Raw genomic sequence first — 56,470 nt, 5'->3', positions numbered from 1 at the left:
GCCACGGCGTCCGCGCGCTGGTGCGCACCCCGGAGCAGGCCGCCCGTCTCGCGGCCCTGGGGGCGCAGCCCGTCCAGGGTGACCTGACCGGTGACTGGACGGCCGTGCTGGGCGGCGCGGATGCCGTCGTGTGGGCGGCCGGGGCCGGAGCCAGCGGGGACGTTCAGGCCATTGACGGCGACGCGCTGATCGCCGTGACGGACGAACTCGCTCGTCGCCGCGCCCCGGGCGGCCCGGCCCGACTGGTCGTGGTCAGCAGCATGGGCGTGGACCGCCCGGAACAGATGCCGCCCTTCCTGGCCGCTGTGCTGCGCGTGAAGGCCCGGTCGGACGCGCACGTGCAGGCCAGCGCGCTGGCGTGGACGGTCGTGCGTCCCGGCGGCCTGACCGACGCGCCCGGCACCGGCCTGATCCGTGTGGGGCTGCCCGCCCCGCGCGGCATGATCGCCCGCGACGATGTGGCCGCCGTGGTGCTGGCCTGCCTGAACGATCCGGGCAGCGTGGGCCGCACCTTCGAGGTGGTGGCCGGGGACACGCCGGTCGCGCAGGCCATCGCGACGCTGTAACGGAAGCGCCGGGCGTGGACCGGGGCTCACCCCACGTGGCCCGCGCTCCAGTCACTCCTCGTCGTCGTCGTCCGGGTCCTCTGGCTCGTCGGGGTCCGCCTCGTCGCCCCAGTCGCCGGCCAGGACGGCGCGCACCGCTTCAATCCGGCCCCTGCACTGGGCGTACGCGGCGCGGGCCTCCTCCAGCAGCGGCAGCACGCGGTCCAGGTCGGCCTCGCCGGATTCCAGTTCCGCCGCGATGCGATTCAGTCGCGCGTACGCCTCCCGGTACGAGGTGGGCTGAGGCTCAGTCATGCGGCCCATGCTACCGCTACCCTGCGCGCATGACGTCCCCCCAGATGACGCACTTTGACCTGACGGCCCTGCCCGGCGCGGCGCGCTACAAGCTGCTCACGGCGACCGTCACGCCCCGCCCCATCGCGTGGGTGAGTACGCTGGGCGAAGGCGGGCACGTGAACCTCGCGCCGTACTCGTTCTTCGGACTGATGGGCAGTGACCCGCCCGTCGTGGCGTTCGCGCCCGGCGACCGCGCCGACGGCACCCCGAAGGACACCGCGCTGAACATCGGCGCGGGCGGTGAATTCACCGTGAACCTCGTCAGCGCGGCGCTGGCCGGGACCATGAACGCCACCGCCACGGATTTTCCGCACGGGCACGCGGAACCGGACGCGCTGGGCATTCCCCTCGCGCCCGGCGTGAAGGTCCGCGTGCCGCGCGTGGCGGCCGCGCCCGCCGCGCTGGAGTGCCGCGAGGTGCAGACCGTTCTGATTGGCCACACCCGCATCATCCTGGGTGAGGTGCTGGGGCTGACGCTGCGCGCCGACGCCGTGCAGGACCCTGAACGGCACCACGTGGACACCGGCGCGCTGGACCTGATCGGCCGGATGGGCGGGCGCGGCACCTACGCCCGCACGCGCGACACCTTCGTCATTGACCGCGTCAGCTTCGAGGACTGGCAGCGGGCGCAGGCGGACGGCGACCGGGAGTGAGTGGCGGGAGGCCCGGTGGGACGTGGTGCGGCCTGAACTGAGCGGCGCGCTGCTTCCGCCCCGGCCTGCATCGCCCGCTCAGGCGGGTGCCTCTCCAGCCTTCACGTGGGCGTTGTCCGCCCAGATGTATCGGGCGGCCAGGGTGCGGTACGGCGCCCAGCGGGCCAGAACGTCAGCGCTCTGCGCGTCCGGGTGCAGCCGCGCCAGGCCCTGACGCAGCGCCAAGTCCCCCAGGCTGAACACGTCCGCGCGGGCCAGGGCGAACATCAGGAACATCTCCGCGGTCCAGCGGCCAATGCCGGGCAGGGGCAGCAGTTCGGTGATCACCGTCTCGTCGTCCTGCTCACGCAGGTGGGCGAAGTCCACGGCGCCGGTCTTCGCGGCCTGCGCGATGGCCTGCACCGTGCGGACCTTCGCCCAGGACAGACCCGCGCCGCGCAGGGTGTCGCCGCTGGCGTCCAGCAGGGTGTCGGCGGTCACCTCGCCCAGCGTGGCGGTCACGCGGGCGTGGATGCTCGCGGCGGCCTTCACGCTCAGCTGCTGCCCGGTCACGTTGCGGATCAGCGTGCCGAACGGGTCGGGCGTGGGGGTCAGGACGGGCAGGTCGCCCACCCGGGTGATTACGCCGGCCAGGACGGGATCACCCGAGAGGTGGGCGGTGGCGGCGGCGTGGTCACGCAGGGGGGCCTGATGGGCGGGCAGGGGCATGCCCGCATTGTCGCCCGGTCCAGCGCAGAACACCGGCCGCTGCGGGAGGGCTGGTGCTCGGTGGGGGCGGGCGTTACTGCGCGCTGACGCCGGTGTTGCTGGAGATCCAGTTCAGGTAGCCGTTCACGCGGGTGTACACGCCGTATCCGCGGCACGCGGTGGGCCCGTAGGACACGATGCCCAGCACGTAGAACCGGTTGTTGTAGCGGGCGGCGAGCGGTCCGCCGCTGTCCCCGTTGCAGGAGTCCTTGCCGGCGTCGTACTTGCCGCAGATGGTGTTGCTGGGGCGGCTGCCGCAGTCGCTGCCGGTCGGGGTGATCGGGATGGTCACCTCGCGCAGCGCGCGGTTGCTGTACGCGCCGGTCTCGGTCTTGCCCCAGCCGCTGACGGTGGCGTACTTCCCGTTCACGTCCAGCACGCTCTCCACCGTGTTGCTGGGGAGCGCGGCGGTCTGCACGGTGCTGCCCAGCGTGAAGGCCGTGCCCACCTTGATCAGGGCGATGTCGTACGCGTCGCCGCTGCTGGAGTAGTACGGGTGCACGATGATCTGCGAGGGCGTGCGCAGCTGACCGCTGGTGGTGGTCAGGTCGTTGATGCCGGCGCGCACGCGCATCTGGCTGGCGCTGTACCCCACCACGCAGTGCGCCGCCGTCATCACCCAGGTGCTGCTGATCAGCGTGCCGCCGCACCAGCCGCCCGAGAGTTCAGTGCTGGGCGTGACGCTCACCTGGTAGGGGCGGTTGGTGACGTTCGTGACCGTGCCGTACACGATCTGGCTGCCGATCGTGTCGGGGAAGGCCTTCTCGGTGCCGGTGACCGTGACGGTCTCCTCGGGCAGCGCGGCCTGCGGGGCGGTCTGGGTGGAGCAGGCGGACAGGGCCAGGACGCCCAGGGCGGTCAGGGCAGCGTGTAGGGGCTTGAACATGGCAGAACCTCCGGGTGGGGGAATGGGGGAGAGGACGGACCGGCGGGTCAGGCGCGTGGGCAGACCCACCGGGCCCGGGGGCTTACTTGGTTTCGGTGAGGGTGTAGGAGCCGGTGCCGCTGTAGGCGTAGACCTCCCAGCGGTACGTGCCACTCGCCGCGGCGTAGTTGATGCTCTCGCTGCTCGTGCCGCTCTCGCTGCTCGCCACGTCCGCCCACGCGCTGCCGTTGTACTTCTGCAGGTACAGGTCAAAGTCGGTGCCGCTCGGTCCGCTCAGTGTCGCTTTCAGCGTGCCGCCCGCGTAGCTGAAGCCAGTGCTGCCGGGTTTGTAGCTGCTCGTGCCCTGACTCACGCTGCCCGTGTACGTGGTGGTTGTGCCGGGGGTGGTGGTGCCGTCGGGCGTCAGGCCGCTGACCTGCGCAATCCAGCTCAGGTAGCCGTTCACGCGGGTGTACACGCCGTTGCCCGTGCAGGCGCTGGGGCCGTAGGAGACGATGCCCAGCACGTAGAAGTTCCCGTTGTAGGTCTGGGCCAGCGGTCCGCCGCTGTCGCCGTTGCAGGAGTCCTTGCCCTGGTAGTACTCGCCGCAGATGGTGTTGCCGGGGACGCTGCTGCCGCCGCAGGTGGCGGGGTTGGGCGTGATGGGCAGGCTGACCTCGCGCAGGTCGTCACTGGCGCTGCTGTTGTTGTTGCCCTGCGTCAGGCCCCAGCCGCTCACGACGGCGTACTTGCCCTTCACGTCCAGAATGCCTTCAACGGTGTTGCTGGGCAGCTTGGCGGGCGCGGCGTAACTGTTGGTCACGGCCGCGCTGAGTTTCAGCAGGGCGATGTCGGCGAAGTTCGTGGAGCTGCTGTAACTGGGGTGGACGGTGACGCTGCTGACACCCACGGTCTGCCCCTGGCTGCTGTCACTGAGCTTGTTGACGCCCGCGCGAATGCGGATGCTTGAAGCGGCCGTGCCTTTCACGCAGTGCGCGGCGGTCAGCACCCAGGTGCTCGACAGCAGGGTGCCGCCGCAGTACTGGAAGCCGGTCGTGTCGGTCATGGCGACCTGGTAGGGACGCGCGCCGCGGGCGCTGATGGTGCCGCCCACGATCAGGGGTTGCAGGGCCGCGCCGGCGTACTTGTCGGGGCGGGCGCTGGCGGCGGTGCCGGGCGTGCCGGGGCCGCCACAGGCGGAGAGCAGGGCGGCGGTCAGGAGAGGAAAGGGAAGGGTGCGTTTCATGACGGTCTCCAGGTGGTGGGATCAGGGGTGCCGGTGCTCAAGAACACGCCGCCCCAGGGAGCAGGGCGGCGTGCAGGCGCAGGGTTACTTGGTTTCGGTGAGGGTGTAGGAACCGGTGCCGCTGTAGGCGTAGACCTCCCAGCGGTACGTGCCGCTGGCGGCAGCGTAGTTGATGCTCTCGCTGCTCGTGCCACTCTCACTGCTCGCCACGTCCGCCCACGCGCTGCCGTTGTACTTCTGCAGGTACAGGTCAAAGTCCGTGCCGCTCGGCCCGCTCAGCGTCGCTTTCAGCGTCCCGCCCGCGTACGTGAAGCCGCTCGTGCCGGGCTTGTAGCTGCTCGTCCCGCTGCTCACGCTGCCCGTGTACGTCGTCGTGCCGCCCGTCGGAGGGGGCGTGGTCCCGCCCGTCCCCGTGAACAGCAGCTTGTTGGGGCTGCCCGTCCCGATGCTGCTCAGCACGCCGCTCGTGGCGTTGTTCAGCAGCGCGCTCGTCACGGCGCTCGTCGTGGTGTTCCCCGCCGCGATCAGCAGCGCCACCGCGCCCGCCACGTGCGGCGTGGCCATGCTCGTCCCGCTGATCGTGTTGGTCGCCACGTTGCTGCCGATCCAGCTGCTCGTGATGCCCGTACCGGGCGCGAACAGGTCCACGCAGCTGCCGTAGTTGCTGTAGCTGGTGTCGCGGCTGTCCGTCTTCGTGCTCGCGCCCACCGTGATGGCGCTCGCCGCGCGGGCCGGGGAGACGTTGCAGGCGTTCTGGTTCTCGTTCCCGGCGGCCACCGCCATGATCAGGTTCTTGCTGGTGGCGCTGTTCACCGCGTCATCCACCGCCTGGCTGGCGCCCCCACCGAGGCTCATGTTGGCCACGGCGGCAGCCGTGCCCTTGTTGGTGGCGGCCCAGTTGATGCCGGCGATCACGCCGGAGTTGCTGCCCGACCCCTGGCAGTCCAGGACCTTCACGGCGACCAGCGTGACGCCCTTGGCGACGCCGTAGGTGCTGCCGCCGACGGTGCCGGCGACGTGGGTGCCGTGGCCGTTGCAGTCGGTGTTGTTGCCGTCACCGGACTGGTTGGTGCCCCAGATGGCGCGTCCACCGAACTCGTTGTGGGTGGTGTTGATGCCGGTGTCGATGATGTACGCCTTGACGCCGCTGGCGGTGGCGGCGTAGGTGTACGTGCCGCTGAGGGGGAGGCTGCGCTGGTCGATGCGGTCGATGCCCCAGGTGGCGCCGCTCTGGGTGGCGTCGGCGTGGACTGTGGCGTCCTGCTCGATGTACTTGACGCGCTTGTCGGCCTGGAGTTTGGTGAGGTTCTGCCCGCTGAGTTTGGCGGCGAAGCCGTTGAGGACCTGGCCGTAGACGTGCTGGATCTGGACGCCCTGGGGGTCGAGGCCGAGGGTGGTGATGAGGCTGGTGGCACTCTGGCTGCTGAGGGTGGGGGCGGCGCCGTCGCTGAAGGCGACGATGTACTGGCCGGGGATCGCGTCGGGGTTGGTGGTGCCCAGGAGGGGCGCGCTGCTGTGGCCGCGGGAGATGACGTCGGTGCTGGGAGTCGTCTGCTGGCTCCCGCAAGCGGCGAGCAGCAGGGTCAGCGCGATGGTACCGAGGGTAGTGGTGCGTGCGTTCATTGAGGCGACCTCCTGAGACAGTTCCGCAACGAGACAGATGGGAGTATGGCCGTGGCATGCACGGCTGGTGTAACGCTGTCAAGCGAAGTTGGGAACTTCGGAGATGATACGCGGATATTTGTCCCCTGTTGATGAACGACGGACGGGGGGTGTGAATTCTGGTCAAGACCAGTACAAAAATTACAGAAAACTTACAGGGGGACGTAAAAAACGTGTGTCTCGTATATCGGGACAAATAATTTAAAATTGAGAAGCTTGTCTAAGTTGCTCATCCATCTCATCTGACTGTTCGACAAATAACTTTACGCATAGGCGTGGTTATTATCACTCAACTTGGCGATTGTAAAGATAGAGATGGAGGATAGCTGGAGACCGCCCTCAACCCGGATCCACAGGGCCTGAACAGTCATCCAGAGGTCAGGCCAATCTGAGCAACCGTTCCACCCGCCAGGTGGCTTGACGCCGCTCCACACGTGCTGCGTCACGGCCCACACCATTCGACATGAGGCAAGGCGCACTGGGCGCAGCCTGCCCTCACCCGTCACAGCGCGGCCACCCTCTCCTGAGCCGCTCAGGCCAGATTCATGGGGCTCACCGGGCGGGCCGCGTCAGCGTTCGCCCTGGCGCAGGGCCAGTTCCACCAGCGACCGCGTGAACGAATTCAGCGGGTACTCCAGCGCCTCGTGCAGGTGTACCCACACCCAGGCCGCGATCTCCTCGTTCGGGGTGACCACGTGATCCTCGGTGGTTGCCAGGAAGTCCACCAGCAGCATGTGCGCCGGCGCGTGGAACTCCTCACTGAGCACCGCCTCCTGCGTCTGCGCGTACTGCACGTCCTCCAGGCGAAGCCCGACCTCCTCCAGAAACTCGCGCTGCACGGCCTCCAGCAGCGTTTCGCCCCACTCGACTTTCCCGCCGGGCACGCCCCACAGCCCGCGCCACTTGGTGGTCTGCACCAGCAGCACCCGTCCGTCTTTGCCCCACACGAGCGCCCCCACGCACACCAGCGGTCTGTTCATGCGCGCAGCCTAGCGCCCCCGACGGCGCATCACGCGGCGTTCCAGGCCCGTGATCACGGCGTACACCAGCACCCCGTACCCGATCAGCAGCGCGATCGCCGCGAACTGCCCCGCCTTGTTCTGGTACGTCCCGGCGACCTGCACCGCCAGCCCCAGGCCCTTCTGGTTCGGGTCCACGAACTCCCACACGACCGCTCCGATCAGTGCGAGGCTGGCCGCCAGCCGCAGGCCGCCCAGCAGCACGGGCAGCGCCCCGGGGAACTCCAGGCGGGTCAGACGCTGCCAGCGCGAGGCGCGCAGCGTGCTGAACAGCTCGTGAAAGGTCGCCTCCAGTTCCCGCACGCCCACCAGCGTGGCGACGAGCATGGGGTACAGCGCGCTGAGGGCCGACACGATCACGGCCGGCAGGAAACCAAAGCCGAGCCACGACACCAGCAGCGGCGCGAGCACCACGATCGGCGTGCTCTGCGACGCCACGATGAATGGGCTCAGGAAGCGTTCCAGTGCCCGCCAGCGCGCCAGCGGGTAGCCGATCAGCACGCCGGCCAGCGCGCCCAGCAGTGTCCCGGCCAGGGCCGTTTCCACCGTTACACGGAACGCCGCCAGCAGCGCCGGGGCCGTGCGCACCCCCTCCTGCCACACCGCGCCTGGTGTGGGCAGCAGGAACGGCTGATTCAGGGCCGAGGCGCCCAGCTGCCACGCCATCCCCGCCAGCAGCACCGCCAGCGCGGGCAGCAGCCACGCCAGGCTGCGGCCCTGCCGGGATTCCACCCGCAGGCGCGTGGAGTCCCCGGTGCCCAGCACCGCCCGCAGGTGCGCTTCCAGTCCGTCCGTGTACGCGCTCACGCGGCCCTCGCCGCGCGTGTCCAGTACCTCCACGATCTGTCCGCCGCGCAGCACCGCCACCCGGTCGGCCAGCCAGACCGCCTCACGGATCGAGTGCGTGACCAGCACGGTCGTGCGGCCCGTCTTCTCGTGCAGGTGCCGCAGCTCGGCGTTGAAGCGCTCACGGACCAGCGCGTCCAGAGCCGCGAACGGTTCGTCCAGCAGGAGCACGTCCCCGCTCTGCGCGAGCGCGCGCGCCAGCGCCACCCGAGCCCGCATCCCGCCCGACAGCTGCGCCGGGAAGTACGGTCCGTACGCGTCCATGCCCACCAGCTTCAGCGCCTCGTGCGGGCTCAGGCCCCCGCCCGCCCCCAGATCGGCGGGCAGCGCCACGTTCCGCAGCGCCGTACGCCACGGCAGCAGCCGGTAATCCTGGAAGACCAGCGCGGGCGGCGTCTGAATCCGCACCGATCCGGCCTCCGGGCGCAGCAGGCCCGCCAGGACCCGCAGCAGCGTGCTCTTGCCACCACCGGACGGGCCGATCAGGGCCAGGAACTCGCCCCGGCGGACATCCAGCGTCACGCCGTTCAGAATCACCTCGCCGCCCAGGCGCACCGTGACGTCTTGCACCGCCAGGGGCGCGTCGGCGCTGGGGTCCCTGGGGGTCAAGCCTTCACCGCCTGACTGGTGGGCTCCGGGGCGGGCCGCCCGCGGGTATTCACGAGCACCACGCCCGCCACCGCCACCACGCCCCCCACCAGCGTCAGCAGGGTCGGCACCTCGTTCAGCCACGCCCAGGCGATCAGCACCGCGAACACCGGCGACACGTACAGGAACGACGTGGTCACGCCCGCCCCCACCCGCGAGAGCGCGAACGTCCAGGTCAGGTACGCCAGCGCCGCCGGGAACAGCCCGATGTACACCATCGCCAGATGCGCGCCCAGCGGCGCCGCGCGCAGTTCCGCCCCGAACCCCGGCAGGAACACCAGCATGGGAACGGTCCCCATGATCAGCGACCACACCGTGAAGTGCAGCGGATTCATCCGCGCCAGCAGGGGCTTCTGAAACACGAAGTACAGGCTCGTGAACAGCGCCGCCGCCAGGATCAGCAGCGCCCCACCCGTGAAGTTCAGGCCCTGCCCGCCCCCCACCACGATCAGCGCCACGCCCCCCAGGCTGACCAGCGTGCCCAGCCACCCCAGGGCGTTGAGCCGCTCCCCGGCAAAGCGCGTGGCGAGCAGCGCCGTAATCACGGGCCCCGCCGCGATGATCAGGCTGGCCGTGCCTGCCGGGACGTGCACCTCGCCGTAGTTCAGGCACACGTGGTACAGCGTGATGCCCGAGAAACTCAGCAGCGCGATCCGCCACAGGTCCCGCACGGGCGGCACCGGAATCCGCGCCAGCAGCGCGTACAGGCCCAGCGCCGCGCTGGCCACCAGAAAGCGGTACAGCGTCACGTGCCCCGGCGAGAACACCTCCAGCCCCGCCCGGATGCCCGCGAACGCCGACGCCCAGAACACGATCGTGACCAGAATGGCCCCCAGCGACAACGGATCCAGACGGGCGGCAGGGGCACGCATACGCCCGCCAGCATAGAGCCCAGCGCCGCCCGGCGCGCCCGGCCCGTCCAGCCTGCCGCGCATGAACGCCCCCTCAGGCCCACCACACCCGCCCCGGCCTCCACGCGCGAAGGATGGGGTATGACCGACCCTCACGACCCCGTCCCGCCCAGCACCCCGGAAACCGCGCAGCAGCACAGCGGCAGCGACCACGCCACGCACGGCGCGAACACCAACCTGACGCCCGACGTGCAGGGCGGCCCCAACCATCCGGACGACCGCGCCGCCACCGACACCATCACCGACCAGCACGCCCATCAGGTCGGGAACCAGCCCGACTGACACCCCGTAAGGTCAATTGCCCCACCGTCCCGCCACAGCGGGCCTTAATCTTCGTTGGGCGTGGCTTCACGTCCGCCCCAGCACTCACTTCATACACTGCCCCCACGGAGGGAATCACCATGACGAACAGCAGCACTGGAATGGATCAAACCCGCATGATCAGCGGCGCCGCAGGTGGCGCGCTGCTGCTGATGGGCCTGCGCAAGCGCGGCGTGCTCGGCCTCGGCATGGCCGCCGTTGGCGGGTACCTCGCGTACCGCGCCGCCACCGGCAACGACCCGGTGATGGCCGCCGCTGGCCTCAGCGGCAACGCCGTGGCCGCCAAACCCATCTTCGTGGAGCACAGCGTCGTCGTGGACCGCCCCGCGCAGGCCGTGTACGACTTCTGGCGCAAACTGGAGAACCTGCCCCAGATCATGAGCCACCTCGAGAGCGTCACCGCGCTGGACGAGAAACGCAGCCGCTGGGTCGCCAAGGCCCCCCTGGGCACCCACGTGGAATGGGAAGCGGAAATCGTGAACGACAAGCCCGGCCAGCGCATCGGCTGGCACTCCCTGCCCGGCGCGACCGTAGACAACGCGGGCAGCGTGCAGTTCGAGTCCCTGCCCAGCGGCGGCACCCGCGTGCACGTGGCCCTGTCCTACCGTCCGCCCGCCGGGCCGCTCGGCGCCGCCGTGGCCAAACTGTTCGGTGAGGAACCCAGCCAGCAGATCGCCGAGGACCTCCAGAAGTTCAAGGCCGCCTTCGAGGGCAGCGCCAAGAACTGACCTGAGGGATCAGGACGGGGCCCGTGGCGTGATGCCACGGGCCCCTTGTGCGGTTCGGATTTACCAGTTGAGGTTCACGTTCGCGAAGGGCGTGCCGCTCTTGACGACCGCGGTGCCTCTGTACTGCGTCCAGCCAGCCTTCAGGTTCAGCAGGTTCTCCCCGCCCTTGCTGCCGGTACCGTCTTTCGAGTACGCGAAGGTCTGGCTGTCACTGGTGCGCTTCTCGGTGCTATCGAAGGTGTTGTTGCCGTTGCTGTCCACGTACGCGAACAGTTCGTAGCCGCCGTCCACCGGGTTGGCGGGCAGGCTGATTGAGTACACGCGCTTCTGCGGGTTGAAGGTGCCCAGGTTCCCCTGGTCCAGCGCGGGCGCCTGCCCACCGTTGAACGTGGTGCCACGCAAGGCCAGCCGGACGGTTCCGCTGGGCTGGGTGCCCAGGATGTTGCCGGACACGTCACCATTCGGAATCCCCAGGTAGTTGCAGGAGGCCATGGCCAGAGGCAGGAGCAGCAGGACAGCTTTCTTCATGCCGTCACCCTAGATGTGCTGCGTGAAGGCCCTATGAGGCCAGCCTGACGCGGCAGTCAGGAATCGTCACCGTCATCTGCGGGGGCCTCCGGGATGTCGACTGCGCCCTCCTCGATCACGGTCAGGGAGCGCAGCGTGGCCCCCTGATGCCAGCCGTACGCCGGGTGGCGCAGGCCCAGGGCCGCCGCGACCGCCTCGGCCGCGCTGCGGTCCGGTTCGCCGTCCAGGCAGAACAGCAGGACCTTACGCCCACCCGGCGCGATCCGCACGAACAGGTCCTCGCCGATCTCCAGCTGCTGCGTGCGCGCCAGCCGCTCGGCGCGGCCCTGCGCGTACCGCAGCGCCTCACGGATCGGCACCGTCACCGTCGGGTGGCTCATGCGCGCAGCCCCGACAGCAGCATCTGGGCAAACTGATCGGCCACGGCGCGCGGCGACATCGACCCGCCGGGGCGGTACCACGTGTACGCCCAGTTCACCGCCGACAGGATCAGGTACGCGGTCATCTTCACGTCCAGATCCGCGCGGAAGGTGCCCTCCTGCACGCCCTGCGTAACCAGCTCCCGGTAGAAGCCGTCAATCGTGTCGCGCCAGCTCGTCACGCGCCCGTACGCATCGGGCGACAGGTGCTTCCACTCGTGGAAGAACACGGTCGCGCTGTCCATGTTGTCCGCCACGACCCGGATGTGCCGGTACATCGCCTCGCGCAGCTTCTCGTCCGCGCGCATGGGTTCGCCCCGCAGCGTGAACAGCGCCTCGTCGAACTGCCGGGACGCCTGATTCACGATCTCGATGAGCAATTCCTCTTTGGACGCGATGTGCGCGTACAGGCTGCCGCCCTGCATGCCCAGCTCGCCCGCCAGGTCACGCATGCTCGTCGCGTGGTATCCACGCTCGGAAAAGAGGCGGCTGGCCGAGTCCAGAATCTGCTCGCGGCGGGGTTTGGCAGTGTCAGTCATGGTGGGGAACAGGGAGGGGCAGGGCCCGGGTGACCCAGTCCGCCCAGCGTAGCACGCCCCACCCAAACGCCCGTTAGGACACCGGGGGAACCCCCCTCAGCGCCGCTGGAACGCGATGTTCAGCGCCGGCGCTGCCCCCTGCACCCACTCCGCCTGGAACGCTCCCGCCAGCGCCCCCCGCAGCTTCGGATCACTGCTGAACACGTACAGCGTCCGGGAGCCCGCACTGCCCCGCAGATTCACGACCTGCGGCGTACCGGCCGCCCGCAGCTGCGCCAGCGTCTCCGGCCGCGCCCTGAGCAGCACCCGTTCCGTTCCGCAGTAACAGATCAGCAGGCCCTTCTCCACCGCGTACGTCGTGCACCCCTGGGACGTCCCCCCGGGGCAGGACACCACGAACGTCTGCCCCGCCGGCAGGCCCTGCGCGCCCACCACTCCGCCCGTCAGCAGGGCCGCGGCCGCCACCCCCACACCCATCCAGTTCATCGTCATGCCCGCAGCGTACCGGGCCCGGCGTTTCAGGGGCGTTGCGCCCGCCCCTGATCCAGCAGCGCCTGAAAGACCGCCGCGCCCGCCGCGTGCCCTTCGGCCTCCGCCGCCTCCAGCCCGCCCGTGGCGAAGTCCCGCAGGCCCGCCGCGTCCCCACGCTCCTGCGCCCACTCGGCCAGCGCCTGCCACACGTGATGCTGCATGCGGTACTGCCCTGACCTCCGCGCGGGCTCCAGCGCCTCCTCCAGCGCCGACCGCTGCCCCGCCGGATCACCCAGCAGGCGCCGCAGTTCCGCCAGGGTCGTCAGGGCCACCACCTCACCCTCGTGCCGGCCCAGGCTGCGGAACAGCGCCTGCGCGGCCAGCGCGTCCGCCAGCCCGTCCACCGGGCGCGCCTGCTCGTACGCCACGCCCGCCAGCGTGGTGTGCAGGTTCGCGCGCAGCAGGTCGTCCCCCGGGGCGCTCAGCGTGGCGCGCAGCAGCGCCTCCGCCTCGGCCGCGCGGCCCAGGCGCAGCAGCGCCAGCGCCCGGTCATGCATCAGCAGCCCCCACTCCGGCGCGGCCACCGTGTCCAGCCACGCCTCACTGACCTCCAGCGCCCCCTGCGGCTCGCCCCGGCGCAGCAGCAGGTGCGTGCGCTCCAGCGCCAGCCGCAACCCCTCGGCCCGGTCGTCCGGAGCGGACGCCTGCGCCGCGTCCAGCGCCGCCGCCCAGGCATCCAGGTCCCCCAGCGCCTGGAACGCCCGGCCCCGCTCACGGTGCAGCGCCGCGCGCGCCGGTCCCCCCGGCGTGCACTGGAGGGCCCGGTCCAGCGCGAACAGCGTCTCGCGGTGCGCCCAGAGCGCCCGCGCGTCCGAGGCCGCCTCGCGCCACAGCTGCGCCGCCACCGCCGCATCGCCCGCCGCCTCCCAGTGCGCCGCCCGCTCGCGCGCCGCCACACCCAGACCGTCCAGATGCCGCGCCAGCCGCGCGTGCCCCGCTGCGCGCTCCGGTTCAGGCCAGCCCAGCCGCAGCGCCTCACGCAGCAGGTCATGCTCCAGCCGGAACGACCCGTCCGGCTGAGCCTCGATCCAGCGGTGCGCCGCCGCGTCCGCCAGCGCTCCCGCCAGCGTCTGCGCGTCCAGACCACTGGCGGCCGCCGCGTCCTCCGGGCGGAACGACCCCCCCCGCAGCGCCGCCCCCCTCAGCGCCGCCAGCACCCCCGGACCCCGCGCCGCCACCCGCTCCTCCAGCGCCGCGCGCAGCGTACCCGGCACCAGCGACCGCACCTCGGGCAGGTCCACGTGCAGCTGCCACGCGCCCTGCGCGTCCACGCCCAGCACCCCGCGCGCCAGCAGCCCCTGCACCAGCGCCAGCAGCGCGTACGGATTCCCGCCACTCAGGGCGTGCAGCGTCTGCGCGAACCCCGTCGCGCGCGCCGAGCCCGACAGCAGCCGGATCAGTTTCAGCACCGCCAACTCCGACAGGGGTGGCACCTCCAGCCGCAGCAGCCGCCCCGCGCCGTCCAGTTCCTGCGCCCAGGCGTGCAGCGGCCCGTCCCCCACCAGCCCCTCGGGCCGCGCCGCGCCCAGCACCCGCGCGCCCACCTGCCCCTGCGCGCGCGCCAGCACCCGCACCGTGGACGGATCCAGCCAGTGCGCGTCCTCCACGACCCACACGTCCCCCGGCGCGCCCCCACCCGCCAGGGCCAGCAGCGCCTGCGTGAAGGCCTCCAGCACCCGCGTCTCGCTCAGCGCGCTGCCCGGCAGTAGCGGCGGCGGGCACAGCTGCGGCGCGACCATACCCAGGTCATCCCGCACCCGCCGTGGCAGCGCCCCCAGCACCTCCGGGCGGGCGTCCAGCGCCCGCAGCAGCGCCCCGAACGGCCCCTGCGCTGCGCCCCGCGACCCCCGCAGCAGCGCCCCGGGCGGCCGCGCCCCCTGCTGGAGCGGCCCGCGCGTCAGGGCGTCCAGCAGACGCGACTTGCCCACCCCGCCCTCACCGACCAGCAGCAGCGCCGCGCCGTCCGGCGCGCGCGCCGCCCAGTCCAGCACCTGCTGCCACAGGCCCTCACGGCCCACCAGGGGCGGCTCCAGCACACTGAACGCCCCGGCCGCCGGGACCGAGGCAGACGCGGCCTCCAGCGCGTGCTCCAGCGCCGGCGCCCACCCCAGCTCCCGCTCGAATCGCTCCCGGAATGCCGCCTGCACCGCCGCCGCCTCCGCCCGGCGGCCCAGACCCCACAGGCGGCGCGTCAGCGCGTCACACGCCGCCTCAGACAGCGGCTGCCGCTCCAGCAGCGCCCGCTGCGCCTCCAGCGCCCCCTCCGGCCGCCCCTGCCCGTCCAGACCCACGACCGCCGCCTCCAGCAGGCCCACCTGCCACGCCCGCACCTGCCCCCGCCAGCCCTCCACCCACTCAAGCAGCTGCGGCACGTCCGGCACGCTCAGGCCGTCCAGCAGCGCGCCCGACGTCCACGCCCGGCCCGCCACCCAGTCCCCGGCCGCCGCGGCCTCACGCAGCTGCGCCGCGTCGCAGGTCGCGTCCAGCCACACGTCCTCACCGTCCAGCTGTAGCGCCCCACCCAGCGGCCCCCGCGCCCGGTGCAACTCCAGCCGCAGCCGCGCCCGCGCCTCCTCGGGCTCCAGATCCGGGAACAGCCGCGCACTCAGCCGCGCGCGCGACTGCCGGCCCTCCAGCGCCAGCGCCGCCAGCAGCAGCAGCCGCCGCGGCCGCACCGCCACCCGCGCGCCCAGCACCGTCAGTGCCGGGTCGCCCAGCAGGTGCAGCGTCACCGACACGCGCCGTTCCAGGGACAGATCACCCGGTCAGTATAGAAAGCCCGGGCCCGCCCCACCCGCCGAAACGTCACTGCAACGCCCCGCGCGTCACCCTGAGCGCGGAGGCCCCCCATGACCGACCGCCACTACGCCCTGCGCGTCCAGCACACCCCCCACTGGCAGGCCCACCTGACGCCCCTCGACCCGCCGCGGCCGGACGCGCCCACCCCGCCCCGCACCTTCCACTCCCCGCTGGAACTGCTCGAATGGCTCGAAGCGCAGACGCCCCCACGCCCTGACTCGCTCCCCTGAGGTGGCACAGGCGGGCGGCAGGTCCCAGCGCCCACCGGCCCGGAGCGGCCCGATTCCGGATCACTGGACGGGCGTTCACGCGCGGGTGGTAGAACGGGCGGTATGACCACCGAGCCTCTTGCCGCCGCGCCCGCCGGGGTGCGCGCCGCCGTACGCGACGTCCCCGCGTACCCGTTCACGCCGCTGGACGTGCCCATCAAACTCGACCAGAACGAGAACCCCTACGACTTCCCCGAAGCCCTGAAAACCGAGGCGCTGCGCCGCATGGCCGCGCGCCCCTGGAACCGGTACCCGGACCTGCACGCCGACGAACTGCGCCGCCGCATCGCCGCGTTTGAGAACTGGGACGAGCGCGGCGTGGTCGTCACGCCCGGCAGCAACGTCCTGATCAAACTCCTGACCGAACTGGCCGGCATCTCACAGACCGTCCTGACCGTCAGCCCCACCTTCAGCGTGTACACCCTGGAAGCCCAGTTGCTCGGCGCGAACCTCGTGCAGGTGCCCCTGAACCCCGACTTCAGCCTGCCCACCGAGGCGCTGAAAGCCGAACTGAAACGCCACCAGCCCGGCGTGCTGTACATCACCCAGCCGCACGCCCCCACCGGGCACGTCGACGCGGACGCCGCCATCCGCGACCTCGTGGACGCCGCCGCAGACTGGGTCGTCGTGCTCGACGAGGCGTACCACCAGTACAGCCACACCGACCACAAGGACCTCGTGCGCGCGGGCAGCAACCGCCTGAGCCTGCGCACCTTCAGCAAAGCCTGGGGCCTCGCCGGCCTGCGCCTCGGGTACGCGCTGGCCACCCCCGAACTCGCCGGGCAACTCCAGAAACTCGTGCCCGCATTCAACGTCAGCACCCTCGCGCAGGCCGCGCTGGAAGTCGCCCTGGAACAGCCCCAGTACGTGCACGACCGCGTGCAGGAAGGCGTGCAGGAACGCCAGCGGGTCCTGAGCGCCCTGCAAGGCCACCCCACCTGCCAGGCGCTCCCCAGCCAGGCGAACTTCTTCCTGCTGCGCACCCCCGACGCAGGCGCCGCGTACACCCACCTCCTGAACCACGGCATCGTCGTGCGCCGCCAGGACAGCCTGCCCGGCCTGACCGGCTGCCTGCGCGTCGCCATCGGCACCCCCGCCGAGAACGACGCCCTGATTGCCGCACTGGCCGACCTGAAATGAGGACCAGCGGGCCACTCCGGCTGATTGGTCAGGAGCTGGCCCGCTTCACGCTCCCCCAGGACCACGCGCCCCGCAGTCCCATCACGACCGACTGCACGGCCTGCGGGGCCTGCTGCGCTGCGCCCGACATCCACGCCCTGAACAAGCCCCTCGGCGTGCCCTGCACGCACCTGGGACCCGACCAGGGCTGCGGGCACCTGTGCGCCACCTACGCCACGCGCCCCAGCGTGTGCCGCAACTACCAGCCCGACTGGGTGTGCGGCGAGGTCGCGCCCCTGCCCACCCTGAACGCCCGCACCCGCCGCTTCCTGGAAATCTACGGCCTACAGGCGGACTGAAGGTCAGCGGCCACGTTCCGCCCGTTCGGGGGCGGTGGTGGTGTACATGCTGCGGCCCAGATAGATGGCGGGCGGCGCCGTGAGGAGGCCCGCGGCGTCGTAGGCGTCCGGGTCGAAGTGCACGCCCACGACCTCGCCGACGAACAGGTCGTGGTCGCCGGTGGGCGTGACGGCGCTGACGCGGCAGGTGTAGTGCAGGTACGCGCCGCGCAGCGCCAGCGGCTGCCCCGGCAGGGTGTCCAGATGCAGCAGGGCGTGCTTGTCCACGCCGCCGTGCAGGCTGTGCAGGCCCGCGCCCTGCACGGCGTCCGCCTGTGCCAGCGGCAGGAAGTTCACGCCGAAGGTGCCGCTCTGGCCGATCAGGGCGTGCGTGGCCCGTTCCGGCCCGACGGCGACGCCGTACAGGGGCGGCGTGGCGCTCAGGGCGGTGTGCCACCCGGCGGCCATGACGTTGCGCTGCCCGGCGTGAGCGGCGGTGATCAGGGCGACGGTACCGGGGTAGTACCCGAAGAATCGGTCGGTGGTGGCGCGCAGCATGTCCGCCCATTGTGCCGCGCGGAGCAGGCGGTAGGCTGGGCGGATGCTGCCCCGCGTCCTGACTGACCTGCTGGATTTTCACGCGCCGCTGTCGGCAGTGCAGCGCGAGCAGGGGGGCGTGGTGACGCTGCTCACGCCGGGCGTGAACGTGCTGGCGCTGAACGCGACGTTCCTCCCGGCGGACATCAGCGGGGTGGACGTGGCGGCGGTGCTGGACTGGCACGAGGGGCAGGGCGCGCCGCCGCTCGTGGCGACCGCCGGGCCGCTGCTGACCCTGCCGGGGCGGGAGGTGGCGCGCGTGCATGTGACCCACGGAGCGTCCGCACGGGGTGCGGTGGGGGAGGGGGTGGCCGTCGAGCAGGTGTCGCGCCTGCACCTGGGGCCGTGGGCGGAAGCGCTGGCGCGTGTGCACGGCACGCCGGGCTGGGGGCCCGGGCTGGCGCGGCAGCTCGCGGCGCGGCTGGATGGCCGCCGGGATTTCGTGCCGCTCAGCGCGTACCGGGTCGGCGAGGTGGTGGGGGCACTGCTGTGGCAGGCGCGACCTGCGGGCGGGGCGGCGCACCTGTGGGGGGCGGCTGATCCGGCGGTTGAGGGGGCCCTGAGGCGAGCGGCCTCAGAGTTGGGGGGTGAGATGAACTGGTCCGCCACGGCAGATGAGAGTGATGACCCTGATATGGGTGAAATGGTTCACTACTCCCTGCTTCACCTGTGAAGTTCTCCGCGTTGACGCGGTCCCGCATGTCAATCGTGTGAGCCGCGGGCCGCGTGGCTTAGCGTTGGTTCCGTCCGGATTGGCGTCTGGGACGACCTGCGGTCCGGCATGAGAAATGAGCATGTTCACCTCATCTTCATCTGACCTTGAAGGCGCTTTAATGACTGCATGTTCCCTGCGCTTCTGCGTGGCGGCGCCGCTGCGCTGCTTACCGTCACCCTCGCCGCCTGTAGCAGCACCCCCGCTTCAGCCCCCGTCCCTACAGAACCGCCCGTGCACCTGGCAGCGCAGGCCGTGGCCACACCCATCTCGCTCATCGCTGGGCAGACCCTGCAACTGAACGTCACCGTGAACGGTCAACCCGCCCAGCCCGGCCAGCTCAAGTGGACGACCAGCAACGCCGCCGTGGCCACCGTCATGCAGACCGGACTCGTCAGCGCCGTTGCCGCAGGGAGCGTCACTGTGCGCGCCACGCTCGCCACGAATCCCGGCGCGTACCTCGACTTCCCCATCACGGTTGCGGCAGTCAGTGCGCCTGCCCCCACACCCAGCACCTTCGCGCAGCAGGTGCTGGACCTCACGAACGCCGCGCGCGCCGTGGCCCGCACCTGTGGAACGACCAGCTACCCCGCCGCGCCCGCCCTCACCTGGAACGCGCCGCTCGCGCAGGCCGCGCAGGGCCACGCGACCGACATGGCCACCCAGAACTACTTCAGCCACACCAGCAAGGACGGCCGGACCTTCTCGCAGCGCATCACGAACGCCGGGTACACCCCCTACCGCACCATCGGCGAGAACATCGCCGCCGGGCAGACCACCCCCCAGGCCGTCGTGGACGGCTGGCTGAAGAGCGAGGGGCACTGCCGGAACATCATGAACCCCAGCTTCAAGGAACTCGGCGTCGGGTACGCCTACGCGGGCACCAGCACCTACAAGCACTACTGGGTGCAGGACTTCGGCGCCCGCTGACGATCAGAACGGGGGAGGGGGAGGCTGCGACCGGCCTCCCCCTCAATCCTTGCCGTTCACCCGAACAGCGCCCGGAACTCGCCGTACCCCTGCGCGTCCAGTTCCGACACCGGCACGAACCGCAGCGCCGCCGAGTTGATGCAGTACCGCAGCCCCCCATGCTCACGCGGGCCGTCCGGGAACACGTGCCCCAGGTGCGAATCCGCCCCCGCCGACCGGACCTCGGTGCGCGCGTACCCGATCTTGTAATCCGTGTTCTCCGTCAGGGCCACGCTGGGAATGGGCCGCGTGAAGCTGGGCCACCCGCAGCCCGCGTCATACTTGTCCAGGCTGGAGAACAGCGGCTCGCCACTCACGATGTCCACGTAAATGCCTTCTTCCGTGTGATCCCAGTATTCCCCAGTGAAGGCCCGCTCGGTGCCCTCGTGCTGGGTCACGCTGTACTGCGCGGGCGTCAGCCGCTCCCGCAGCTCCGCATCCGACGGTTTCACGAACGGCTTGTCAGTCATGAGGGCAGTCTAGGCGGGCGGGCCGGGTGCGACGGTAACCGAACGTAGGAAGTGGTGACTGGAGGGGACGCTGGCCCCACGCCACTCACCACCGTCTGCACTCCACTTACAGCGGAATGTTGCCGTGCTTCTTGTAGGGCCGCGCTTCTTCCTTGTCGCGCAGCATCTCGAAGGTCTGGATGAGGACGCGGCGGGTGTCCTCCATGGGGATCACGTCGTCGATGTAGCCCTTGCTGGCGGCGACGTAGGGGTTGTCGAAGGCGTCCTTGTACTCGGCGATCTTCTGCGCGCGGGTGGCGTCTGGGTTGTCGCTGTTCTGGATGTCGCGGCGGTACACGATGTTCGCGGCGCCCTCGGCGCCCATGACGGCGACGGCGGCGGTCGGCCAGGCGTACACGACGTCGGCGCCCATGTCGCGGCTGTTCATGGCGAGGTACGCCCCGCCGTAGCTCTTGCGGGTGATCAGCGTCACCTTGGGGACGGTCGCCTCGGCGTAGGCGTAGAGCATCTTCGCGCCGTGCCGGATGATCCCGGCGTGTTCCTGCGCGACGCCCGGCAGGAAGCCGGTGACGTCCACCAGCGTCAGGATGGGGATGTTGTAGCAGTCGCAGGTGCGGATGAACCGCGCGGCCTTGTCCGACGCGTCGATGTTCAGCGTGCCCGCCATCACGCGCGGGTTGTTCGCCACGATGCCGACCGACTCGCCGTTCAGCCGCGCGAAGCCCACGACGATGTTCTTCGCCCAGTTCGGCTGGATCTCCAGGAAGGTGCCGTCGTCCACGAGTTCGTGGATCACGTCGTGCATCGCGTACGGCTTGCGCTGGTCGGGCACGACGATGTCCAGCAGCCGCTCGTTCGTGCGGGTGGCGGGGTCCTGGGTGGGGTGCGCGGGGGCCTTCTCGTGCGCGTTCTGCGGCAGGTACCCCAGCAGGTCACGGATGCCCGCCAGCACGGCCTCGTCCCCGTCGTACGCGAGGTGGGCCACGCCGCTCCTGCGGGTGTGGACGTCCGCGCCGCCCAGCTGGTCGAAGGTGACGTCCTCGCGGGTCACGGACTTGATGACCTCGGGCCCCGTGATGAACATGTAGCTGCTGCCCTCGCTCATGAGGATGAAGTCCGTCAGTGCCGGGGAGTACACCGCGCCGCCCGCGCAGGGTCCGAGGATCGCGCTGATCTGCGGCACCGCGCCCGAGTAGATCGCGTTCCGGTAGAAGATCTCGCCGTAGCCGCTTAAAGAATCCACGCCTTCCTGGATGCGCGCCCCGGCGCTGTCGTTCAGGCCGATCACGGGGCACCCCGTTTTGGCGGCCATGTCCATGATCTTCGTGATCTTCGCGGCGTTCATCTTGCCCAGAGAGCCGCCCAGCACCGTGAAGTCCTGGCTGAACACGAACACCTGCCGCCCGTCGATGGTGCCGCGCCCGGTGACGACGCCCTCGCCGGGGGCGTCCACGCCCTGCATCAGGCGACCGCCGCGGTGCTCGACGAACGTGCCCATCTCCAGGAAGCTGCCGGAGTCCAGCAGCGCCTCGATGCGCTCGCGGGCCGTGAGCTTCCCCCCGGCCTTCTGTTTCTTCAGGCGGTCGGGGCCGCCGCCCTGCTCGACCCGCGTGCGGCGCTGCTCCATTGCCGCGATCAGTTCCTGTAACTCCACGCCCGCTTTCGTCATGCGCGCATGCTACCCAAACGGGCGTTAGGTGCGCGCGTGACCGGCACGGGAACATGCCCGCTGCACCATCGGCGCGGACCTGTCTTGTTTCATCTGGTCCTCTGACAGCCTCTTACAACTCCTGCCGGGCCTCTTTCAGCAGCTCGGACAGGCGTGACAGGCAGCGGCTGTATTTCTTCGCGTACGCGCCGTGCCGGTACGTGTCGCTGAACAGGCTGCTGAGGTTCGTGCCGGTGAACGCGGCGCGCAAGCCCAGGTCGTACAGCTTGTCAATGAAGTGCACGAAGCGCAGCGCGACGTTCTGGTCCGGCATGGGTGTCAGGTCCGTCACGGCGACGGCACCCACGCCCTCCAGCAGGCGGCTGAAGCGGCTGGGGTGCACCTGGAGCAGGTGGCGGCTCAGGTCGCGGTGGCTCAGGCGGGCCAGGGTCGCGTGGTTCTGGCGCGACTCCCACGCCGTGAACTCGGCCGGGGTCAGGACGTCCTCGGGGCGCACGCCGCGCTGGCGGTAGTCCGGGCCGTCAATGCGGTGCGTCTCGAAACGGCTGGCGATCGCCTGGATCTGCCGCTGGAAGTCACTGGCATTGAAGCGGCCCTGGCCGAGCGCGCCGGGTTCGGTGTTGCTCGTGGCGATCACGCTGGTCCCGCCGGGCATCAGCTGGCCCAGGAACGTGTTCGCCATGTGCGTGTTGCCCGGGTCGTCCAGTTCGAACTCGTCGATCAGCAGCAGGTCGTGCCCGCGGAAGGCGTCCACGGCGCGGGTCATGCCCAGCGCCCCGATGATGTACATCAGGTCCTGGAAACTCATCAGGGCCGCGCGGCCCGGCGCCTCGTGCCACGCGCTGGCCAACAGGTGCGTCTTGCCCACCCCGAACCCTCCGTCCAAGTACAGGCCGTGGCCCTCGGGCTTGGCGCGGCGGAACAGCCGGAAGCCCCCGGGCCGCACCTGCGCGCCCTTCAGGAACGCCTGCATCGCCACGCGCGCCTCCTCCTGACTGGGGTACTGCGCGTTCGGGTGGTACGTGGCGAAGCGCACCCCCTGGTAGCGGGGCGTGGGCGCCAGTTCCGCCGTCAGGGCGTCCGGGTCGAGACTGGGGTTGCGGGCGGTCAGGTCGATCATCGGTGGACGTCGAGTTCGACCTTGTAGTTGCCGCGCCGCGTCTCGTTCACCACGCGTTTGAAGTCAATGCGGCCCAGGCCGTCGGCGGCGAGGCTGTCGCCCTCGCGGATCTCGCTGCTGGCGCGGGCGGGCTGGCCGTTCAGGCGGACCTTGCCGCCGTCGATGCCCTGTTGGAAGTACGCGCGGCTCACGCCGAAGCCCTTGGCGCCCACCACGTCCACGCGCATGCTGGGCACCACGACCTCGCGGACCTTGCTGCTCTTGCCGGCGCTCTCGCCGACCGTCTCGACGTCCAGGTCGCGGCCGCCCAGGCTGGTCAGGTCCGCAATGGCCTGCGCGGCCTTGCCGGTCGCGGCGATCAGGAAGCCGCCGCGGTCCTCGCGCAGGTCGCCCAGCTGCGCCTCATCAAGGCCCAGCCGCCTGAGCTGCACCGCGAAGTCCTGCGCGTCCCACACCGGGCCGCCCTCGTGGGGCGTGACGCGGTACACGGTCACGCCGCTGTCCACTTCGGGAATGTGCTGCGGGTGCAGGGTCAGCACCACGCGCCGGGCGTCGGGGAAGCCTCCGGCGATCTTGTGGCGCACCTCGGGGTCGTTCAGCTGGCGCCGGTCAATGTCGTCGCCATCCTGGAAGGGCGTGCGGATCACGCGGCCGCCGCGGGCCTGGGCGATCAGGGTTGAGAGCTTGGTCATGCCTCCCAGGATAAATCCCGGCCGGGGGGACGCGGCAAAAAGACCCGCGCGGCGACCGGAGATGGTGAATGATGACGGTAAGAGTCCGGATGTCAGGATGCCGGGAGTATGTGCCGGCCCCTTCCCCCCGCCCCCTCCCCGCTGGTTCGAGGTACCTCATTGTGACCCCCGCCACCTTCAACGCTGTGCAGTCGGCCCTGAGCGACCTGATGCGCGTCCACACGCCCCGCGCGACCCTGCTCGCCACCCTGGGGGACGAGGTCCTCAGCGTCCGTGCCGACGCCCCGGCCCAGCCCGCCGGGATGGACCTCGTGCCGCCCGACGAGTGGTTCGAGCGCGGCGAGATGACCTGGCTGACCCGCGAGGGCACCCTGCTGGGCCTGCTGTGGCAGGAAGACGGCCCGGTGTCCGACGTAGCCGTGCAGGTCCTGACCCTGCTCCTCGCGGCCGCCCGGTCCGACGGCATGCAGCGCGAGACCGAGGTGCTGATCACCCAGCTGCCCATCGCCACCGCGTGGCTGACCGGCGACCTGCACTTCCGCCGGGTCAGTCGACCCTTCCTGGAACTCTTCAACGTGGCCGAGTCGGACGTGACGGGCCACACCGCCCAGAGCGTGTTCCAGGACCGCCCGGCGCTCGTGCAGGCGCTCACGCAGGCGGGTGCGGGCCGCTCGATGCGACTGGTGGACGAGCAGATCATCCAGGACGGTCAGACCCTGTGGGTGCGCGGTGAGGCGCGGCCCTACTTCGGCGCGGCGAGCGCGGGCGTCATGCTGACCCTTCAGGACGTCACCGGCGAGTACGACCGCGCCGCGCACGTCAGCGCGCTGCTGGACACCGACGCGCCCGCCGCGCTGCTGGGCGGCTCCGGCGCGGTCCTGCAGGCCAGCCGGGGCCTCCAGGCGCTCCTCCCGACCGGCGCCCCGGTCGCCACGGGGGCGCCCCTGTGGTCCTGGGCGTGCTTCGCGGACGTGCCCTCCGACGCCGTGCGGGACCTCGTGCAGCTCGCCGCGACCGGCGGAGCTGCCCGCGCCGACGTGGAACTCGCCGGGGGCGGCACCCTGAACCTGCGCGTGCGCCGCACCTCCGAACCCGGCCTGCTCGTCGCCGAGGGCGAGGCCAGCACCCGCGACGGCCGCGCCCCGCTGGGCGTCATGAACCAGGTGCTGTCCCTCTCCGAGGACGCCACCATCCTGGTCGACCACGCCGGGCGCGCGCAACTCGTGAGTGAACGCGCCGCGACCCTGCTCGGCGTGGACGCCGCCCGCCTGGTGGGCCTGGCCGTCACGCGCGTCCTGAATGAACTGGGCGTCAAGCTGTTCACCACCGAGGGCGAACCCATCAGCCTGCCCGACTGGAAGGACATCAGCCTGCCCATGCGCCGCGAGGTCCTGCTGGCCCTCCCGGACGGCACGGTCCGGCAGATGGAACTGCGCGCCACCGGCGTGGGCGGCGAGGCGGGCGGCGCGCGCGGCAGCGTCCTGCTGACCCTGCGTGACCTGACCGCGCTGCGCCGCGCGCAGGCCAAGATCCGCCACGACGCCCGCCACGACGCCCTGACCGGCCTGATGAACCGCACCGGCATGCGCGAGGCCCTGAGCCGCGCCGGGGGGAGCGGCGCGGCCGTCTGCCTGGACCTGGACGGCTTCAGCGAACTGAACGCCGCGCTGGGCCGCACCGCCTGCGACCGCCTGCTGATCCAGGTGGCCGCCCGCCTGAACGACCTGAGCAGCGAGGCGGGCGGCCTGTCCGCGCGGCTGGCCGACGACTCCTTCGTGGTGTTCCTGCCCGACCAGGGCGCGGCGGCCGCCCTGAACCGCACAGAAGCGATCCTGGACAGCCCGCTGCGCATCGGTCAGCGGGACGTGCAGCTGACGGCCGCGCTGGGCGTCGCCGAGCGCCCGGCGGACGCGACCGGGGACGACGTGCTCGCCAACGCCGAGGTCGCCATGCAGCACGCCAAGCGGCAGGGCCGCGCGCAGCGCAGCGTGTTCCAGCCGGCCCTGCGCGAGGAAGTGGCCCGCGCGTTCGAACTGGAAGAGGCGCTGCGCAGCGCCCTGGACCGCGACCAGTTCACGCTGCTGTACCAGCCCGCCGTGTCCCTCAAGCATGGGCGCGCCACCACCGCCGAGGCGCTGCTGCGCTGGAACCACCCCACCCTGGGGCTGCTCAGCCCGCCTCACTTCCTGGACCTGGCCAGCCGCAGCGAACTCATCACGCACGTCAGCGAGTGGGTGGTGCAGGAGGCCGTGCTGGGCCGCCAGGCGGTGCGCTCGGCGCTGCCGGACCGCTACGCGCACTGGTCGGTGGGCGTGAACCTGAGCCTGGAGGAACTGCGCCGCTCGGCGGGCCTGCGCCGCCTGCTGCCGCTGCTGTCCGCCGAGGGAGCGCCCGACATCGAGGTGAGTGCTGGCAGCCTGCTGGACCACAGTCAGGAGACGCTGGGGCTGCTGGAACAGCTGCGCTCGCTGGGCGCGCGCCTGAGCGTGGACGACTTCGGGGACGGCGCCAGCAGCCTCGCCGCCCTGACCCGCTTCCCGCTGAGCGCCGTGAAACTGCACCCCACCCTGACCGCCCGCCTGCCCGGCGACGAGAAGTCCCTGACGCTGGTGCAGGGCACCATCGACCTGGCGCACAACCTGGGCCTGAAGGTCGTGGCAGTGGGCGTGGAAACGGCCGATCAGCTGGGCATCCTGCGGGAATTGGGCTGCGACGCCGCGCAGGGCTACGCGATCACGCCGCCCCTGTCCGGCGAGGACCTGATCGACTGGCTGCGCGACCACTGACCGGAGGCGTCGCCGGTGGGACGTGAGTGGGGAAGGCCGCTGGCCAGTCCCTGCTGACGTCCCGACCGCCGTGTCCCGGGCCAGAGCTCTGTGTTCAGACCGCCACAGTCGCGCGGGTGGGGAGGATACCGGTATGTCGATGTGAAGCTTCGCTCAAGGTGAGGGGTGGCAATGGCAGGCTGGGTGACATCTCCCCCTTGGCTGGGTCGTTTAACGTGAATGCGTTTTTCATAGTTCACCCCCGGAGGATCACGCATGCCCCAGAACGACCCGCCCGCCCCCCGTCCCGCCCGCCGTGACACGCTGCGCTTCCTGACCGCCACCGGCGCCGCCCTGGCCGCCGCACCCCTGGCCGGCGCCCAGACCGCCCCCGCCACACCGGCCACCCCCGCCGCCGCCTCCGGCGCCATGGCCATGAACGGGAACGGATTCTACCGCCAGAAGATCGGGGACATGACCCTGACCACCGTCAGCGACGGCACCGCTCCGCTGGCCGCACTGCTGCCCACCTGGGGCGCCAACCCCGACCGGCAGGCCGAGTTCGCCGCGACCCTCGCCGAGTACAGCGTGCCCGCCACGAACACCGTGAACCACTTCAACCCTGTTGTTCTAGAGATCGGCGGCAAACGCATCCTGATCGACACCGGCCGCGGCGGCACCGCCGGACAGCTGCTCGCGAACCTGCGCCGCGCCGGGATCGAACCCGACACGATCAGCGTCGTGTTCATCACGCACGGGCACGGCGACCACATCGGTGGCCTGACCACCAACGGCAAGCCCACCTTCGCCAACGCGCAGCACATGATCAACGAGGCCGAATTCAACTTCTGGGTCACGCAGGCCACCCCCAACGACGCCGTCAAGACCAACCTGATCGGCCTGAAGGACAAGTTCAAACTCCTCAAGAGCGGCGAGGAAATCGTCCCCGGCGTCCTGACCGTCGCCACGCCCGGCCACACCGCCAACCACCACAGCGTTCTCGCGCAGAGCGGCGGCCAGAGCGCTCTGATCCTCGGGGACGCCGGCGGGCACTTCCTGATTTCCCTGAAGCACGAGGGCGCGTACGTGGGCTTCGACACCGACGGCGCGCAGGCCGCCCGCACCCGCCAGGAGATCTTCGCGCGCATCACCGACGGCAAACTCTGGGTGACCGGGTACCACTTCCCGTTCCCGGCCATCGGTCACCTGCGCCGCCTTGCGCCCGGCTCGTACGAGTACGAACCCACCGTCTGGAACTGGAGCTGAGCCCCACCGTCTGAATGCATTCCGCAGTCACCCCCGGCGCTACACTCCGGGGGTGATCGTCAAGTACGGCGGGAATGCCATGAAGAGCCTGGACCTGCGGCGCGCGGTGGCCGCCGAGATCGCCGCGCTGCGCGCCGAGCAGACGGTCGTGGTCGTGCACGGCGGCGGGCCCGTCATCGAGCGGGAACTCGCCGCGCGCGGCATTCCCAGCGAGTTCCGCGCCGGGCTGCGCGTCACCACGCCCGAAGCGATGGACGTCGTGGAGATGGCGCTGTGTCAGCTGAACAAGCAGCTCAGCCAGGACGTCGGCCACGCGGTCGGCCTGATGGGCCGCGACTCGGACCTGCTGCGCGCCGAGGTGTTCGACCCCAGCCTGGGCCGCGTGGGCCGCGTGACCGGCGTGAACGCGGACGTGCTGCGCGCCCTGATCGGCACGGGCCTCACGCCGGTCGTGGGCTGCGTGGCTGTCGGCCCGGATGGGGACGCCCTGAACGTGAACGCCGACACCGCCGCCGGGGCGGTCGCGGGCGCCCTGAACGAGGGCATCGTATTCCTGACCGACGTGGACGGCGTGTACCGCAACTACCCCGACCCGGAAAGCCGCGCCGTGCACCTCACCCGCGCCGAGGTCGAGGGGGGCGTCGCGGACGGCTGGATCGCGGGCGGCATGATCCCCAAGGTCCGCGCCGCACTGGACGCCCTGGACCGGGGCGCGCCCTTCGCGGTGATCGCCAGCGGCATGCACGCCGGGGCCCTGTCCGCCGCTGCGCGCGGCGAGGCCGGCACGCGCATCACGCCCTGACCACAGCAGGCAGAGGGATGAAGGTTGCCCGTCCATCCCTCTGCACGAGAGAAGTGAGCGGCTGTTCATGACAGCGCTTGGCGGCGGAGACCTGGGGCGTGCTGCTGGCTCCGGGATACAGGGTGACCCGCGTCAGCGCACGCGGCTGAAGATCAGCGTGTCGCGCAGCGCCGAGCCGTCCGCGGTCACGTCGTCGTTCACCAGCCGGGCGTCCAGCGTGTAGCCCAGCGCCGGGGGAATGCGGGCGCTGCGTCCGTTGGCGGGATCACAGCGGATCTCCAGGCGCCGCAGGCCCAGGCCGCCCGCCGCGCGGTCCGTCAGGGCCAGGTCGGTCAGGGCCTGCACGACCTCGCGCGCGTAGCCCTGCCCGGCGTGTGCCGTGGCGATCCAGTACCCGATCTCGCCCTTCGGGACGCGCCAGTCCAGTGCGTGGTACCCGCTGCTGCCGACCAGCTCGGTCCCGGCCGCGTTCCACACGTGGTAGCGCAGGTTCTCCCGCGAATCGAAGCGTTCGGCGGCGCCCGTCAGGTTCTCGCGGGAGGCCTCCAGGGTCATGGGCGCCTGCGCCCACGTCATCCACTCGCGCAGCTGCGGCAGCGAGGCGTTCACGGCGGCCACCAGCGCCTCCGCGTCCGCCGGTTCGGGGCGGCGCAGGCGCAACCGGGGCGTGACGATCTCGGCGGGCACGGTCAGGTCGGTGGGCAGCGCAGGCATGCCCGGCAGTCTAGGCGCGCCGCGCTCCACGCGCCTGTACTTCACGTGCCTGTGCACAATGGCGTGCCGGTCACCGTTGCCCTGGCCCCACCCGGTACGGCATACTGCCCGGGCCGCGGGCGCGGCGTCCCACGAGAGACGCCCCCGACGACAACCGAACACCCGGAGCCGGGCCGCGTCCTGCGCGTCCCCTCCCACCCCGGCAGGCCCCGCGCCCGCCGCCGGTTGTCACGGCACCCCACGAGGTGCGACATGACTCCACAATCCCTGACCCGCGCGCAGCAGTACCGGCGCGAATGGCTGGCTCAACCCCGCGCGGACATCCTGGCCGGTCTGGTCGTCGCGCTGGCCCTGATTCCCGAGGCGATCGCGTTCTCAATCATTGCGGGCGTGGACCCGCAGGTGGGCCTGTACGCGTCGTTCATCATCGCGATCGTCACGGCGTTCATCGGCGGACGGCCCGGCATGATCAGCGCCGCGACCGGCGCGATGGCGCTGCTCATGACCGGCCTCGTGAAAGACCACGGACTGGCGTACCTGTTCGCCGCGAGCGTCCTGACGGGCGCCCTGCAGGTCGCGTTCGGCTGGGCGGGCCTGGCCCGTTATCTGAAGTTCGTGCCGCGCAGCGTCATGACCGGCTTCGTGAACGCCCTGGCCATCCTGATCTTCCTGGCGCAGCTGCCGCAGCTGATCGGCGCGAACGTGCAGACGTACGCGATGCTCGCGGCCGGGCTGGCCATCATCTACCTGCTGCCCCGCGTGTTCCGCGCGGTGCCCAGCGCCCTGGTCGCCATCGTGACCCTGACCGCCGTGTCGGTCCTGACCGGCGCGGACGTCCGCACCGTGGGGGACATGGGAACCCTGCCGGGCACGCTGCCGCCCCTGGCGCTGCCGCAGGTGCCGCTGACCCTGGAGACGCTGGGCATCATCCTGCCCGTCTCGCTGACGCTGGCGCTCGTGGGTCTGCTGGAGAGCCTGCTGACCGCGCAGCTCATCGACGAACGCACCGACACCACCAGCGACAAGAACACCGAGGCCCGCGCGCAGGGCGCGGCGAACATCATCACCGGGTTCTTCGGCGGAATGGCCGGATGCGCCATGATTGGCCAGAGCATGATCAACGTCACCAACGGCGGCCGCGGGCGACTGTCCACCTTTACGGCAGGCCTGGGCCTGCTGATCCTGATTCTGGCACTGCAACCCCTGCTCGTGCAGATTCCCATGGCGGCCCTCGTGGCGGTCATGATCGTCGTGTCGGTCAGCACCTTCGACTGGCGCAGCCTGCGTGACCTGCGCGTCACGCCCCGGGGCGAGGTGCTCGTCATGCTGAGCACCGTGGCTGTCACGGTTTTCACGCACGACCTCAGCCGGGGCGTGCTGGTGGGCGTGATCCTCAGCGCGCTGCTGTTCGCCCGGCAGGTCTCGAACGCGTCCCGCGTGACCGTCAGCGACACCGGCGGTCTGCGCACGTATCACGTGCAGGGGCAGCTGTTCTTCGTGAGCACGCACGACTTCCTGCGGCAGTTCGACTTCACGCACGGGGGCCCCGTCGTGATCGACCTGAGCGGCGCGCACCTCTGGGACGGGTCCGCCGTGGCCGCGCTGGACAAGGTCCTGACCCGGTTTACCCGCCAGGGCCAGCCCCCCACCCTGCTGGGCCTGAACGAGGCGTCCGCGACCCTCTTCCGCCGCCTGAGCAGCCCCGGTGGCGCCTCCGCCGGGCACTGACCGGACCGGCCACGCCAGCACACCGGCCGGTCAGTGCCTATGACCGGCCGGTGCTCGATCCACTTGGAGGTTATTTCGTCCAGCGGTGCTCGTAGCAGTACGCCCAGTCCTCGCCGGGCTCGGCGCTGCGGATGACCGGGTGCCCCTGACCCTGCGCGTGGCGGGTCGCGTGGCGGTTCTTGCTTGAATCGCAGCAGCCGACGTGCCCGCAGGTCATGCACACCCGCAGGTGCACCCAGGTGTCCCCGGCGGCCACGCACTCCAGGCACACGTCCGCCTCGGGCGTGACCGGCCCGGCGTTGTGCGCGGCGTGCTCGCACTGGGCGCGCTGCGTGGCGCTCAGGGTCACGGGCGGGTGCTCGGCGAGGTGGCGGGACAGTTCCGCCCGCGTGACCTCCGGTGGGGTCAGCAGGTCGAGGATGCCCGCCGCGACCTCCTTGTGGGCGCTCAGGACGTGCTGGGCGCCCAGCGCCTGCAACCCCGCGAACCCCTCGGCTGAGCTGGCGCGCGTGATGACCTGCACCTGCGGCGCGACTGTGCGCAGGACACTCAGGGTCCGTTCGGTCATCTCGGTGTCGTCGTCCGCGATGACGACCGCGCGGGCCGAGTCGATGCTCAGGTCGCGCAGTAGCCCCGCGCGGGTGTAGTCCGCGATCAGGACCGGCGCGCCGCGCCCCTGAAGTTCACTGGCGCCGTCCGGGCTGCGCGTGACCACCGAGTACGGCTGTCCCGCGCGGCTCAGGGCCCGCGCAGCCAGCCGGGCGTGCGCGCCGTAGCCCAGGAACACCACGCGGTCTCGGACGGGCAGCCCATGCGAGCCGCCATCCGCGTCCGGATCGGCGCCGGGCGTACGCGCCGGGGCGGGGGAGGGCAGGCGCGTCAGCAGCGGCCCCGCCAGCGCCGCCAGGGCGGGCGTGAACGCCATGAGCAGCACCGTCGCCGCGATGAACACCCCAGTACCGCGCTCGCCCAGGCCTGCGAAACTCAGGCCCAGCGCCGCGCCCGTCGTGGCCAGCACGAACGAGAACTCCCCGACCTGCCCGGTCAGCAGCGCCACCGGCAGGGCCGTGCGCCAGTCCTCGCCCAGCAGGCGCACGCTGACGGACGTCACCACCACCTTCAGCAGCGCGATCAGCGCGGCGGCGCCCAGCACCAGCCCCAGGTTGCCCGCCACGAACCCCAGGTCCAGCTGCAGGCCCACCGACAGGAAGAACGCCGCGCTGAACAGAATCTGCAGCGGCAGGATCTCACCCATGGCCTGCGCGCCGTAGCGGCTCTCGCTAACCAGCAGGCCCGCCAGGAACGCGCCCAGCGCCAGGCTCACGCCGGCCAGCGCGGTCAGGCTGGCCGTCCCGAAGCACAGCGCCACGACCGCCAGCAGGAAGATTTCCGTGCTGCACGTCCGCGCCACGACCTCCATCAGGGGCGGCACCACCCGCCGCGCCGCGACCAGCACCAGCACGATGATCCCCGCTGCCTTCGCCAGCGCCAGCAGCACCCCGCCCGCCCCGCCGCCCTGCCCGGCCAGCATGGGAATCAGGAGGACCATCAGCACCACCGCCAGATCCTGAAAGATCAGGATGCCCAGGCTGACCTGCCCGGTGCGGGCGTTCGTCTCGCCCCGCTCGCCCAGCAGTTTCATCACGATCGCGGTGCTCGACAGCGCCACAAGGCACCCGGTGAACACCGCGTCCGCGGCGCCCACGCCCACTGCCAGCAGCGCGCCCGCCGCCGCCAGCAGGGTCAGGCCCACCTGCAACCCGCCCCCCAGGAAGATCAGCCGCGCGATCCGCGACAGGCGCTCCAGGCTGAACTCAATCCCGATGGTGAACAGCAGCAGCATCACGCCCACCTCGGACGCCGCCGAGATCAGCTCCGGGTCGCGGATGAGGCCCAGCGCGCCGGGGCCCACCAGCACCCCGGCAATCAGGAACCCGATGATCGGCAGCAGCCGCAGCCGGAACGACCCGTAAGCAGCCAGCGCGGACACGGCCAGCAGCAGCGTCAGCTGCACCAGAAACTCCGGTGGGCCCGCGTGCGCCGCCGTCCCCTCGGCCGCGCCCTGACCCAGCGCCGCGCCCAGCAGCGCCGCCCCCCACATCCAAGCCCGCCATGTCCCGCGTCCGAGCGTCATACCTCAGCATGACAGGACCGGGCGCGGCGCAGTCCTAGCGCGCGCCGCGGTCAGTCGGTCCGGTGGAAGGCCACGCGGACGTCCAGGCCGCCGCCCGGCGTGTCATGCAGGGTGATCTCCGCGCGGTTCACCTGCGCCAGCCGCCGCGAGAGCGGCAAACCCAGGCCACGCCCGGGCACGTGCGTGGCGAGACGCGTGCCGATCTGGAACGCCTGCTCGTGCAGGCTGGGATGCAGGCCCGGCCCGTGATCGGTCACGCGGATGACCGGCCCCCACGTGGCCGACGGCGGGTCCAGCGTGACCGTGACCGGCCCGCTGCTGTACTTGCAGGCGTTCTCCACGAGGTTCTCGATGATCTGCTGCACCTGCGCGGCGTCCACCGTCCACAGCAGCGGCGCGGACGGACGCCGCACCCGCACGCGCAGGTTCTCGTGCCGCGCCACGAGCGCCGTGAGGTCCGTGGGAGCCGGCGCGCCCGTCATGCGCACGTACCGGGCGTCCAGCTGTTCCAGCTCGCTGCGGCTGGCAAGCTGCTCGGCCGCGTCCTCGATGCTGCGCAGCAGTTTCTCCCGCGCGCGCAGGTTGTCGGTGTGCCGCAGGGCCTCGGTGGCCAGCAGCAGCGCCTGCATGGGGCGGCGCAGTTCATGCGCGGCCATGCCCAGCGCCTCGCGCTGCTGCGTCTCGCTGTGCTCGCGGCTGCGGCGCTCGTGCCCGGCGCGGTTCAGGGCCGCCAGGATCAGCACGCTGCCCATCAGGCCGCTGATCAGACCGGCCAGCAGCATCGTGCTCTCCAGACCCCGCAGTTCCAGTTGCAGGCTGCGGCCCAGGCCCTCCTGAAACTGACTGTTCGCCGCGTCGAGCTCCACCGCGATCCGCAGGGCCTCCTGCGTGGCCTGCGGGGTGCGTTGGTCGATCAGGGGCCGGATGTTCCGCAGCTGCACCTGCGCCTCCTGCTCCCGCTCCTGCAGGTGCGGGTACCGGTCCTGGGCGCCGTCCAGCAGCTGCACGACCCTGCGGCGCTCCTCGTCCAGCTGCGCGGGGGCCACGGTCGCCTGGACCTCCACGGCCGCGTAGTGCACCAGCGTGGTCAGCAGCTGCTGGTACGACGTGGTGTTCCAGGCCACGTCGTTGTACGTCAGGGTGCGCCGGGCGGGCAGGAACGCCGCGACGATCAGCGCGACCGACAGCAGCATGGGCAGCAGGGCCGTGAGCAGGTTCGCTCGGCTCTGCTGCGTCAGGTCCCACAGGGGCGCGCGGTCCGGTTCAGGCACGGGGCAGGAACGGCCCGGTCAGGTCCGCCGCGGGTCGCGCGAGCGGCCGCGGGCGGCAGGTCCGGGCGGAGCCCGGTCGGGAGGCGGAAGGAGACGTGGACGCCAGCGAAGACGGAGTGAGGGATCGGCGTCCGCCAGCGGAGCGCCCGGCCGGGCGGCGAGGCAGCCGAGCGGCGAGCGGACTTGTGCAGGGGACACGCCGCGCATGCTACCGATTCCGGCGTGGGCCGCTCAAGGGCCCGCCCGCGCGCCCCGGCCGCCCGCCGCCTGCCCGCGCCCCTGCCGCGCGCTATGCTGCGCCCTGAACATGACTGAACGACCGCTGGTTTCGCTGGGAGACCTGACCTGGGACGTGCTGGCGAAGCCGGACACCCTGCTGCTGCCCGGAGGGGACAGCACGGGCCGCATTGAACTCTCGGGCGGGGGCAGCGCCGCTAACCTGGCCGTCTGGGCGCGGCGATCCGGGACGGGGCGCGCCGTGCATTTCGTCGGGAAGATCGGGCAGGACCGGTTCGGTGAGCTGGCCGTGGCGGAACTCCAGGCCGAGGGCGTCGCGGCGGACGTCATCGAGAGCGCCGAGCACCCCACGGGCGTCATCCTGGGCCTGATTGACCGGCGGGGGCAGCGCGCCATGCTGACCGGCCAGGGCGCCGACTGGGAACTCCTGCCGCACGAGCTGCCCAGCGAGGTGCTGCGCGCCTGCGGGCACCTGCACCTGACCGCCTGGAGCCTGTTCCGCGACCCGCCCCGCTCGGCCGCGCTGCACGCCGCGCAGCTGGCCCGCGCGGGCGGCGCGACCCTCAGCCTGGACCCCGGCAGCTTCCAGATGATCCAGAGCATGGGCCGCGAGGTGTTCCTGCGCATCCTGGACCGCCTGCCCGTGGACATCCTGTTCCCGAACGACGATGAGGCCCGCGCCATGAGCGGCCGCGGGGACCGCCACGAAGCCATGGACTGGTTCCGGGCGCGCTTCCCGGACGCCCTGATCGTCATGAAACTCGACGAGGACGGCGTGCTGATCGAAGGGCCCGCGCAGGCGCGCGTGCAGGTCCCCGCCACCCCGGACCGCGCCGTGGACGCCACGGGCGCCGGGGACGCCTTCGGCGGCGCGTTCCTGGCCGAGTGGCTCCGGCACGGCGACGCCGGACGCGCCGCGCGCCTGGCCGTGCAGGTGGGCGGCTGGGTCGTGTCGCGCTTCGGGGCGCGCCCACCCGCCGACGAGGAACTGCGCGCCCGGATCGCCACGCACGCCGGAGGTGCCGCGTGAGACGCGGCGGGGCCGGGTGCCTGCGCGTCCTGGCGATCTTCACGCTGCTGCTGTTCGGCGCGGTGGGCGGCGCCCTGTGGTACGTGCGCGGCCTGCTGGGCCCGGCGGGCGGCGCCCCGTACACCCTGACGGTCAAACCCGGCGACACCCTGGCCGGCGTGGCCTCCACCCTCCAGGAGCGGCGCATCGTGAAGAACGGGGACGTGCTGCGCTTCCTGATGAAACGCAGCGGCACGGCCGGCAGCCTCAAGGAGGGCCTGTACGACCTGAACGGCCAGATGACCGCCGAGCAGGTCGCCGCGAAACTCGCCGGGCCCGCCCGCATCCCCACCGTGAGTGTCACGATCCCCGAGGGCCGGCGCGTGCGTGACCTGCCCGCCATCTTCCAGAAGGCCGGATTTGACGGCGCGGCCATCCTGAAGGTCCTGAATGACGCGGCCCTCAGCCCCTACGCCAGCGGCAAGCAGCAGAACCTCGAAGGATTCCTGTTCCCCGCCACGTACGACCTGCGCCCCCAGGCGACGCCGCAGCAGGTCGTGCAGACCCTGCTGGACCGCATGAGCCGGGAATTCACGCCCGAACGCGTCGCCAGCGCGAAGAAACTGGGCCTGAGTGTCCGCGACTGGGTGATCCTGGCCAGCATGGTGCAGGCCGAAGCCGCGAACGACACCGAGATGCCCGTCATTGCCGGGGTGTTCCTGAACCGCCTGCGCGACGGCATGACCCTCGGCAGCGACCCCACCGTCGCCTACGGGCTGGGCAAGAACCTGCCGGAACTGGACCGCAGCGCCGGGGACTTCACAAAGGACACCCCGTACTCCACGTACACCCGCGCCGGACTGCCCGCCGGGCCCATCAACAATCCCGGCGAGGCCGCGCTGCTGGCGGTGCTGCAACCCAGGCGCACCCTGACGGACGGCCGGGACGCCGTGTACTTCCTGCACGGCCTGAACGGCAAGATCTACGTGAATCACACGTTCGCCGAACACAACCGGGACATCGCCCGCTACCGCTGAACGCCCCCTGGCCAGCCGGTGGGGCGGACCCGGCCCAGGCATCTACGCTGGGCGCCCCTGTCTGAACTGCGGCTGATGACGTGACAAACTTCGCCACACGGCCCAGGCTGTCCTCGCTAGAGTACGGGCATGATCCTTACAACGCTGCTGCTGGTTGTCGTTCTGACCACCGCCGCGCTCTTCCTGCGCAGCGTGCTGGGCGGCGGTGACCGCTACGCCCAGATTCCCCGCGGCCCCGGCCGACGTGACTCCGCGCAGGACGTGTACTGGGAGGCGCGTGTGCTGGCCGCCCTGAACGGCAACCGCTCTGCACTGGAACGCCAGGTGCTGAGCAAGCAGCGGCACAAGCCCGGTCTGAAACGCTGGGAGCTGCTCCGTCTGGTCTACCTAGACGCCACCCGCCGCAATCCTGCGCTACGCACCGAACGTCGCCCCACCCCCCGCCCCGGCACCTACCGCACCCACTTCTGACCTCAGAGGCCGGGGCGCCAACCCGATCCCAGCGGCATCAGGCTGAACGCACTTGACCGTCACTGGCCCAGGGCCGCATGCCGCCGCTTCTGGGCTCTGCTCCGGAGGCGCAAACTGTGATGAATTTCACGGGAGCCGACATGTCATTGACGCGCGGGGCGCACCCTGCGGCGCGTGAACACCCGCGCGTCCCTGACCCTCCTGCTCAGCACCGTGACCCTGGCCCCCGCCGCCTCCTTCAGCCTGGGTGGTGAACTGCGCAACCCCACCCAGGCCGCCCCCCTGGGCGCCGGACCACTGACGGTCCTGCTGACCAACCTGAGCGGCGGCTGGCTGCTCGGCATGGGGCCCCTGAAAGGCGCGCGCTTCAACGTGGTCGTGCCCGCCACCTTCAAACCCCCCGTGCAGCCCCTGGACGTCTGCGACGGCGTGACCGTGCAGCCCGGCGGCGCGCGCACCTACACCGCCGAGACCCTGCTGCTGTTCAACGCGGGCACGAACGCCGTGGCGACCCTGGTGCAGGCCGATCACCCCACCACGCCCACCCGGCGCGGCCAGTGGGTGTACAGCGACCGCACCGTCACCCTGCGGGGGCGCTGCGCGGGCCTGAACACCTACTACAGCCTCACGCTGCGGCCCGGCTGGACCGGCGTGACCACCGAAAGCCGCGACGGGCACTTCGAGATCATGAACGCCAGGAGCAACCTGCCGTACTGGGTGCAGCCCGTGCTGAGCCGTCAGGCCCGCGCGACCTTCCCCACGCTGTTCAGCGGCCAGCGCAGCGCCTTCACGACCCGCTGACGTCAGGACCTGAATCCGGCGCACGGACGGGCGCCGCGTCCCGGCCCCGCGGCACGTCCCGCGCGCCCCGCCGCCCGAACGCGTGCGCCAGATCCCGCTCGCTGAGGCGCAGCACGGTGGGTCGCCCGTGCGGGCACGCCCACGGATGCTCGCAGCCGGCCAGGGCGTCCAGCACCGCCTGACCGCGCGCCTCATCCAGCATGCCGGCCTTCAGCGCGGGCGCGCAGGCCAGCCGCGCCAGCACGTCCCGCCGCGGGTCCGGGCCGTCCCCCAGGGCGCACTCGACGATCTGCTCGTGCAGCCGGGGCACGTTCAGCGGGGCCAGCGCGGCGGGCAGGGTGCGCAGCCGCGCCAGCCCCGCGCCGAAGTCCTCCAGCGTCAGGCCCCAGCCCTGCAACTCCGGGCCGCGCTCGTGCAGGCGCGCGAGCTGCTCGGGCGTCAGGTGCAGCAGCTCCGGCTCGGGCAGCTCCGCCGGGGCCTGGGCGCCCAGCGTGCGGGTCAGGTGCTCGAACAGCGCCCGCTCATGCGCGGCGTGCGCGTCCACCACCCACAGGTCCCCCTCGCCCTGCGCGAGCAGGTACAGCTCCTGGTACACGCCCAGCAGTGTCAGCGCCGGGAACGCCGCGTGCCCCGGCGCGGACGTGGGTTGTGCCCCTGGACGCAACTCCGGCAGCGCACGCGCCAGCGGGTGGGCTGAGAGCGCCGCCGCCACCGCCGCCCGCACCCGCGCCGCCACGCCCGGCAGATCCGCCAGCGCCACCACCTGCTTGGCCGGATGCACGTTCGGATTGTGATCCCCGGGCGCGACCGTCACGTCCAGCACGCACAGCGGCGCCACGCCCGCCGGGAGCAGCTCTCCGAAGCCCTCAATCACCGCGCGTTCCAGCTCCGGCGGGGCCAGCACCGGCCGCCCGTTCACGCTGACATGCATCCGGTCGCGCCGCGCGCGGGTCAGCTCCGGGCGGGATACCACCCCGCGCACCCCCTCGCCCGACACGGTCAGCACGCGGTTCGCGCTCAGCGGGCCGTACACGCTCGCCACCGCGCCCCGGTAATCGCTGGGCGCGTGCGTCAGGCGCACCTCGCCGTCCACCGTCAGCCGCCAGTGCAGACCCGGGTGGTGCAGCACGTACCGGCCCAGCAGCGCCGTCACCTCCCGCACCTCGGAGGCCGCCGGGGCCTGCGTCCGCAGCCGCCCCGGCAGTCGCGCGAAGAGGTTGCGCACCGTCACCGTCGTTCCCGCCGGGGCGGACGCACGGGCCACCTGCACGTCCTCACCCTGCGCGAGCACTTCGCACGCCCCCACCTGCGCCGCCGGACGCGACACCACGTGCAGCTCCCCGGCCTGCGCCGCCGCCCACAGCGCCTCCCCCCGGAAGCCCAGCGTCGTCACGCCCTCCACCGAACGCGCCTGCGGGGACAGCTTGCTCGTCGCGTGCCGCAGCGGCGCCAGGCCCACCGACCCTGCCGGGATGCCCGTGCCGTTGTCCCGCACCCGCACCAGCCGCAGGCCCCCTCCGTCCACCTCTACGTCCACACGGGTCGCCCCGGCATCCAGGGCGTTGTCCACGAGTTCCCGCGCCACGTCCAGCGGGCGCGACACCACCTCACCCGCCGCGATCAGACGCGCCACATGAGCCGGGAGAACGTGAATGTCAGGCGAGGTCACCCAGTCAGGGTAGCGGGTCACGCGCGGATACTTTCTGCCTCAGGTCGCGTTCGGCCAGTGCTCAGGCCGGGTCGGGCAGCACCTTCCCCGGATTCAGCAGGTTCAGCGGGTCCAGCAGCGCCTTGACCTCGCGCATCAACTCCACCGCGTCACCGTGCTGGGCGCGCAGGAAGCGCCGCTTGTGCAGACCCACGCCGTGCTCGCCGCTGCACGTGCCGCCCAGCGCCAGCGTCCGCTCGACCAGTCGCCCGTACAGAGCCTCGATCCGCGCCCAGTCAGCCGAGCCGGGCGGCGCGTGGAACAGCACGTGAAAGTTCCCGTCCCCCACGTGGCCCAGCACGCTCGCGTCCAGCCCCTCTGCCCGCAGCCCCTCCTCGGTGAAGGTCAGGATCTCCGGCAGGGCGTCCAGCGGCACGCACAGGTCCGTGCTGAGAAACTGCTCGCCCGGATGCAGCGCCTTCAGCGCGTAGAACGCGTGATGCCGCGCCCGCCACAGGGCCTCCAGCTCCTCGGCGTGGCGGGCCACCCGCACGTCCAGCGCGCCCGCGTCACGGCACAGCTCCTCGCACAGCGCCCGCACGTCCTCCAGCGCGCCTGCCGACGCGCCCGCCAGCTCAATCCACAGGGTCGGCACCTCCGGCTCCTGCAACCCCAGGTAACGGTTCACGGCCCGCAACCCCCGCGCGTCCATCAGTTCAAGCCGCTCCGGCTGCGCCGACGCGCCCATCACCAGCGTCGCCGCCTGCGCCGCTGACCCCACATCCGGGAACGCGCAGCGCAGCGCCAGCCGTGCCGTCGGCAGCGGCCACAACCGCACCGTCAGCTCCGTGATCACACCCAGCGTGCCCTCCGCACCCAGAAAGAGGTGCCGCAGATCGTACCCGGCGCTGCTCTTGCGCGCCCGGCTGCCCAGCGCCAGCACCCGCCCGTCCATCAGCGCCACCCGCAGCGCCAGCACGTTCTCCCGCGTCGTCCCGTACCGCACCGCCGCCGTGCCACTCGCGTTCGTGGACGCCATGCCCCCCAGCGTCGCCTCGGCGCCCGGATCCACCGGAAAGAAGAGCCCCTGCGCGCGCACCGCGCGGTTCAGCTGCGGGTACGTCACGCCCGGCTCCACCGTCGCCTGAAACGCCCCCGGGCGCACGTCCAGCACGCGCGTCATGCCACTCAGGTTCAGGCTCAGCGCGCCCGGCGGCGGAATCAACTGGCCCTCCAGGCTGCTGCCCGCCGCGAACGGCACCACCGGCACCCGGAACTCCCGTGCCAACGCCAGCGCCCCCACGATGTCCGCCTCGCTGCGCGCGAACAGCACCGCGCCGGGCCGCGCCGCCTCCAGCCCGCTCTCATCACGCCCGTGGGCATCCAGTACCGCCGGAGCCGTACTCAGCGCCTCCCCGAACCGCGCCCGGAACGCCCCCAGCGCCCCCTCACCCAGCTCCGCTGCCGTCATGCGCCCATTGTGCGCCCGCGCGCCGCTCAGCCCGGCGTGACCTCCGCGCCGGTGACCTCGCGCTGCCAGCGGTGCAGCAGGTCGAGGGCCTGCATGGGCGTCAGCCGGGCCAGATCCAGCGTGGCGAGTTCCCGCGTGAGGCGCGTGTCGGCGCCCTGCGCGCCCAGCGCGGTGAGCAGGCGGGCGGCGCGGGTGGTGACCTGGGCGGGCAGTCCGGCGAGGCGCGCGACCTCCACGCCGTAGCTCTGGCGGGCCGCGCCGGGCACAACCTGATGGTAGAAGGTCAGGCCCCCGCTCCCGGCAGCGTCTTCCTCGGCGGCCACGTGGAGGTTCACGAGGCCGGGCAGGTCGGTTTCCAGGCGCGTGAGTTCGAAGTAGTGCGTGGCGAACAGCGTGTGCGCCCCGGCGACGTGCAGGTGCTCCAGCGCAGCCTGGGCGATGGCGAGGCCGTCGAGGGTGCTCGTGCCGCGCCCGATCTCGTCCAGGATCACGAGGCTGGCGTGCGTCGCGCCGTGCAGGATCGCGGCGAGTTCGCTCATCTCGACCATGAACGTGGAGCGCCCGCCCGCGAGGTCGTCACTCGCGCCGATGCGAGTGTGCACGGCGTCGTACACCGGGAGTTCGGCGTGGTCGGCGGGCACGAACGAGCCGATCTGGTGCAGCAGCGCGCACAGCGCGGCGGTGCGCAGGTACGTGCTCTTGCCCGCCATGTTCGGCCCGGTCAGCAGCACCGCGCGCCGCGCCGGATCGAGGTGTACGTCGTTCGGCACGAAGCGTCCGCCCAGGCTGCGTTCCACGACCGGGTGCCGCGCCTGCACCAATCGCAGCGGGCCGCCACTGGTCACCGGGCGGATCCAGCCGTGCTCGGCGGCCACGTCGGCCAGCGCGGCCAGCACGTCCAGTTCGCTCAGCGCCCCGGCGGCGTCGGCCAGCGCCTCGGCGTGCGCGGCGAGGCTGTCACGCAGCTCAGTGAAGACCTCCTGCTCCAGGCGGCTCGCAGCGGCCTCCAGCCGGGCGATCTCCCGCTCGCGTTCGCGCAGGTCCGGGCGGGTGAACCGCGCGCGGTCCTTCAGGGTCGCCACCTGCCGGTAATCGGCGGGCACCTTGCCCAGGTGCGCGCCCGTGACCTCCAGGTAGTACCCGAACACGCTGTTGTACCCGACCTTCAGGCTGCCAATCCCGGTGCGCTGCCGCTCGGTGATCTCCAGTTCCGCCAGCCACGCGCGGTGCCCGATCGCGGCGGCCCGCAACTCGTCCAGCTCGGCGTGGAAGCCGTCACGGATCAGGCCGCCCTCACCCACGCGGATGGGCGGCTCGTCCACCAGCGCCGCGCGGATGCGGGTCACGACGTCCGGCAGGGCCGACAATCTCTCGCGCACACCCCCCAGCAAGCCCCCCTGCGCGCCCAGCAGGTCGGTCGCCTCGGGCAGCAGGTCCAGCGTGCGGGCCAGGGCCGCCACCTCGCGCGGCGCGGCCCGCCGGGTCGACACCCGCGCCGAGAGCCGCTCCAGGTCATGCGCGCGGTACAGCAGGGACCGCACCGCGCCGCGCAGGTCCGGCGCGCGCGTGAACGCCTCCACGGCGTCCAGCCGCGCGCGGATGCTCAGCTCGTCCAGCAGCGGGGCGCGCAGCCACGCCCGCAGGCGCCGCCGCCCGCCCGCCGTGCGGGTCTGCCCCAGCACGTCCGTCAGCGTGCGGCCCTGCGGGGACTGCGCCTGGAACAGCTCCAGCGCCCGCACCGCCGCGTCCGGCAGCCGCATGTGCGCGCCCGGCTCGAAGCGCACCACGCGCCTGACCATGTCCAGCTGTCCCTGCTGCGTCACTCGCGCGTACCCCAGCACCGCCCCGCACGCTCGCCGCAGCGCCCCCGACGACAGGCTCGCCGGGACCTCACCCAGCGTGGCCCGCAGCGCCTCGTGCGCGTCCGTCTCCTCGAAACTGGCAGGGGAGAGCATCACCGGGAAGCGCGCCTGGAAATCCGCCAGCAGCGCGGCGTTTCCCGACAGTTCCGGCGCGAGCAGCACCTCCCGCGCCCGGCACCGCGCCAGCTCGTCGTACAGGGCGAGGCGGGTGTGGAACGCCGCGCAGCGGAACTCCCCCGTACTGACGTCCAGCAACGCCAGCGCGTACCCGTCCCCGGTCGCCACCGCCGCCAGGTAGTTCTCGTCCGCGCCCAGGTGCCGCTCCTCGGTCACCGTGCCCGGCGTCAGGAGCTGCGTCACGCGGCGGTCCATCAGGCCCGAGCCCGGCTCCTCCACCTGATCCGCCACCGCCACGCACACCCCGCACGCCAGCAGCCGCTCCACGTGACTGTCCAGCGCCCGCAGCGGAATCCCCGCCATGGGCGTACTGAAATCCCGGCTGCTCTTGTGCGTCAGCGCCAGCCCTAAGAGCCGCGCGGTGCGCTCGGCGTCCTCCCCGAACGTCTCGTAGAAATCCCCTACCTGAAACAGCAGCAGCGCGTGCGGCAGCGTCTCGGCCACCTCGTCGCGCATCCGCACGTATTGTTCCAGCATCGGCGGCAGCGCCCCCGACCCGGTTCCCTTCAGGACATTCTGAGCCCGCATCCCGCGCAGGATAGCCGCCCCCCGCACCCCGGATGGAGAGAGGCGCACCCTTGCCCCGTGCAGGGGCCGGTCAGTTGTCGAACCAGAACACCAGCCGCAGGTCCGCCGGGTCCGCCACCTGAGTCTGAAGGTACGGCACGACGCGGCTCAGCAGCCCCGTGGCCTGTCCCAGGTCGCGGTAGGTGCGCACGTCCCGTTCCAGGCGGCGCTTGACGCCCACCTCGCTCAGGTCGAGATCCCGCAGCTGCTGATCCCAGTCGAAGCGCAGCAACTCGTCCAGCGTCAGCCACGACGGGTGATGACACCAGACCTCCGCTTCAGTCCAGGCGGCCTGAAGGGCGGCGCTGAGATCGCCAGGCAGGCCGCGCGGGGCGGCGATCGGCTCGATCTCGATGGTGTTGCGGACGCCGGCCAGCAGCGCGAAGAGGTCGTAATCCCGGTCCAGATCCAGCGGATGCCCCCAGTGGGCTTTCAAGATCCGGTCTTCCTCCTCCGGGCTCATTCCACTGGTGTCCGGCACTGGGTGAAGGTCGGCTGGCTCCCACCTGCTGTTCCGGCGGATCTCGTAGTGCTCGTGGATGTCGCAGCCCATAGCCCCGAGCATGCCAGTTCTGCCTGCCGTGTGGGCTGCCCGTGCGGTGTACCCTCGGCGCATGAGCCTCTTTCAGCTGAACGGGAAACGCGCCCTGGTGACCGGCGGGAGCCGCGGCATCGGGCTGGCCGCCGCGCACGATCTGATCCGCCTGGGCGCGCAGGTGACGCTGGCCGCCCGGAATGAGGAGGTGCTGCGCCGCGCCGCCGACGCCATCGGCGCGCGCTGGGTCGTGGCGGACGTGGGCACCCCGGACGGCGTGGGGGCTGCCGTGGAGGCCGCCGGGCAGGTGGACATCCTCGTCAGCAACGCGGGCGGGCCGCCCCCCGCGCAGCCCAGCGCCGTCACCGAGGAGGGATGGGCGCAGGGCTTCCAGACCACGTTCATGAGCACCGCCCGACTGGCGACGGCGGTGCTGCCCGGCATGCGCGAGCGCCGCTGGGGCCGCATCATCGCCGTGACCAGCCTGACCGTGGGCCGCCCCGCGCTGAACCTCCCGGTCAGCAACGCCATGCGCGCCGCCGTCACGAACCACCTGCGGACCCTGGCACTGGAAGTCGCCGCGGACGGCGTCACCTGCAACACGGTCGCGCCCGGCTACACCGCCACCGACCGCCTCAACGCCCTGCACGCCGACCCCACTGACGCCGAGCGCCTGAAGGGCCGCATTCCCGCGCGGCGGTTCGGTGAGCCGAACGAGGTCGCGGCGGCCATTGCGTTTCTCGCCACGAACGAGGCGGCGTACATCACGGGTCAGGAGATCCTCGTGGACGGCGGCTGGAGCATCTGAACTGGTTGGTCGGAGGGAGAGGTCCGGGGCATCTGAACCGCGCCTGCCGGGGCACGCTGGGGACCGCGCGGGGCCTTCACCGTCATTTGACCAAGCCCCATTAAGGTTTCATAGGTGAGCTGCCCCCCATCCGATTTCCCCCCGCTCGCATACCTTCAAGGTAAGACGGCCCCACACCCCCACACCTCACTCGATCCTGCCCGCGCGGGCAGCGCAAGGAGCACCTCATGGGTCCTTTGGAAATCGTCCTGATCATTGTCGTCATCGCCCTCGTCTTCGGCGCGAAGAAACTCCCGGAACTCGGCAAGGGCCTCGGGCAGGGCATCAAGGAATTCAAACGTGAAACGCACGCCGACCGGGAGCCCGTCACGGACGTGCCCTCGCGCCCGCTGGATCCCGTGACGCCCGCCACGCCCGTCACCCCGGTCAGCGAGCCCATCAGCGACCGCCGCTGAACCCCGCAAAGGAGCGCGTCATGCCCGCCACCCCACCCAAAGAACTGAGCAGCGCCCCGCTGTTCGATCACCTGGACGAGCTGCGCAAGCGGATCATCATCAGCGTGATCTTCCTGGCGATCGGCATGGCCGTCGCCTTCCAGTACCGCATCCAGCTGATCGAGTTCTTCAAGGAACCCCTGACGCACTCCACCCTGTACCAGGCGGGCAAGGTCAAGCTGGTCGCCCTGCAACTCACCGAGCAGCTGATGCTGAGCCTGAACATGTCCTTCTGGGCGGGGCTGGCGCTAGCGCTGCCGTTCATCCTGTGGCAGGTGTGGGCGTTCATCGCGCCGGGCCTGTACGCCCACGAGCGGCGCTGGGCGCTGCCGTTCATCCTGGGGGCGGGCGTAGCGTTCCTGGGTGGCGCGCTCTTCGGGTACAAGATGGTCCTGCCCACCATGATTCCCTTCCTGGCGGACTTCATGGGCGGCACGGTCGAGGGGTACTTCAGCATCGGATCGTACCTGGGCATGGTCACCACCTTCCTGATCTCCTTCGGGCTGGCCTTCGAGATGCCCATCCTGGCGGTGATCCTCACCCGCATCGGGATCGTGAACCACACCATGCTGCGCGGCGGGTGGCGCATCGCGCTGGTCGTCATCATGATCGCCGCCGCCGTGATCACGCCTACGCCCGACCCCATGAACATGCTCCTCGTGGCCGCGCCCCTGTATGTCCTGTACGAACTCAGCGTGATCCTCTCGCGCGTGTTCCGCGTCGTGCCCCCCGAGGAGACCGAGACGCCCGCCCCGCTGGGCTTCTGAGCGTCCCCGCCTGCGCGCGGCCCCCTGCCTCCGGGCGGGCGGGCCGCGTTCCCGCTGCGGAGGCTCTACACTGCGGGGGACCTATGGATCCCATCTTCCTTCAAATTGGCAATTTCACGATTGCCTGGTACGGTGTGCTCATCACCCTGGGCATCGTCGCTGGCGTGTGGGTCGGCACGCGCATGGCCCGCGAACGCGGCCTGAACGTCGACCTCTTCAACGACATGATTCTCTGGATGATCGTGTGGGGCCTCGTGGGCGCGCGGCTGGTGTTCGTGCTGACCTCCTGGAACCAGTTCGAGAACATCCCCTTCCCGCGCGTGCTGCTGGACATCGTGAACCTCCGCCAGGGCGGCATCAGCATTCACGGGGGCCTGATCGGCGGCATCCTGGTGATGCTGTACTACGCCCGCCGCAAGGGCATGGACTTCTACCGGTACGCGGACCTGTGCGTGCCCGGCGTGGCGTTCGGCATCATCGGCGGGCGCATCGGGAACATCATGAACGGCACGGACACGGTCGGCCGCGTGACCGGCTGGCCCATCGGCTTCCACTGGCCTGCCGGCGCCCGCGCCTTCCATGACGGCATGTGCATCAAGAACGCCAACCCGGACATGGACCTCTCGCAGTACTGCCAGCAGATCGGCGGTCAGCTGGTCATGACGGCGCCTGTGCACTTCACGCAGATGTACGGCGTGATCATCGGCATCATCCTGTCCGTCGCGGCGTACTTCTGGCTGCGCAGCCGCATTCCCGGCTGGGCGTTCTGGCAGTTCTGGCTGTGGTACTCGATCCTGCGCGCCGGGTGGGAGGAGACGTTCCGCCTGAACCCCCTGACCCTCAAGACGTACCTGAACCAGGGCCTGGACGCGCCCGGTATCGGCCTGCTGACCGACACGCAGCTCATCAGCATTCCGCTGATCATCGCGAGCATCTGGATGCTGATCCGCCTGCGCCGTAAGGGCGCGCCCGCACCGGCCGCCCCGGCGGAAGTCACGGCCTGAGCCCACGCCCGCAGCACGAGAGAGGGTGATCCCAGTACGGGGTCACCCTCTTTCGCCTGCGGAGCCTGCCGGTGCGGGCAGGTTGATACAGTGGGCAGGCTATGACTGAACAGACCCGTCCGCTGGACGTCGTGATTCTTGCCGCCGGGCAGGGCACCCGCATGAAATCCAGTCTCCCCAAGGTGCTGCACCCCGTCGCCGGGCGACCCATGGTCGCGTGGGCCGTGAAGACCGCTCAGGACCTGGGCGCGCGCAACGTGGTCGTCGTGACCGGCCACGGCGCCGAGCAGGTCGAGGAGCACCTGAAGGGCGCGGGCGTGGTGTTCGCGCGGCAGGCGCAGCAGCTGGGCACCGGGCACGCGTTCATCCAGGGCCTGGACGCCCTGAGTGACCATGGGGCGGACGTGCTCGTGCTGTACGGCGACACGCCCCTGCTGCGCGCCGACACGTTACAGGCGCTGTTGGACGACCACCGCGCCCGGGGCGGCGCGTTCACGGTCCTGACCGGCGAGCTGCCCGACGCGACCGGGTACGGCCGCATCATCCGCGGCGCGGACGGCGCGGTGGAACGCATCGTGGAGCAGAAGGACGCCACGCCGCAGGAGCGCGCCGTGCGCGAATTCAACAGCGGCGTGTACCTGATGGACGCCCGCGCCCGCGCCCTGTCGGGGCGCATCACGAACGAGAACGCCAGCGGCGAGTACTACCTGACCGACCTGCTGGGCCTGTACCGCGCTGAGGGCGCCGAGGTGCACGCCTTCAAACTCACCGACCCCAGCGAGGTCATGGGCGCCAACGACCGCACCGGCCTCGCTGAGGCCGAGGGCATCATCCGCGCGCGCCTCACGCAGGAGCACATGCGCGCCGGCGTGACCATCCTCATGCCTGAGACCGTATCCATCGAGGATACCGTGCAGATCGGCCGGGACGTGACCCTGGAACCCGGCGTGATCCTGCGCGGCGCGACCCGCATCGCGGAGGGCGTGACGGTCGGCGCGTACAGCGTTCTCACGGACAGCACCCTGCACGAGGGCGTGACCATCAAGCCCCACAGCGTACTGGAGGGCGCCGAGGTCGGTGCGGGCAGTGACGTGGGCCCCTTTGCGCGCCTGCGGCCCGGCACGGTCCTGGCGGATGGGGTGCACATAGGGAACTTCGTGGAGACCAAGAACGCCCAGCTGGCCGCGGGCGTGAAGGCCGGGCACCTCGCGTACCTGGGTGACGTGACCATCGGCGAGGAAACGAACGTCGGGGCGGGCACCATCGTCGCGAACTTCGACGGCGTGAACAAGCACCGCTCGCAGGTGGGTGCGGGCGTGTTCATCGGCAGCAACAGCACCCTGATCGCCCCGCGCGTGGTCGGCGACGCCGCCTTCATCGCGGCGGGCAGCGCCGTCCACGACGACGTGCCCGAGGGGGCCATGGCCGTCGCGCGCGGCAAGCAGCGCAACCTGGACGGCTGGTCGAAACGCTACTGGGGCGGCCTGCGCGAGAAGGTGCAGGTCAAGCTGCCCTGGCTGGCCGGCTGGCTGGCCCGCCAGGACTGAACCCGGCGGGGCCCGGCCGCCATCCGGAGTGACCCACAGCCACACGCCCGCAAGGGCGTGTGTTTCTTGCGCGCTTCAGATGGGCAGGGGCGGGGGCGTGTCCCGGTGCCTTTTTTTCGCCTGCTTGTGCGTGTACATGCGCTGGTCCGCCTGCTCGAACGTCTGGATGCTGGGCTGCGCGGGGGTGGTCAGCGCCGTGCCGAAGCTCACGCCGGACTGTGGGTACGGCCCGGCCTGCAGGTGCGCCTCGATGCGCCGCAGCGCCTCGGCGAGCGTGCCGCCGGCCTCGGGTGGGGCGAGCAGTGCGAACTCGTCGCCGCCCAGGCGGTACGCGCTGACCTGCCCGTCTTCCAGGGTGCGCAGCTGCGCGGCGAAGTCCCGCAGGAGGTCGTCGCCGCGCCGGTGCCCCTGGCGGTCGTTGAGCTGCTTGAGGCCGTCGAGGTCAATGACGATCAGCAGCTGCTCGCCGCTGTCCGGCGCGCCAAAGGCCTGCTCGAAGGCGTAGCGGTTGTTCAGGCCGGTCAGCAGGTCAGTGCGCGCCAGGTGCAGCGCCTGCTGCAGCTGCGTGATGGACGCGCGGTTCTGCGCGCTCAGCAGGCGGATCAGGTCGGCCAGCGCGAAGGCCAGCAGCAGGCCGTCCAGCGTGCCGCCCAGCAGCGTGAACAGCTCGGAGTTGAAGGGCACGTCTGGGGTGAGGCCCACGTTGCCGGGCAGGATGATCGCCGCGGGCACCAGCAGCGCCAGCAGGCCCAGCACGAAGAAGCGGGCGGGTTCGAAGCCCTGCCGCCAGGACGCCACGCCGCTGATCAGGGCCAGCAGCAGCCACACGGCGATCACGCCGGTTGCCAGGACGTGCGCGTAGGGCAGCAGCACGAAGGCGGTGGGCAGCAGCGTCAGCGGCAGCAGCAGGTTCACGAAGCTCAGGCGGTCCAGCAATGGCAGGCGGGCGCGCAGCTGCAGGAAGTGCCGGTAGAACAGCGTGTTCAGGATGGGCAGCAGGAAGAACCACACGTAATGCCAGCGCAGGTCGTGCCAGCCGAACACGTCGGCCGGCAGGTGGAACGTGAAGGCCCACCCGGCGCAGTAGGCGAGCATGTACGCCGCGTAGTACAGGAACGAGCGGTTGCGGGTACCCGCGTACACGAACAGGTTGTACATGGCCAGGGTCAGCAGGGCGCCCAGGGCCAGCAGGATCAGGGCGTTCTCGCGGGACACGGTGCGGCGGTACGCGGCGCGGCTGGGCACGCTGAATTCCGGCTGGGACGCGAAGTACGGGCTGCGGACCCGAGCGACGATCACGCCCTGCTCGCCGGGGTTCAGGGTGAGGTCCGCGCCGTAGTGCAGCATGTACGGGTGCTCGGCGCGGTACCCGGTGCGGATCACCTGGGTGGGCTGGCCGGGGCGGTACACGCGGGCGTCCACGAATTCCATCAGGGTGCCGTGCGGGTCGAACACCCACTCGCGCTGGGCGGTGGGGTTGCGCAGGTTCAGCACCACCCACACGTCATCCCCGGTGAGGCGCACCCGGCTGACCGGCGTGAGCCCCGCCTGCCACGCGGCGAGGTCGGCACCGCTGGCCGGGAAGCTCAGCGGCGCTGCGCCGGGCGGCGTGCGGTAGAGCCGCGCCGCGCCGACCTGAGGCGTCTGCGCCTGAACGGCCGGGCGCGCGTCACTGGCGCAGGCCAAGCCGGGCAGGAGGGCCAGCAGGGTGAGCAGACTGCGGCACAGGGTGGTCCAGCGTGAATTCAAGTGGGTCCCCCTGTGGAAGGCCGACCTGGGATACATTCGGTGAGGAAAAGGTGAAAAAGTGCTCAGACCAGAATACATATTCCTGCCCGGCAGTGTGAATATGCGCGCGCCCCTGCACCTGTCGGGGGCAGATATGCGCGGCTTCTTCCTGCGTGGGGACCTCACTCGACTCCAGGCGTTCGTGGACGCCGGACTCAACCGCGCCGCGCAGGGCGCAGCGACGTTCAAGGTGCTCTCGCCGTTCGTGATGCTGACCTTCACCCGCGTGGGCCACGCGAACTCCGGCGCGCCCAAGGACGCCGCCAGGGGCTGGATCACCGAGACGGACATCATCACCTGGGTCATGCTGGGCCAGCAGGACGAGCGCGGGCACTGGTCAGGGCTGTACTTCTACCCGGCGCACATCTGGGTGGACGACACCATGGCCCTGATCAACGGCCGCGAGCTGTACGGCTACCCCAAGTACGACGGCCGCTACCACATGCCCGAGACGCCCGGCCAGGGCGGCGACTACCACCTGAGCGTCAAGGCCTTCGAGCCGTTCAGCCCGGACACGCAGATCGCGTGGCACCCCCTGCTGGACCTGACGCCCGCCGGCGGTGGCCGGGCCAGCGAGGTCGGGGACCTGGCCGAGCTGGTCCTGGCGGCGCTGCGTGACCTGGGCCCCGAGGCGCTGACGCCCGACGCGCGCGGCTGGGCGGACCTGCTGTCCCTGCTGAAGAACCCCCGCACGGACCAGATCTTCCTGAAGCAGTTCCCGGACGGCAGCGGCGCCGGCGCCGTGTACCAGGCGGTCGTGGCGGCCCCCGCCGTCGTGGACAAGGTCCGCAGCGTGCGGCTGCTGGGCGGCGAGTACACCTGCACGCTGCATGACGTGGCGTCCTTCCCGCTGGCCGACACGCTGGGCCTGACGCTGGGCGAGCAGCGCGCCCTGCTGCCCTTCGAGATGCAGTTCGACTTCACCGTCACCGAGGCCGCAGAGGTCACGCCCCCCGCCCGCGTTCCGAAGGAAAAGATTGCGATCATCGGCGGCGGGGTCGGCGCGATCAGCGCCGCGTACCACCTGACCGAGCAGCCCGGCTGGCAGGACCGCTACGAGATCACGCTGTACCAGATGGGCTGGCGGCTGGGCGGCAAGGGCGCCAGCGGCCGCAACGCCGAGTACGGCCAGCGGATCGAGGAGCACGGCCTGCACAGCTGGTTCGGGTTCTACGAGAACGCCTTCCGCATGATTCAGGGCATCTACGGTGCGCTGGACCGCCCGGCGGGCGCGCCGCTGGCCACCTGGCAGGACGCGTTCAAACCGCACGACTTCATCGTGCTGAGTGAGCACATCGGGCAGGAGTGGCGCCCCTGGCCGCTGATGTTCCCGCCGCTGCCCGGCACGCCCGGCGACGGGCGCGAGCTGCCCGAACTGCTGGAGATCGCGCAGGCCATGCTGTCCTGGGTGCGCCACTGGGTGTCCGAGGTCTGCCACCACCGCCCCCCCGCCCCGGCGGTCGCGGCGGGCGAGGCGCACCCGGGTTGGCTGCGCGGCCTGGCCGCGACCGTCTGCGCGGACGTGGCGCACCTGGCCAGCAGCGTCGTGCACGCCGTCGAGGGCGCCTGCGCGCTGCTGGGCGACCTGCCCGCCATGATTCACGCGCACGAGGACCCGCACGGCCTGCTGGCCGACGCGCTGCAGGGCATCCGCGAGTGGCTCGACCGGGAGGTCTGTGCGCTGCTGGACGCGGACGACACGCTGCGCCGCCTGTACATCTGCCTGGACCTGGGCGTGACCACGCTGCTGGGCATGCTGCGCGACGGGGTCCTCGAGCACGGCCTGGACGTCATCAACGACATCGACTTCCGCCAGTGGCTCCTCAAGCACGGCGCGAACGAACGCTACAGCGTGAACAGCGCCGTCGTGCGCGGCTTCTACGACCTGATCTTCGCGTACGACGGCGGCGACTACGGCCGCCCGAACGCCGAGGCGGGCACCATGCTGCGCGTCATGATCCGCATCGGCCTGACGTACAAGGGCAGCATCATGTACAAGATGCAGGCCGGGATGGGGGACACCATCTTCTCGCCCGCCTACCAGCTGCTCAGGGCGCGCGGCGTGAAGTTCCAGTTCTTCCACCAGCTGAACGAATTGATTTCCGACGGGGACGAGGTGGCCGAAGTGCACCTGACCCGGCAGGCGACCGTGGCCAGCGGCGCGGAGCACTGCGATCCCTTCGTGTACGTGAACGGGCTGGCCTGCTGGCCCAGCGCGCCCAACGCGGACCAGCTGCTGCCCGCCGAGGCGAAGCTGCTGCGAGAGAGCGGCGCGAACCTGGAGAGCCACTGGAGCACCTGGCCGCAGGTGTACCAGGAGGCCACCGGCAGCGAGCTGCCGCGCGTGACGCTGAAACGCGGCGTGGACTTCGACCGGGTGATCCTGGGCGTGTCCGTGGCGTCCGTGCCGCTCGTCGCGCCGCAGCTCGTGACGCCCGGCTCGGCCCTGCACGCCGCGACCAGCGCCGTGAAGAGCATCCCCACGCAGTCCTACCAGCTGTGGATGAACCGCGACCTCACCTCGCTCGGCTGGACCGACCAGCCCGGCGGGCAGCAGCCCGTCCTGAGCGGCTTCACCGAACCCTTCGACACCTGGGCGCCCATGGACCAGCTGCTCCCCCGCGAGGCCTGGCCTGACACGCCCGACGCGCCGCGCGACGTGGCGTACTTCTGCTCCGTGTACCCCGACCCCGGCCTGCCCGACCCCACCCAGACGGACTTCCCCGCCGTCAACGCCGCGAACGTCCGCGCCAGCGCCCTGAACCAGATGACCACACAGCTCGGCGCGCTGATGCCTGGCACGCAGCAGGGCGGCACTTTCGACTGGACCGTGCTGACCGACCCGCAGGGCCGCTCAGGCGAGGCGCGGTTCGACGGGCAGTACTGGCGCGCGAACCTCGACCCGTCCGAACGCTACGTCATGAGCGTCGTGGGCAGCAGCCGACACCGCCTGCGCGCCGACGAGAGCGGCTACCGCAACCTGATCCTCACCGGCGACTGGCTGCGCACCGGCCTGAACGCCGGCTGCGTCGAGGCCGCCACCATGGCCGGCATGCAGGCCGCGCAGGCGGTCACGGGCGTCCGCGCGCCCATCCACGGGGAGGACGACCGCCTCAGCCCCCTGTGACCGGCGGCAGTGGGGGAGACGGCCACACTGACCGCTCCTCCATGCAGGTCCTCCATGCAGGGCGCATGTGCACCTTCCGTCAGACGCGCGGGCGTACGCTGCCCCTCATGATCGAGGTGCACGGGTACACCAAACGCTACGGGCGGCACGAGGCCGTCAGCAACCTGTCGTTCACGGTGCAGCCCGGCGCAGTCTTCGGCCTGCTGGGCAGCAACGGCGCCGGCAAGACCACCACCATCCGCGCGCTGGTCGGCCTGACCCGCCCCACCAGCGGCACCGTGCGCGTCGCGGGCTTCGACGTCTGGAAGGACCCCGTGCGGGCCAAGGCGGCCTTCGGGTACATCCCCGACCGCCCGTACCTGTACGGCAAGCTGACCGCGCGGGAACTGCTGCGCTTCGTGGGCCAGCTGTACGAGGTGCCCGGCGCGGACGCCGAGATTGACCGCTGGCTGGAATTCTTCCGCCTGACCGACTTCGGCAACGAACTGATCGAGACGTACTCCCACGGCATGCGCCAGAAAGTCGCGATCATCGCGGCCCTGCTCCCCGACCCGCCCGTGCTGATCGTGGACGAACCCATGGTGGGCCTCGACCCGCACGCCGCACGGCAGGTGCGCGACCTGTTCCGCTCGCACGCCGACCGGGGCCGCACCGTGCTGCTCACCACGCACTCGCTGCCCGTCGCGGAGGCCGTGTGCGACCGGCTGGTCGTCCTCGACCGCGGCAAGGTGCTCGGCGAGGGCAGCATGGACGACCTGCGCGCCCGCACCGGCACCGAGGCGGGCGGCGTGCACGGCGACAGCCTCGAGCGCATCTTCTTCCGCCTGCTGGAAGACGAACTCGACGAGCAGCGCCGCGCCCGCGAAGAAACCGGGGCCCCCGGGGTGGGCGCTTGACCGCCACGCCCGCCCCCCGCCCCACCCGGCCCGCCCCGCCCAGCCTCAGCGCCCTGAAGCTCCGCGCGCTGGCGCACACCATCCGCAGGGCGCCCAAGTGGGGCTACGCGCTCGTTGGCGCGCTGGCCCTGCTGCTCCTGACCGGCGAGGTGATCGGCACCTGGAAGGCCCTCACGTTCCTGGGCCGCTTCGGGGACATCGGCCTGAACGTCTTCGCGCGCGTCCTGGAAATCGGCCTGATCACCCTCGCCAGCGGCGTCACCTTCAGCGCCACCACCGCCGCCATCAGCACCCTGTACCTCAGCGACGACCTGAACTTCCTCCTTACCCAGCCCATCAAAACCACCCGCGTGTTCGCCCTGAAGGTCACCGAGACGTTCCTGAACGCCGCGCTCGTCCCTGTGTTCCTGACCGTGCCGCTGCTCCTGACCATCGCCACGTACTTCCACGCGCCCCTCTGGGCGTACCCGGTCATGCTGCTTGCCGCGCTGCTCGTGTTCGCCGCGCCCGTCGGTTTGGGCGCCCTCCTGGCCGTGCTGCTCATGCGCGTCGCCCCGGTCGGCCGCGTCCGCGAGGTCAGCACTGGCCTGGGGGTGATCATCAGTGCCGCGCTCGTCTACGCCATCCGCGCCCTTCGACCCGAAGTGCTCGTGCAGAAACTCCAAGACCCCACCAAAATCGAAGCGCTCCTGCGCGACTTCGCCGGACCCAGCAGCCCCCTCCTCCCGCCCTCCTGGGCCGCGCAGGGCATCTGGCAGGCCGCGCACGGCCACCTCGCCACGCCCCTGCTGCCCCTGCTGCTGCTCACCGCCGCGCTCCTGCTGGGCGCGACCCTGCTGGCCGCCAAGGCCTACCAGGACGGCTGGGCCCGCGCGCTGGACTCCAGCACCCCCAGACTCGACCCACGCCCCCGCCGCGCAGGCACCACCGAACGCCTCCTCACGCGCCTCGGCCGCGGCGGCGCGCTCGCCAGCAAGGACCTGCGCGTCACCCTCCGCGACCCCACCCAATGGAGTCAACTGCTCGTCGTCGTCGCCCTCGCCGGCGTGTACCTCGTCAGCGTCAAAGCCGTCCCCATCCCCATCCCGCAGTTCCGCGGCATCCTCGGCTACATCCAACTTGCCTTCCAGGGCTTCATCATCGCCGGCATCGCCGTCCGCCTCGCCTTCCCAGCCATCAGCACCGAAGCGCGCGCCTACTGGCTGCTGCGCACCGCGCCCATCCAGCCCCGCCAGATCGTTCTCAGCAAATTCCTGGGCGTCCTCCCGGTCACACTCACCGTCGGCCTCGTTATGGGCCTCGCCAGCGCCGCCGCCATGAACCTCGGCCCCACCCTGTTCCTCCTCAGCGCCCTGGTCAGCATCAGCAACGCCCTCGTCATCACCGCCCTCGGCGTGGGCCTCGGCGCCGCCGCCCCCAAATTCGACGCGGACAACCCCGCCGAGATCGGCGTCAGCCCCGGCGGCCTCGCCTTCATGGGCCTCAGCCTCGCCTACAGCGTCCTGTGCCTCCTGCTCCTCGCCCGCCCCGCCGCCGGCAGCGTCCTGCGCCCCGACCTGTTCCCCGGCTACAGCGCCCTCACCACACTGGAAGGCATCCTCGGCCTCATGGGGCTGCTCGTCACCACCGTCCTCGGCACCTGGCTTAGCCTCCGCAGCGGCTGGCAGAGGCTAGATTGCTTGGAATGAAGGTGTATTCCCTTCACCACTTCAGTTACGCAACTTCGGGTGGGCGACTGTCGTAGCTTGTCCGTAGTGTGCAAGTGGCTCAGGCCTCGGTCCTACTTTCCCATGGACTCGCCTTCCTCATGCCGCAAGCTGAGCTTTGACGTGCCGCAGCAGTTTGAGGACGGGTGCCAGTTCTCCGGACTTCATAGCCGAGAACACGAGAGAATCAAGGTGTGGGCGCAGCTGAGCGATGTGGGACGTGTTTAAAACGGGGCTGCCCATGAGTATAAGCAGGGTCTGGTCAGGGCAGCAGGGTAGTTCGAGGAGCGCAAAAAGAGGTGAGTCTGGCGTCATGCTCGGCATCGTATGGGCCTAATAGGGGGCGATAATTTCCACCACGCGGTAAACTCGCTGTGGAAGCTTTTTTTAGTCGTCTTGACTCAGCTATAATGAGTTTCTGAATGATGACTCATATGTGAGATACTTGGACCGTGACTAAGAGCCTGAGGACAGAACGGAAGCACGATGATGCGTCGTGGCAGACTTGACCTATGCCCC

The 56,470-nt window shown here is 71.2% G+C and carries 50 protein-coding genes and 2 pseudogenes (1 of these 52 cut by a window edge); 25 read left to right on the top strand and 27 right to left on the bottom strand.

The genetic code is table 11. The annotated features are described in order from the left end of the window. On the top strand, nt 1-566 hold the 3' portion of the coding sequence (locus IEY63_RS16520; RefSeq protein ID WP_189070097.1) for an NAD(P)H-binding protein. 70 nt of this gene lie to the left of the window's left edge; 566 of the gene's 636 nt are visible here — the last part of the coding sequence; its start codon lies beyond the left edge, outside the window; the stop codon is at nt 564-566. 51 nt (nt 567-617) lie between these two features. Here the strand turns inward: IEY63_RS16520 and xseB are convergent, their stop codons facing one another. Next, nucleotides 618-860: an exodeoxyribonuclease VII small subunit gene (gene xseB / locus IEY63_RS16515; RefSeq protein ID WP_189070096.1), complete on the bottom strand. Its 243-nt coding sequence runs from the start codon at nt 858-860 to the stop codon at nt 618-620. 29 nt (nt 861-889) lie between these two features. Between xseB and IEY63_RS16510 the strand changes: the two genes are divergently transcribed. Further along, nucleotides 890-1,555, top strand: a complete 666-nt coding sequence (locus tag IEY63_RS16510; protein WP_189070095.1) for a flavin reductase family protein — start codon at nt 890-892, stop codon at nt 1,553-1,555. 78 nt (nt 1,556-1,633) lie between these two features. Here the strand turns inward: IEY63_RS16510 and IEY63_RS16505 are convergent, their stop codons facing one another. The 8 genes and pseudogenes from IEY63_RS16505 to IEY63_RS16475 all read right to left on the bottom strand — a co-directional run bounded on the left by IEY63_RS16505 (nt 1,634) and on the right by IEY63_RS16475 (nt 9,460). Beyond that, the gene (locus IEY63_RS16505) at nt 1,634-2,263 is read right to left on the bottom strand and encodes a DNA-3-methyladenine glycosylase family protein (RefSeq protein ID WP_189070094.1); all 630 of its coding nucleotides are present in this window, start codon (nt 2,261-2,263) and stop codon (nt 1,634-1,636) included. A gap of 73 nt (nt 2,264-2,336) precedes the next feature. Continuing rightward, nucleotides 2,337-3,188 carry a serine protease gene (locus IEY63_RS16500; RefSeq protein ID WP_189070093.1) on the bottom strand — a complete coding sequence of 284 codons (852 nt, stop codon included), beginning with the start codon at nt 3,186-3,188 and terminating at the stop codon, nt 2,337-2,339. A gap of 82 nt (nt 3,189-3,270) precedes the next feature. Continuing rightward, nucleotides 3,271-3,585: pseudogene (locus IEY63_RS22625) on the bottom strand (pre-peptidase C-terminal domain-containing protein); the annotation flags it as partial. A 36-nt stretch (nt 3,586-3,621) separates the two neighbouring features. After that, nucleotides 3,622-4,413: pseudogene (locus tag IEY63_RS16495) on the bottom strand (serine protease); the annotation flags it as partial. 84 nt (nt 4,414-4,497) lie between these two features. Beyond that, complete coding sequence (locus IEY63_RS16490; RefSeq protein WP_189070091.1) at nt 4,498-6,036, bottom strand: S8 family peptidase; 1,539 nt, start codon at nt 6,034-6,036, stop codon at nt 4,498-4,500. 608 nt (nt 6,037-6,644) lie between these two features. Beyond that, on the bottom strand, nt 6,645-7,055 hold the full coding sequence (locus tag IEY63_RS16485; protein WP_189070090.1) for an NUDIX domain-containing protein: 411 nt from the start codon (nt 7,053-7,055) through the stop codon (nt 6,645-6,647). Between the two features lie 9 nt (nt 7,056-7,064). Further along, complete coding sequence (locus tag IEY63_RS16480; RefSeq protein WP_189070089.1) at nt 7,065-8,549, bottom strand: ABC transporter permease subunit; 1,485 nt, start codon at nt 8,547-8,549, stop codon at nt 7,065-7,067. Next, entirely contained in the window at nt 8,546-9,460 is a 915-nt protein-coding gene (locus tag IEY63_RS16475; protein ID WP_189070088.1) for a DMT family transporter, read from the bottom strand. The genes IEY63_RS16480 and IEY63_RS16475 overlap by 4 nt, the downstream gene beginning before the upstream one ends. Before the next feature lie 120 nt (nt 9,461-9,580). Between IEY63_RS16475 and IEY63_RS16470 the strand changes: the two genes are divergently transcribed. Together IEY63_RS16470 and IEY63_RS16465 are read left to right on the top strand one after the other, a co-directional pair. Beyond that, nucleotides 9,581-9,781: a hypothetical protein gene (locus IEY63_RS16470; RefSeq protein WP_189070087.1), complete on the top strand. Its 201-nt coding sequence runs from the start codon at nt 9,581-9,583 to the stop codon at nt 9,779-9,781. Between the two features lie 119 nt (nt 9,782-9,900). Next, nucleotides 9,901-10,548, top strand: a complete 648-nt coding sequence (locus IEY63_RS16465) for an SRPBCC family protein (RefSeq protein WP_189070086.1) — start codon at nt 9,901-9,903, stop codon at nt 10,546-10,548. 60 nt (nt 10,549-10,608) lie between these two features. Here IEY63_RS16465 and IEY63_RS16460 read toward each other — a convergent pair whose 3' ends face one another. The 5 genes from IEY63_RS16460 to IEY63_RS22500 all read right to left on the bottom strand — a co-directional run bounded on the left by IEY63_RS16460 (nt 10,609) and on the right by IEY63_RS22500 (nt 15,303). Next, nucleotides 10,609-11,076, bottom strand: coding sequence for a hypothetical protein (locus tag IEY63_RS16460; RefSeq protein ID WP_189070085.1), 468 nt, complete (start codon nt 11,074-11,076; stop codon nt 10,609-10,611). Nucleotides 11,077-11,132: 56 nt separating this feature from the next. Next, nucleotides 11,133-11,456: a hypothetical protein gene (locus IEY63_RS16455; protein ID WP_189070084.1), complete on the bottom strand. Its 324-nt coding sequence runs from the start codon at nt 11,454-11,456 to the stop codon at nt 11,133-11,135. Then, entirely contained in the window at nt 11,453-12,034 is a 582-nt protein-coding gene (locus IEY63_RS16450; protein ID WP_189070083.1) for a TetR/AcrR family transcriptional regulator, read from the bottom strand. Before IEY63_RS16450 ends, IEY63_RS16455 begins: the two co-directional genes overlap by 4 nt. A 96-nt stretch (nt 12,035-12,130) precedes the next feature. Then, entirely contained in the window at nt 12,131-12,526 is a 396-nt protein-coding gene (locus IEY63_RS16445) for a hypothetical protein (protein WP_189070082.1), read from the bottom strand. Nucleotides 12,527-12,552: 26 nt separating this feature from the next. Beyond that, nucleotides 12,553-15,303, bottom strand: a complete 2,751-nt coding sequence (locus tag IEY63_RS22500) for an ATP-binding protein (RefSeq protein ID WP_189070081.1) — start codon at nt 15,301-15,303, stop codon at nt 12,553-12,555. A gap of 111 nt (nt 15,304-15,414) precedes the next feature. Here IEY63_RS22500 and IEY63_RS16435 point away from each other — a divergent pair, with 111 nt between their 5' ends. From IEY63_RS16435 to IEY63_RS16425, 3 genes are all read left to right on the top strand, one after another. Then, nucleotides 15,415-15,594, top strand: a complete 180-nt coding sequence (locus IEY63_RS16435) for a hypothetical protein (protein ID WP_189070080.1) — start codon at nt 15,415-15,417, stop codon at nt 15,592-15,594. A 102-nt stretch (nt 15,595-15,696) separates the two neighbouring features. Beyond that, complete coding sequence (hisC, locus tag IEY63_RS16430) at nt 15,697-16,773, top strand: histidinol-phosphate transaminase (RefSeq protein ID WP_189070079.1); 1,077 nt, start codon at nt 15,697-15,699, stop codon at nt 16,771-16,773. Further along, on the top strand, nt 16,770-17,111 hold the full coding sequence (locus IEY63_RS16425; RefSeq protein WP_189070078.1) for a YkgJ family cysteine cluster protein: 342 nt from the start codon (nt 16,770-16,772) through the stop codon (nt 17,109-17,111). Before hisC ends, IEY63_RS16425 begins: the two co-directional genes overlap by 4 nt. Before the next feature lie 3 nt (nt 17,112-17,114). On the opposite strand, the gene IEY63_RS16420 is transcribed toward IEY63_RS16425, so the two are convergent. After that, on the bottom strand, nt 17,115-17,648 hold the full coding sequence (locus IEY63_RS16420) for a flavin reductase family protein (RefSeq protein WP_189070077.1): 534 nt from the start codon (nt 17,646-17,648) through the stop codon (nt 17,115-17,117). A gap of 43 nt (nt 17,649-17,691) precedes the next feature. Here IEY63_RS16420 and IEY63_RS16415 point away from each other — a divergent pair, with 43 nt between their 5' ends. Together IEY63_RS16415 and IEY63_RS16410 are read left to right on the top strand one after the other, a co-directional pair. Beyond that, nucleotides 17,692-18,360: a hypothetical protein gene (locus IEY63_RS16415; RefSeq protein ID WP_189070076.1), complete on the top strand. Its 669-nt coding sequence runs from the start codon at nt 17,692-17,694 to the stop codon at nt 18,358-18,360. A 168-nt stretch (nt 18,361-18,528) separates the two neighbouring features. Beyond that, nucleotides 18,529-19,329, top strand: coding sequence for a CAP domain-containing protein (locus IEY63_RS16410; protein ID WP_229784764.1), 801 nt, complete (start codon nt 18,529-18,531; stop codon nt 19,327-19,329). 56 nt (nt 19,330-19,385) lie between these two features. On the opposite strand, the gene msrB is transcribed toward IEY63_RS16410, so the two are convergent. The 4 genes from msrB to IEY63_RS16390 all read right to left on the bottom strand — a co-directional run bounded on the left by msrB (nt 19,386) and on the right by IEY63_RS16390 (nt 23,319). Next, nucleotides 19,386-19,838, bottom strand: a complete 453-nt coding sequence (gene msrB, locus IEY63_RS16405) for a peptide-methionine (R)-S-oxide reductase MsrB (RefSeq protein WP_189070075.1) — start codon at nt 19,836-19,838, stop codon at nt 19,386-19,388. A gap of 106 nt (nt 19,839-19,944) precedes the next feature. Continuing rightward, nucleotides 19,945-21,507 carry an acyl-CoA carboxylase subunit beta gene (locus IEY63_RS16400; RefSeq protein WP_189070074.1) on the bottom strand — a complete coding sequence of 521 codons (1,563 nt, stop codon included), beginning with the start codon at nt 21,505-21,507 and terminating at the stop codon, nt 19,945-19,947. Nucleotides 21,508-21,619: 112 nt separating this feature from the next. After that, nucleotides 21,620-22,627: a cell division protein ZapE gene (gene zapE, locus IEY63_RS16395; RefSeq protein ID WP_189070073.1), complete on the bottom strand. Its 1,008-nt coding sequence runs from the start codon at nt 22,625-22,627 to the stop codon at nt 21,620-21,622. Beyond that, nucleotides 22,624-23,319, bottom strand: coding sequence for a S4 domain-containing protein (locus IEY63_RS16390; protein ID WP_189070072.1), 696 nt, complete (start codon nt 23,317-23,319; stop codon nt 22,624-22,626). The genes zapE and IEY63_RS16390 overlap by 4 nt, the downstream gene beginning before the upstream one ends. Nucleotides 23,320-23,480: 161 nt before the next feature. Between IEY63_RS16390 and IEY63_RS16385 the strand changes: the two genes are divergently transcribed. The 3 genes from IEY63_RS16385 (at nt 23,481) to argB (ending at nt 28,152) form a co-directional block, all read left to right on the top strand. Continuing rightward, the gene (locus IEY63_RS16385; RefSeq protein ID WP_229784763.1) at nt 23,481-26,105 is read left to right on the top strand and encodes a sensor domain-containing protein; all 2,625 of its coding nucleotides are present in this window, start codon (nt 23,481-23,483) and stop codon (nt 26,103-26,105) included. Between the two features lie 255 nt (nt 26,106-26,360). Continuing rightward, nucleotides 26,361-27,350, top strand: a complete 990-nt coding sequence (locus IEY63_RS16380) for an MBL fold metallo-hydrolase (protein WP_189070071.1) — start codon at nt 26,361-26,363, stop codon at nt 27,348-27,350. Between the two features lie 52 nt (nt 27,351-27,402). After that, a complete protein-coding gene (argB, locus tag IEY63_RS16375; RefSeq protein ID WP_189070070.1) occupies nt 27,403-28,152 on the top strand; it encodes an acetylglutamate kinase in 750 nt (249 codons plus the stop codon). A gap of 132 nt (nt 28,153-28,284) precedes the next feature. Here argB and IEY63_RS16370 read toward each other — a convergent pair whose 3' ends face one another. Next, nucleotides 28,285-28,866 carry a GNAT family N-acetyltransferase gene (locus IEY63_RS16370; protein WP_189070069.1) on the bottom strand — a complete coding sequence of 194 codons (582 nt, stop codon included), beginning with the start codon at nt 28,864-28,866 and terminating at the stop codon, nt 28,285-28,287. A 252-nt stretch (nt 28,867-29,118) separates the two neighbouring features. On the opposite strand from IEY63_RS16370, the gene IEY63_RS16365 reads away from it, so the two are divergent. Beyond that, nucleotides 29,119-30,594 (top strand): SulP family inorganic anion transporter, encoded by a 1,476-nt coding sequence (locus tag IEY63_RS16365; protein ID WP_189070068.1) that lies wholly within the window; start codon nt 29,119-29,121, stop codon nt 30,592-30,594. 70 nt (nt 30,595-30,664) lie between these two features. Here the strand turns inward: IEY63_RS16365 and IEY63_RS16360 are convergent, their stop codons facing one another. Further along, on the bottom strand, nt 30,665-32,728 hold the full coding sequence (locus IEY63_RS16360; protein ID WP_229784762.1) for a cation:proton antiporter: 2,064 nt from the start codon (nt 32,726-32,728) through the stop codon (nt 30,665-30,667). 50 nt (nt 32,729-32,778) lie between these two features. Further along, nucleotides 32,779-33,999, bottom strand: coding sequence for a sensor histidine kinase (locus IEY63_RS16355; protein ID WP_189070067.1), 1,221 nt, complete (start codon nt 33,997-33,999; stop codon nt 32,779-32,781). A gap of 307 nt (nt 34,000-34,306) precedes the next feature. Here IEY63_RS16355 and IEY63_RS16350 point away from each other — a divergent pair, with 307 nt between their 5' ends. The 4 genes from IEY63_RS16350 to IEY63_RS16335 all read left to right on the top strand — a co-directional run bounded on the left by IEY63_RS16350 (nt 34,307) and on the right by IEY63_RS16335 (nt 37,554). After that, nucleotides 34,307-35,266, top strand: coding sequence for a carbohydrate kinase family protein (locus tag IEY63_RS16350; protein WP_189070066.1), 960 nt, complete (start codon nt 34,307-34,309; stop codon nt 35,264-35,266). Further along, on the top strand, nt 35,263-36,282 hold the full coding sequence (gene mltG, locus IEY63_RS16345; protein WP_229784761.1) for an endolytic transglycosylase MltG: 1,020 nt from the start codon (nt 35,263-35,265) through the stop codon (nt 36,280-36,282). Before IEY63_RS16350 ends, mltG begins: the two co-directional genes overlap by 4 nt. A 129-nt stretch (nt 36,283-36,411) precedes the next feature. Beyond that, nucleotides 36,412-36,753, top strand: a complete 342-nt coding sequence (locus tag IEY63_RS16340; protein ID WP_189070065.1) for a hypothetical protein — start codon at nt 36,412-36,414, stop codon at nt 36,751-36,753. Nucleotides 36,754-36,927: 174 nt separating this feature from the next. Continuing rightward, complete coding sequence (locus IEY63_RS16335) at nt 36,928-37,554, top strand: hypothetical protein (RefSeq protein WP_189070064.1); 627 nt, start codon at nt 36,928-36,930, stop codon at nt 37,552-37,554. On the opposite strand, the gene mutL is transcribed toward IEY63_RS16335, so the two are convergent. The 4 genes from mutL to IEY63_RS16315 all read right to left on the bottom strand — a co-directional run bounded on the left by mutL (nt 37,541) and on the right by IEY63_RS16315 (nt 43,832). Beyond that, nucleotides 37,541-39,223 (bottom strand): DNA mismatch repair endonuclease MutL, encoded by a 1,683-nt coding sequence (gene mutL, locus IEY63_RS16330; protein WP_189070063.1) that lies wholly within the window; start codon nt 39,221-39,223, stop codon nt 37,541-37,543. The two genes, IEY63_RS16335 and mutL, sit on opposite strands and share 14 nt — an antisense overlap. A 61-nt stretch (nt 39,224-39,284) precedes the next feature. Next, entirely contained in the window at nt 39,285-40,673 is a 1,389-nt protein-coding gene (locus IEY63_RS16325) for an FAD-binding oxidoreductase (protein WP_189070062.1), read from the bottom strand. Between the two features lie 26 nt (nt 40,674-40,699). Then, nucleotides 40,700-43,240, bottom strand: a complete 2,541-nt coding sequence (mutS, locus tag IEY63_RS16320) for a DNA mismatch repair protein MutS (protein ID WP_189070061.1) — start codon at nt 43,238-43,240, stop codon at nt 40,700-40,702. 70 nt (nt 43,241-43,310) lie between these two features. Next, nucleotides 43,311-43,832, bottom strand: coding sequence for a hypothetical protein (locus IEY63_RS16315; protein ID WP_189070060.1), 522 nt, complete (start codon nt 43,830-43,832; stop codon nt 43,311-43,313). A 61-nt stretch (nt 43,833-43,893) separates the two neighbouring features. On the opposite strand from IEY63_RS16315, the gene IEY63_RS16310 reads away from it, so the two are divergent. The 5 genes from IEY63_RS16310 to glmU all read left to right on the top strand — a co-directional run bounded on the left by IEY63_RS16310 (nt 43,894) and on the right by glmU (nt 48,434). Beyond that, nucleotides 43,894-44,622, top strand: coding sequence for an SDR family oxidoreductase (locus tag IEY63_RS16310; protein WP_189070059.1), 729 nt, complete (start codon nt 43,894-43,896; stop codon nt 44,620-44,622). A gap of 227 nt (nt 44,623-44,849) precedes the next feature. Continuing rightward, nucleotides 44,850-45,077: a twin-arginine translocase TatA/TatE family subunit gene (locus tag IEY63_RS16305; RefSeq protein ID WP_189070058.1), complete on the top strand. Its 228-nt coding sequence runs from the start codon at nt 44,850-44,852 to the stop codon at nt 45,075-45,077. A gap of 20 nt (nt 45,078-45,097) precedes the next feature. Further along, on the top strand, nt 45,098-45,883 hold the full coding sequence (gene tatC / locus IEY63_RS16300) for a twin-arginine translocase subunit TatC (RefSeq protein ID WP_189070057.1): 786 nt from the start codon (nt 45,098-45,100) through the stop codon (nt 45,881-45,883). A gap of 83 nt (nt 45,884-45,966) precedes the next feature. Next, nucleotides 45,967-46,887: a prolipoprotein diacylglyceryl transferase gene (gene lgt, locus IEY63_RS16295; protein ID WP_189070056.1), complete on the top strand. Its 921-nt coding sequence runs from the start codon at nt 45,967-45,969 to the stop codon at nt 46,885-46,887. A 101-nt stretch (nt 46,888-46,988) separates the two neighbouring features. Then, nucleotides 46,989-48,434 (top strand): bifunctional UDP-N-acetylglucosamine diphosphorylase/glucosamine-1-phosphate N-acetyltransferase GlmU, encoded by a 1,446-nt coding sequence (gene glmU, locus IEY63_RS16290; protein WP_189070055.1) that lies wholly within the window; start codon nt 46,989-46,991, stop codon nt 48,432-48,434. A gap of 75 nt (nt 48,435-48,509) precedes the next feature. Here the strand turns inward: glmU and IEY63_RS16285 are convergent, their stop codons facing one another. Then, nucleotides 48,510-50,183 carry a sensor domain-containing diguanylate cyclase gene (locus IEY63_RS16285; protein ID WP_189070054.1) on the bottom strand — a complete coding sequence of 558 codons (1,674 nt, stop codon included), beginning with the start codon at nt 50,181-50,183 and terminating at the stop codon, nt 48,510-48,512. 100 nt (nt 50,184-50,283) lie between these two features. Here IEY63_RS16285 and IEY63_RS16280 point away from each other — a divergent pair, with 100 nt between their 5' ends. The 3 genes from IEY63_RS16280 (at nt 50,284) to IEY63_RS16270 (ending at nt 55,933) form a co-directional block, all read left to right on the top strand. Then, nucleotides 50,284-53,349 carry an NAD(P)-binding protein gene (locus IEY63_RS16280; RefSeq protein ID WP_189070053.1) on the top strand — a complete coding sequence of 1,022 codons (3,066 nt, stop codon included), beginning with the start codon at nt 50,284-50,286 and terminating at the stop codon, nt 53,347-53,349. 107 nt (nt 53,350-53,456) lie between these two features. After that, a complete protein-coding gene (locus IEY63_RS16275; protein WP_189070052.1) occupies nt 53,457-54,245 on the top strand; it encodes an ABC transporter ATP-binding protein in 789 nt (262 codons plus the stop codon). Then, the gene (locus IEY63_RS16270) at nt 54,242-55,933 is read left to right on the top strand and encodes a putative ABC transporter permease subunit (protein ID WP_229784760.1); all 1,692 of its coding nucleotides are present in this window, start codon (nt 54,242-54,244) and stop codon (nt 55,931-55,933) included. Before IEY63_RS16275 ends, IEY63_RS16270 begins: the two co-directional genes overlap by 4 nt. Nucleotides 55,934-56,470: the final 537 nt, after the last annotated feature.

The sequence above is a fragment of the Deinococcus radiotolerans genome, from assembly GCF_014647435.1.
Lineage (GTDB): Bacteria > Deinococcota > Deinococci > Deinococcales > Deinococcaceae > Deinococcus > Deinococcus radiotolerans.
The sequence above is the reverse complement of the archived record's forward strand: the minus strand, read 5'-3'. Positions and strand labels throughout refer to the sequence as shown.

Bases quoted from the DNA above. Each gene is read 5' to 3' on its own strand.
- IEY63_RS16455 (WP_189070084.1), bottom strand. From the start codon at position 11,456: ATGAGCCACCCGACGGTGACGGTGCCGATCCGTGAGGCGCTGCGGTAC.
- IEY63_RS16505 (WP_189070094.1), bottom strand. From the start codon at position 2,263: ATGCCCCTGCCCGCCCATCAGGCCCCCCTGCGTGACCACGCCGCCGCC.
- msrB (WP_189070075.1), bottom strand. From the start codon at position 19,838: ATGACTGACAAGCCGTTCGTGAAACCGTCGGATGCGGAGCTGCGGGAG.
- IEY63_RS16500 (WP_189070093.1), bottom strand. From the start codon at position 3,188: ATGTTCAAGCCCCTACACGCTGCCCTGACCGCCCTGGGCGTCCTGGCC.
- IEY63_RS16420 (WP_189070077.1), bottom strand. From the start codon at position 17,648: ATGCTGCGCGCCACCACCGACCGATTCTTCGGGTACTACCCCGGTACC.
- IEY63_RS16475 (WP_189070088.1), bottom strand. From the start codon at position 9,460: ATGCGTGCCCCTGCCGCCCGTCTGGATCCGTTGTCGCTGGGGGCCATT.
- IEY63_RS16325 (WP_189070062.1), bottom strand. From the start codon at position 40,673: ATGACGGCAGCGGAGCTGGGTGAGGGGGCGCTGGGGGCGTTCCGGGCG.
- IEY63_RS16390 (WP_189070072.1), bottom strand. From the start codon at position 23,319: ATGACCAAGCTCTCAACCCTGATCGCCCAGGCCCGCGGCGGCCGCGTG.
- IEY63_RS16310 (WP_189070059.1), top strand. From the start codon at position 43,894: ATGAGCCTCTTTCAGCTGAACGGGAAACGCGCCCTGGTGACCGGCGGG.
- IEY63_RS16510 (WP_189070095.1), top strand. From the start codon at position 890: ATGACGTCCCCCCAGATGACGCACTTTGACCTGACGGCCCTGCCCGGC.
- IEY63_RS16435 (WP_189070080.1), top strand. From the start codon at position 15,415: ATGACCGACCGCCACTACGCCCTGCGCGTCCAGCACACCCCCCACTGG.
- xseB (WP_189070096.1), bottom strand. From the start codon at position 860: ATGACTGAGCCTCAGCCCACCTCGTACCGGGAGGCGTACGCGCGACTG.
- tatC (WP_189070057.1), top strand. From the start codon at position 45,098: ATGCCCGCCACCCCACCCAAAGAACTGAGCAGCGCCCCGCTGTTCGAT.
- glmU (WP_189070055.1), top strand. From the start codon at position 46,989: ATGACTGAACAGACCCGTCCGCTGGACGTCGTGATTCTTGCCGCCGGG.
- IEY63_RS16360 (WP_229784762.1), bottom strand. From the start codon at position 32,728: ATGACGCTCGGACGCGGGACATGGCGGGCTTGGATGTGGGGGGCGGCG.
- hisC (WP_189070079.1), top strand. From the start codon at position 15,697: ATGACCACCGAGCCTCTTGCCGCCGCGCCCGCCGGGGTGCGCGCCGCC.
- IEY63_RS16315 (WP_189070060.1), bottom strand. From the start codon at position 43,832: ATGGGCTGCGACATCCACGAGCACTACGAGATCCGCCGGAACAGCAGG.
- IEY63_RS16350 (WP_189070066.1), top strand. From the start codon at position 34,307: ATGACTGAACGACCGCTGGTTTCGCTGGGAGACCTGACCTGGGACGTG.
- IEY63_RS16380 (WP_189070071.1), top strand. From the start codon at position 26,361: ATGCCCCAGAACGACCCGCCCGCCCCCCGTCCCGCCCGCCGTGACACG.
- IEY63_RS16450 (WP_189070083.1), bottom strand. From the start codon at position 12,034: ATGACTGACACTGCCAAACCCCGCCGCGAGCAGATTCTGGACTCGGCC.
- mutS (WP_189070061.1), bottom strand. From the start codon at position 43,240: ATGCGGGCTCAGAATGTCCTGAAGGGAACCGGGTCGGGGGCGCTGCCG.
- IEY63_RS16275 (WP_189070052.1), top strand. From the start codon at position 53,457: ATGATCGAGGTGCACGGGTACACCAAACGCTACGGGCGGCACGAGGCC.
- IEY63_RS16490 (WP_189070091.1), bottom strand. From the start codon at position 6,036: ATGAACGCACGCACCACTACCCTCGGTACCATCGCGCTGACCCTGCTG.
- IEY63_RS16305 (WP_189070058.1), top strand. From the start codon at position 44,850: ATGGGTCCTTTGGAAATCGTCCTGATCATTGTCGTCATCGCCCTCGTC.
- IEY63_RS16465 (WP_189070086.1), top strand. From the start codon at position 9,901: ATGACGAACAGCAGCACTGGAATGGATCAAACCCGCATGATCAGCGGC.
- IEY63_RS16365 (WP_189070068.1), top strand. From the start codon at position 29,119: ATGACTCCACAATCCCTGACCCGCGCGCAGCAGTACCGGCGCGAATGG.
- IEY63_RS16425 (WP_189070078.1), top strand. From the start codon at position 16,770: ATGAGGACCAGCGGGCCACTCCGGCTGATTGGTCAGGAGCTGGCCCGC.
- IEY63_RS16470 (WP_189070087.1), top strand. From the start codon at position 9,581: ATGACCGACCCTCACGACCCCGTCCCGCCCAGCACCCCGGAAACCGCG.
- lgt (WP_189070056.1), top strand. From the start codon at position 45,967: ATGGATCCCATCTTCCTTCAAATTGGCAATTTCACGATTGCCTGGTAC.
- IEY63_RS16410 (WP_229784764.1), top strand. From the start codon at position 18,529: ATGTTCCCTGCGCTTCTGCGTGGCGGCGCCGCTGCGCTGCTTACCGTC.
- IEY63_RS16280 (WP_189070053.1), top strand. From the start codon at position 50,284: ATGCGCGCGCCCCTGCACCTGTCGGGGGCAGATATGCGCGGCTTCTTC.
- IEY63_RS16370 (WP_189070069.1), bottom strand. From the start codon at position 28,866: ATGCCTGCGCTGCCCACCGACCTGACCGTGCCCGCCGAGATCGTCACG.
- IEY63_RS16340 (WP_189070065.1), top strand. From the start codon at position 36,412: ATGATCCTTACAACGCTGCTGCTGGTTGTCGTTCTGACCACCGCCGCG.
- IEY63_RS16485 (WP_189070090.1), bottom strand. From the start codon at position 7,055: ATGAACAGACCGCTGGTGTGCGTGGGGGCGCTCGTGTGGGGCAAAGAC.
- zapE (WP_189070073.1), bottom strand. From the start codon at position 22,627: ATGATCGACCTGACCGCCCGCAACCCCAGTCTCGACCCGGACGCCCTG.
- IEY63_RS16400 (WP_189070074.1), bottom strand. From the start codon at position 21,507: ATGACGAAAGCGGGCGTGGAGTTACAGGAACTGATCGCGGCAATGGAG.
- IEY63_RS16415 (WP_189070076.1), top strand. From the start codon at position 17,692: ATGCTGCCCCGCGTCCTGACTGACCTGCTGGATTTTCACGCGCCGCTG.
- IEY63_RS16460 (WP_189070085.1), bottom strand. From the start codon at position 11,076: ATGAAGAAAGCTGTCCTGCTGCTCCTGCCTCTGGCCATGGCCTCCTGC.
- IEY63_RS16445 (WP_189070082.1), bottom strand. From the start codon at position 12,526: ATGACGATGAACTGGATGGGTGTGGGGGTGGCGGCCGCGGCCCTGCTG.